Source organism: Fischerella major NIES-592 (assembly GCF_001904645.1).
Lineage (GTDB): Bacteria > Cyanobacteriota > Cyanobacteriia > Cyanobacteriales > Nostocaceae > Fischerella > Fischerella thermalis.
Map to the genome: position 1 here is coordinate 288,357 of NZ_MRCA01000002.1, position 57,671 is coordinate 346,027.

General features: G+C 39.7%; 59 protein-coding genes and 1 pseudogene (2 of these 60 cut by a window edge). 22 read left to right on the top strand and 38 right to left on the bottom strand.

All coding sequences use genetic code 11. The features are described from left to right. From NIES592_RS05135 to lepB, 9 genes are all read right to left on the bottom strand, one after another. Positions 1 to 1,051 carry the 5' portion of a bifunctional lysylphosphatidylglycerol flippase/synthetase MprF gene (locus NIES592_RS05135; protein WP_073555109.1) on the bottom strand. Its footprint begins 617 nt before the window's first position, so only the first 1,051 of its 1,668 coding nucleotides appear in the window; its start codon is at positions 1,049 to 1,051; its stop codon lies off the left edge, out of view. Between the two features lie 81 nt (positions 1,052 to 1,132). Beyond that, positions 1,133 to 2,074, bottom strand: coding sequence for a lysylphosphatidylglycerol synthase domain-containing protein (locus NIES592_RS05140; protein WP_073555110.1), 942 nt, complete (start codon positions 2,072 to 2,074; stop codon positions 1,133 to 1,135). Positions 2,075 to 2,283: 209 nt separating this feature from the next. Beyond that, on the bottom strand, positions 2,284 to 4,119 hold the full coding sequence (locus NIES592_RS05145; protein WP_073555316.1) for an APC family permease: 1,836 nt from the start codon (positions 4,117 to 4,119) through the stop codon (positions 2,284 to 2,286). Between the two features lie 52 nt (positions 4,120 to 4,171). Then, positions 4,172 to 5,089, bottom strand: a complete 918-nt coding sequence (locus NIES592_RS05150) for an alpha/beta hydrolase (RefSeq protein ID WP_073555111.1) — start codon at positions 5,087 to 5,089, stop codon at positions 4,172 to 4,174. 89 nt (positions 5,090 to 5,178) lie between these two features. Beyond that, positions 5,179 to 5,562: a DUF1634 domain-containing protein gene (locus NIES592_RS05155; RefSeq protein ID WP_073555112.1), complete on the bottom strand. Its 384-nt coding sequence runs from the start codon at positions 5,560 to 5,562 to the stop codon at positions 5,179 to 5,181. Position 5,563: 1 nt separating this feature from the next. Continuing rightward, positions 5,564 to 6,400 (bottom strand): sulfite exporter TauE/SafE family protein, encoded by an 837-nt coding sequence (locus NIES592_RS05160; RefSeq protein WP_073555317.1) that lies wholly within the window; start codon positions 6,398 to 6,400, stop codon positions 5,564 to 5,566. A gap of 121 nt (positions 6,401 to 6,521) precedes the next feature. Continuing rightward, positions 6,522 to 6,899 (bottom strand): sulfite exporter TauE/SafE family protein, encoded by a 378-nt coding sequence (locus tag NIES592_RS05165; RefSeq protein WP_016870591.1) that lies wholly within the window; start codon positions 6,897 to 6,899, stop codon positions 6,522 to 6,524. Between the two features lie 95 nt (positions 6,900 to 6,994). Continuing rightward, positions 6,995 to 7,993, bottom strand: coding sequence for an RNA polymerase sigma factor, RpoD/SigA family (locus tag NIES592_RS05170; protein WP_073555113.1), 999 nt, complete (start codon positions 7,991 to 7,993; stop codon positions 6,995 to 6,997). Positions 7,994 to 8,115: 122 nt separating this feature from the next. Next, on the bottom strand, positions 8,116 to 8,670 hold the full coding sequence (gene lepB, locus NIES592_RS05175; RefSeq protein WP_073555114.1) for a signal peptidase I: 555 nt from the start codon (positions 8,668 to 8,670) through the stop codon (positions 8,116 to 8,118). 474 nt (positions 8,671 to 9,144) lie between these two features. Here lepB and NIES592_RS05180 point away from each other — a divergent pair, with 474 nt between their 5' ends. Together NIES592_RS05180 and NIES592_RS05185 are read left to right on the top strand one after the other, a co-directional pair. Then, complete coding sequence (locus NIES592_RS05180) at positions 9,145 to 9,912, top strand: sulfite exporter TauE/SafE family protein (protein ID WP_073555115.1); 768 nt, start codon at positions 9,145 to 9,147, stop codon at positions 9,910 to 9,912. 303 nt (positions 9,913 to 10,215) lie between these two features. Further along, positions 10,216 to 10,791: a PrsW family intramembrane metalloprotease gene (locus NIES592_RS05185; protein WP_256678064.1), complete on the top strand. Its 576-nt coding sequence runs from the start codon at positions 10,216 to 10,218 to the stop codon at positions 10,789 to 10,791. Positions 10,792 to 10,903: 112 nt separating this feature from the next. On the opposite strand, the gene clcA is transcribed toward NIES592_RS05185, so the two are convergent. The 4 genes from clcA to NIES592_RS05205 all read right to left on the bottom strand — a co-directional run bounded on the left by clcA (position 10,904) and on the right by NIES592_RS05205 (position 14,296). Then, positions 10,904 to 12,271 (bottom strand): H(+)/Cl(-) exchange transporter ClcA, encoded by a 1,368-nt coding sequence (gene clcA, locus NIES592_RS05190; protein WP_073555116.1) that lies wholly within the window; start codon positions 12,269 to 12,271, stop codon positions 10,904 to 10,906. Between the two features lie 99 nt (positions 12,272 to 12,370). Then, positions 12,371 to 12,775 (bottom strand): MarC family protein, encoded by a 405-nt coding sequence (locus NIES592_RS05195; protein WP_218600589.1) that lies wholly within the window; start codon positions 12,773 to 12,775, stop codon positions 12,371 to 12,373. Positions 12,776 to 12,894: 119 nt separating this feature from the next. Next, positions 12,895 to 13,176 carry a hypothetical protein gene (locus NIES592_RS05200; RefSeq protein WP_062243141.1) on the bottom strand — a complete coding sequence of 94 codons (282 nt, stop codon included), beginning with the start codon at positions 13,174 to 13,176 and terminating at the stop codon, positions 12,895 to 12,897. A 319-nt stretch (positions 13,177 to 13,495) separates the two neighbouring features. Next, the gene (locus NIES592_RS05205) at positions 13,496 to 14,296 is read right to left on the bottom strand and encodes a hypothetical protein (RefSeq protein WP_073555117.1); all 801 of its coding nucleotides are present in this window, start codon (positions 14,294 to 14,296) and stop codon (positions 13,496 to 13,498) included. A gap of 279 nt (positions 14,297 to 14,575) precedes the next feature. On the opposite strand from NIES592_RS05205, the gene NIES592_RS05210 reads away from it, so the two are divergent. Continuing rightward, positions 14,576 to 15,124, top strand: coding sequence for a PepSY domain-containing protein (locus NIES592_RS05210; RefSeq protein WP_073555118.1), 549 nt, complete (start codon positions 14,576 to 14,578; stop codon positions 15,122 to 15,124). A 681-nt stretch (positions 15,125 to 15,805) separates the two neighbouring features. Here NIES592_RS05210 and NIES592_RS05215 read toward each other — a convergent pair. Then, positions 15,806 to 16,189, bottom strand: coding sequence for a hypothetical protein (locus tag NIES592_RS05215; RefSeq protein WP_256678065.1), 384 nt, complete (start codon positions 16,187 to 16,189; stop codon positions 15,806 to 15,808). A gap of 156 nt (positions 16,190 to 16,345) precedes the next feature. Here NIES592_RS05215 and NIES592_RS05220 point away from each other — a divergent pair. The 3 genes and pseudogenes from NIES592_RS05220 to NIES592_RS05230 all read left to right on the top strand — a co-directional run. Then, positions 16,346 to 16,639, top strand: a pseudogene (locus tag NIES592_RS05220) (response regulator); the annotation flags it as partial. 82 nt (positions 16,640 to 16,721) lie between these two features. Beyond that, positions 16,722 to 16,940 (top strand): hypothetical protein, encoded by a 219-nt coding sequence (locus NIES592_RS05225; protein WP_062243147.1) that lies wholly within the window; start codon positions 16,722 to 16,724, stop codon positions 16,938 to 16,940. A gap of 371 nt (positions 16,941 to 17,311) precedes the next feature. Next, on the top strand, positions 17,312 to 17,755 hold the full coding sequence (locus NIES592_RS05230; protein WP_073555119.1) for a DUF2127 domain-containing protein: 444 nt from the start codon (positions 17,312 to 17,314) through the stop codon (positions 17,753 to 17,755). On the opposite strand, the gene NIES592_RS05235 is transcribed toward NIES592_RS05230, so the two are convergent. From NIES592_RS05235 to NIES592_RS05250, 4 genes are all read right to left on the bottom strand, one after another. Further along, positions 17,752 to 18,996 (bottom strand): HAMP domain-containing sensor histidine kinase, encoded by a 1,245-nt coding sequence (locus NIES592_RS05235; RefSeq protein ID WP_073555120.1) that lies wholly within the window; start codon positions 18,994 to 18,996, stop codon positions 17,752 to 17,754. The genes NIES592_RS05230 and NIES592_RS05235 overlap by 4 nt on opposite strands. 15 nt (positions 18,997 to 19,011) lie before the next feature. Beyond that, positions 19,012 to 19,686, bottom strand: coding sequence for a response regulator transcription factor (locus NIES592_RS05240; protein ID WP_062243153.1), 675 nt, complete (start codon positions 19,684 to 19,686; stop codon positions 19,012 to 19,014). 59 nt (positions 19,687 to 19,745) lie between these two features. Next, on the bottom strand, positions 19,746 to 20,489 hold the full coding sequence (locus tag NIES592_RS05245; RefSeq protein ID WP_073555121.1) for a COG4705 family protein: 744 nt from the start codon (positions 20,487 to 20,489) through the stop codon (positions 19,746 to 19,748). 174 nt (positions 20,490 to 20,663) lie between these two features. Next, the gene (locus tag NIES592_RS05250) at positions 20,664 to 21,008 is read right to left on the bottom strand and encodes an ArsR/SmtB family transcription factor (protein WP_062243220.1); all 345 of its coding nucleotides are present in this window, start codon (positions 21,006 to 21,008) and stop codon (positions 20,664 to 20,666) included. 90 nt (positions 21,009 to 21,098) lie between these two features. On the opposite strand from NIES592_RS05250, the gene NIES592_RS05255 reads away from it, so the two are divergent. From NIES592_RS05255 to NIES592_RS05265, 3 genes are read left to right on the top strand one after another with little or no spacing between them, the layout of a single operon-like run. Next, entirely contained in the window at positions 21,099 to 21,548 is a 450-nt protein-coding gene (locus NIES592_RS05255) for a beta-lactamase hydrolase domain-containing protein (RefSeq protein ID WP_062243224.1), read from the top strand. Between the two features lie 30 nt (positions 21,549 to 21,578). After that, positions 21,579 to 21,758, top strand: coding sequence for a hypothetical protein (locus tag NIES592_RS05260; protein ID WP_073555122.1), 180 nt, complete (start codon positions 21,579 to 21,581; stop codon positions 21,756 to 21,758). 15 nt (positions 21,759 to 21,773) lie between these two features. Continuing rightward, complete coding sequence (locus tag NIES592_RS05265) at positions 21,774 to 22,673, top strand: sulfite exporter TauE/SafE family protein (RefSeq protein WP_073555123.1); 900 nt, start codon at positions 21,774 to 21,776, stop codon at positions 22,671 to 22,673. A 152-nt stretch (positions 22,674 to 22,825) separates the two neighbouring features. On the opposite strand, the gene NIES592_RS24915 is transcribed toward NIES592_RS05265, so the two are convergent. Next, positions 22,826 to 22,978, bottom strand: a complete 153-nt coding sequence (locus NIES592_RS24915) for a hypothetical protein (RefSeq protein WP_178379475.1) — start codon at positions 22,976 to 22,978, stop codon at positions 22,826 to 22,828. 229 nt (positions 22,979 to 23,207) lie between these two features. Between NIES592_RS24915 and hpnA the strand changes: the two genes are divergently transcribed. After that, positions 23,208 to 24,197, top strand: coding sequence for a hopanoid-associated sugar epimerase (hpnA, locus tag NIES592_RS05275; RefSeq protein ID WP_073555124.1), 990 nt, complete (start codon positions 23,208 to 23,210; stop codon positions 24,195 to 24,197). 149 nt (positions 24,198 to 24,346) lie between these two features. Here hpnA and NIES592_RS05280 read toward each other — a convergent pair whose 3' ends face one another. Then, the gene (locus NIES592_RS05280) at positions 24,347 to 24,565 is read right to left on the bottom strand and encodes a DUF1830 domain-containing protein (protein WP_062243232.1); all 219 of its coding nucleotides are present in this window, start codon (positions 24,563 to 24,565) and stop codon (positions 24,347 to 24,349) included. A gap of 194 nt (positions 24,566 to 24,759) precedes the next feature. On the opposite strand from NIES592_RS05280, the gene NIES592_RS05285 reads away from it, so the two are divergent. Next, on the top strand, positions 24,760 to 27,192 hold the full coding sequence (locus NIES592_RS05285; protein WP_073555125.1) for an AAA family ATPase: 2,433 nt from the start codon (positions 24,760 to 24,762) through the stop codon (positions 27,190 to 27,192). Positions 27,193 to 27,278: 86 nt separating this feature from the next. On the opposite strand, the gene NIES592_RS05290 is transcribed toward NIES592_RS05285, so the two are convergent. Then, positions 27,279 to 28,184: a CoB--CoM heterodisulfide reductase iron-sulfur subunit B family protein gene (locus tag NIES592_RS05290; RefSeq protein ID WP_073555126.1), complete on the bottom strand. Its 906-nt coding sequence runs from the start codon at positions 28,182 to 28,184 to the stop codon at positions 27,279 to 27,281. Between the two features lie 414 nt (positions 28,185 to 28,598). Here NIES592_RS05290 and acpP point away from each other — a divergent pair, with 414 nt between their 5' ends. From acpP to NIES592_RS05310, 4 genes are all read left to right on the top strand, one after another. Beyond that, positions 28,599 to 28,850 (top strand): acyl carrier protein, encoded by a 252-nt coding sequence (acpP, locus tag NIES592_RS05295; protein ID WP_009456503.1) that lies wholly within the window; start codon positions 28,599 to 28,601, stop codon positions 28,848 to 28,850. Positions 28,851 to 29,041: 191 nt separating this feature from the next. Next, entirely contained in the window at positions 29,042 to 30,292 is a 1,251-nt protein-coding gene (gene fabF, locus NIES592_RS05300) for a beta-ketoacyl-ACP synthase II (RefSeq protein ID WP_009456505.1), read from the top strand. 383 nt (positions 30,293 to 30,675) lie between these two features. Beyond that, positions 30,676 to 32,688, top strand: a complete 2,013-nt coding sequence (gene tkt / locus NIES592_RS05305; protein ID WP_073555127.1) for a transketolase — start codon at positions 30,676 to 30,678, stop codon at positions 32,686 to 32,688. A gap of 346 nt (positions 32,689 to 33,034) precedes the next feature. Then, the gene (locus tag NIES592_RS05310; RefSeq protein WP_009456509.1) at positions 33,035 to 33,505 is read left to right on the top strand and encodes an NADAR family protein; all 471 of its coding nucleotides are present in this window, start codon (positions 33,035 to 33,037) and stop codon (positions 33,503 to 33,505) included. A 239-nt stretch (positions 33,506 to 33,744) separates the two neighbouring features. On the opposite strand, the gene NIES592_RS05315 is transcribed toward NIES592_RS05310, so the two are convergent. The 3 genes from NIES592_RS05315 to NIES592_RS05325 form a co-directional block, all read right to left on the bottom strand. Continuing rightward, entirely contained in the window at positions 33,745 to 34,632 is an 888-nt protein-coding gene (locus NIES592_RS05315) for a hypothetical protein (protein ID WP_073555128.1), read from the bottom strand. Positions 34,633 to 34,820: 188 nt separating this feature from the next. Beyond that, the gene (locus tag NIES592_RS05320; RefSeq protein ID WP_062243250.1) at positions 34,821 to 35,732 is read right to left on the bottom strand and encodes an alpha/beta fold hydrolase; all 912 of its coding nucleotides are present in this window, start codon (positions 35,730 to 35,732) and stop codon (positions 34,821 to 34,823) included. Positions 35,733 to 35,806: 74 nt separating this feature from the next. Continuing rightward, entirely contained in the window at positions 35,807 to 36,235 is a 429-nt protein-coding gene (locus NIES592_RS05325; RefSeq protein WP_062243252.1) for a SufE family protein, read from the bottom strand. A gap of 280 nt (positions 36,236 to 36,515) precedes the next feature. Between NIES592_RS05325 and psaK the strand changes: the two genes are divergently transcribed. Then, a complete protein-coding gene (psaK, locus tag NIES592_RS05330; protein ID WP_009456517.1) occupies positions 36,516 to 36,776 on the top strand; it encodes a photosystem I reaction center subunit PsaK in 261 nt (86 codons plus the stop codon). A 139-nt stretch (positions 36,777 to 36,915) separates the two neighbouring features. On the opposite strand, the gene NIES592_RS05335 is transcribed toward psaK, so the two are convergent. Next, entirely contained in the window at positions 36,916 to 37,212 is a 297-nt protein-coding gene (locus tag NIES592_RS05335) for a hypothetical protein (protein ID WP_016872260.1), read from the bottom strand. A 599-nt stretch (positions 37,213 to 37,811) separates the two neighbouring features. Between NIES592_RS05335 and dapB the strand changes: the two genes are divergently transcribed. Both dapB and NIES592_RS05345 read left to right on the top strand, forming a co-directional pair. After that, positions 37,812 to 38,648: a 4-hydroxy-tetrahydrodipicolinate reductase gene (dapB, locus tag NIES592_RS05340; protein WP_073555129.1), complete on the top strand. Its 837-nt coding sequence runs from the start codon at positions 37,812 to 37,814 to the stop codon at positions 38,646 to 38,648. A gap of 162 nt (positions 38,649 to 38,810) precedes the next feature. After that, positions 38,811 to 39,524 carry a monovalent cation/H(+) antiporter subunit G gene (locus NIES592_RS05345; protein ID WP_062243258.1) on the top strand — a complete coding sequence of 238 codons (714 nt, stop codon included), beginning with the start codon at positions 38,811 to 38,813 and terminating at the stop codon, positions 39,522 to 39,524. Between the two features lie 89 nt (positions 39,525 to 39,613). On the opposite strand, the gene NIES592_RS05350 is transcribed toward NIES592_RS05345, so the two are convergent. From NIES592_RS05350 to NIES592_RS05370, 5 genes are all read right to left on the bottom strand, one after another. Then, a complete protein-coding gene (locus tag NIES592_RS05350; RefSeq protein ID WP_062243261.1) occupies positions 39,614 to 40,234 on the bottom strand; it encodes a precorrin-8X methylmutase in 621 nt (206 codons plus the stop codon). 115 nt (positions 40,235 to 40,349) lie between these two features. Then, positions 40,350 to 41,156 carry a TPM domain-containing protein gene (locus NIES592_RS05355; RefSeq protein ID WP_009456528.1) on the bottom strand — a complete coding sequence of 269 codons (807 nt, stop codon included), beginning with the start codon at positions 41,154 to 41,156 and terminating at the stop codon, positions 40,350 to 40,352. A 194-nt stretch (positions 41,157 to 41,350) separates the two neighbouring features. Next, positions 41,351 to 42,106 (bottom strand): 16S rRNA (guanine(527)-N(7))-methyltransferase RsmG, encoded by a 756-nt coding sequence (rsmG, locus tag NIES592_RS05360; RefSeq protein ID WP_073555130.1) that lies wholly within the window; start codon positions 42,104 to 42,106, stop codon positions 41,351 to 41,353. 365 nt (positions 42,107 to 42,471) lie between these two features. Then, positions 42,472 to 43,233, bottom strand: a complete 762-nt coding sequence (locus NIES592_RS05365; protein WP_073555131.1) for a superoxide dismutase — start codon at positions 43,231 to 43,233, stop codon at positions 42,472 to 42,474. Positions 43,234 to 43,302: 69 nt separating this feature from the next. Next, entirely contained in the window at positions 43,303 to 44,484 is a 1,182-nt protein-coding gene (locus tag NIES592_RS05370) for an aldo/keto reductase (RefSeq protein ID WP_073555318.1), read from the bottom strand. Positions 44,485 to 44,672: 188 nt separating this feature from the next. Between NIES592_RS05370 and NIES592_RS05375 the strand changes: the two genes are divergently transcribed. Then, a complete protein-coding gene (locus NIES592_RS05375) occupies positions 44,673 to 45,827 on the top strand; it encodes a Gfo/Idh/MocA family protein (RefSeq protein ID WP_073555132.1) in 1,155 nt (384 codons plus the stop codon). Between the two features lie 140 nt (positions 45,828 to 45,967). Here NIES592_RS05375 and NIES592_RS05380 read toward each other — a convergent pair whose 3' ends face one another. The 8 genes from NIES592_RS05380 to NIES592_RS05415 form a co-directional block, all read right to left on the bottom strand. Beyond that, entirely contained in the window at positions 45,968 to 46,900 is a 933-nt protein-coding gene (locus NIES592_RS05380; protein ID WP_073555133.1) for an Npun_R2821/Npun_R2822 family protein, read from the bottom strand. Between the two features lie 4 nt (positions 46,901 to 46,904). Beyond that, complete coding sequence (locus NIES592_RS05385; protein ID WP_073555134.1) at positions 46,905 to 47,915, bottom strand: Npun_R2821/Npun_R2822 family protein; 1,011 nt, start codon at positions 47,913 to 47,915, stop codon at positions 46,905 to 46,907. Between the two features lie 4 nt (positions 47,916 to 47,919). After that, on the bottom strand, positions 47,920 to 48,870 hold the full coding sequence (locus NIES592_RS05390; protein ID WP_073555135.1) for a glycosyltransferase family 10 domain-containing protein: 951 nt from the start codon (positions 48,868 to 48,870) through the stop codon (positions 47,920 to 47,922). Between the two features lie 108 nt (positions 48,871 to 48,978). Beyond that, positions 48,979 to 50,193, bottom strand: coding sequence for a glycosyltransferase (locus tag NIES592_RS05395; protein WP_009456540.1), 1,215 nt, complete (start codon positions 50,191 to 50,193; stop codon positions 48,979 to 48,981). A gap of 2 nt (positions 50,194 to 50,195) precedes the next feature. Further along, positions 50,196 to 52,412, bottom strand: a complete 2,217-nt coding sequence (locus NIES592_RS05400) for an ATP-binding cassette domain-containing protein (RefSeq protein ID WP_073555136.1) — start codon at positions 52,410 to 52,412, stop codon at positions 50,196 to 50,198. A 200-nt stretch (positions 52,413 to 52,612) separates the two neighbouring features. Further along, positions 52,613 to 53,785, bottom strand: coding sequence for a glycosyltransferase family 4 protein (locus NIES592_RS05405; RefSeq protein ID WP_178379476.1), 1,173 nt, complete (start codon positions 53,783 to 53,785; stop codon positions 52,613 to 52,615). Between the two features lie 147 nt (positions 53,786 to 53,932). Further along, positions 53,933 to 54,775 carry a hypothetical protein gene (locus NIES592_RS05410; protein WP_073555137.1) on the bottom strand — a complete coding sequence of 281 codons (843 nt, stop codon included), beginning with the start codon at positions 54,773 to 54,775 and terminating at the stop codon, positions 53,933 to 53,935. 150 nt (positions 54,776 to 54,925) lie between these two features. Next, the gene (locus NIES592_RS05415) at positions 54,926 to 55,153 is read right to left on the bottom strand and encodes a hypothetical protein (RefSeq protein ID WP_102206224.1); all 228 of its coding nucleotides are present in this window, start codon (positions 55,151 to 55,153) and stop codon (positions 54,926 to 54,928) included. Between the two features lie 401 nt (positions 55,154 to 55,554). Between NIES592_RS05415 and gloB the strand changes: the two genes are divergently transcribed. The 3 genes from gloB to dnaB form a co-directional block, all read left to right on the top strand. Further along, on the top strand, positions 55,555 to 56,328 hold the full coding sequence (gene gloB, locus NIES592_RS05420; protein WP_073555138.1) for a hydroxyacylglutathione hydrolase: 774 nt from the start codon (positions 55,555 to 55,557) through the stop codon (positions 56,326 to 56,328). A 424-nt stretch (positions 56,329 to 56,752) separates the two neighbouring features. Then, positions 56,753 to 57,211 (top strand): 50S ribosomal protein L9, encoded by a 459-nt coding sequence (gene rplI, locus NIES592_RS05425; RefSeq protein ID WP_009456550.1) that lies wholly within the window; start codon positions 56,753 to 56,755, stop codon positions 57,209 to 57,211. A 187-nt stretch (positions 57,212 to 57,398) separates the two neighbouring features. Next, a protein-coding gene (gene dnaB, locus NIES592_RS05430) for a replicative DNA helicase (protein WP_073555139.1) crosses the window boundary here: on the top strand, positions 57,399 to 57,671 show its 5' portion. It continues 1,080 nt past the right edge of the window; only the first 273 of its 1,353 coding nucleotides appear in the window; the start codon lies at positions 57,399 to 57,401; its stop codon lies off the right edge, out of view.

Sequence of the window (57,671 nt, forward strand, 5' to 3'; positions counted from 1 at the left end):
TAAGAGCATTTCTTAAGTTTTGGTTAGCTTTGCCTTGAAGGGTGAAGCTATGTAAGTCAACAATTGCCTCCTCACCAATTTGAACAGTACGGTAGCCCAAAGATTTATATATATCTAAATCATCTGGTAAAGTTTGATAAAATGCGGGATACCAGTCATTTTTCTCACAAAATAGCTGAAACCCAACAATTACTTCTTGTCTTTCTTCAAGAGGGCCAATGGGGTCGCCCAAAGCTATTGCACCTCTACCTTTTGCTACATAACCAATGAAGCTTTTTCCAGAAGGACTGAAATAATAAGTTTTATCATCAAAGAGAGTGAATCTTGCTAGAGAAGATTTTCCATATTGTTCTACAATTTCTTTTGCTCGTTTTCTTTCGACTTCTAAAGTATGATTTCTTAATAATACCGGACGCAAGAGCATGAATAAAGCATAAGCTAATGTAGAAGCACCTACGAAATATATTGAATCAGCGAAAAACTGTCCAAATCGGGTTGTAGGTTCTAACCCTGCATTATCAGCTGTGAAAAACATTGCCAAAGTTTGCAGCAACGCTTGTGGTAAGTCAAAATTAACCGTATATTGCCTATCTAGTAGAAAGAAACCTACAGTGCCGTAAGCTAATGTAAACAGCAATGCACCAATTAAAACTCGAATTCCTTGAGTAATAGAAGGACGATCTGATTGCGCTGTAAAAACATTACGCATTAAAATAAGTTGAGCTAGTAAAACTCCAGCTAACAAACTTTCTTCATAGTCTAATCCTTTGATTAAATGGCTAATAATAGTTACAATTAACAACCCAACTGTTAGTAACCAAGCTACTCGCTTACGTCGTAATAAATTAGCTGCCAGAGTTAACAATATAAATCCAGAAATGGCTGCAAAAAAATGTCCACCTGCACGGATATCAAAAGGGACAAATTGCTCTATTAATTCTGTGCGTCTAGGTGAATTAGGAGTAACCGCAGATATCAAATTAACAACCCCTACCATAGCGGTTAAAATAGAGGCTGTCCACAATCCAATCCGTTGACGTTTATTTAGCAATTGCTTTTCCTCACTTTGCTTAACTATTTGATTGTGTCGTGGAGCAAGTTTAATTTCAAGTTGGGTTAAACATAAATTAAGCTAGGAACGCGCTTTTAGCCGTTGATTAATTTCATACAAACCCAGCAACACCACTGCAACTATCAAGGGCAGGATGTAGTAAACTCCTCGGTAAGCTATTAGCGAACCCAAAGCTGCTGGGGCTGTTACTTCTGATGGCAGTAGCAAAAGTATTACGGTTTCAAACACTCCTAAGCCTCCAGGAACATTGCTAACAATGCCTGCAATCATTGCTAATAAGTAGATACCAGCAAAGCCGAAATAGGACAAAGGAATACTTGGGGGTAACAGAAGATAGAGAACAGCGATCGCCAATCCCCAATCCACTAAAGAAATTCCTATTTGCTTTAAGGAAAGTCGAAAGGAAGGGAAAGAAAATGTCTGTCCACGAATACTCAAGGTTTGATGGTAAAAATAACTTCCCAGTAAATATGCTCCGACAAGGAGTAAAAAAATAACTCCAATTGGATGAACAGAGACAAAGGGTAAATTTAGTAAGGTAGGAATGGTGAGTGGTTCAAGGAGAAATATTATCCCACTTACGGCGAATAGTCCTAACCAGAAACTCAGGTTCTCGAAGGCAATTACTTGAGCGATCGCTCCTACTGATACCCCCCAATTTGAATAAAGACGGTAGCGGATAGCACCACCTGTTAAAAGAGCAAAGCCAACAGAATTACTGACAGCATGGCTGATAAAAGCTGTAAAAATAATTGCACTAGGAGGAAGCGAACGACGGATATGGCGGAAGGCTAGAAAATCATAACTAGTGAGTACTAGATAGCCTCCGATTGAGCATCCAATGGCTATAAACAAGCTATTTGAGGGAATTTCTGTCAAACTACGAAGAACATCACTAAGGTTATGCTGCCGCAGTTCGTTGTTGATTGTCCAAAGAGATAAAGCAAACAACAACAAGCCAAAACCAGATAAACTAATTTGAGAAAGGCGTTTTCGATTCATCTTTAAAGTCAAGAACAGTAATTTACTGTCATTAACAACTTATTCTGTTTTGGCTTATACATACTTAATATATAATTTATAGTAGAAGCATCCTGCCCTTAACTCATCTACCACGAGAAGGAAGGGTGTTGTAGCAATTGATGGAAATCGTATTATAAAGTCAAACTAATTATTATAATTTTCGGATTGTTTTCAACCTCTCCTATCTGTTACAAATAATACCTAACACTTGTAACTACGCTACTGTGTTTATTGCGTAAAGCTCTGCGTAAAAACAAAGATGTTTGGTTGTGCAGCAAATCTTCCCACCAATGACGTGTAACAAAAACGGGTATGATGACGGTAGTAAATACATTTGGGTGTTGTGTTTCATATTCACTTACAAATTCAGCCAGGGGAGTGACTATTGAGCGGTAAGGAGAGTCTAAAATTACTAAAGGAATATCCGACTCTAACTGCTGCCACTGTTGCTGAAGTTGTTCTCGATCTGTAAAACCAATATCAACGTGAACTGCGACAATTTCATCAGCCATGCTGCGGGCGTAATCAAGAGCTTTTACAGTACCTTTGTGCAGTTGCCCAACAAGGACGACAGCAGGATGGGTAATAGTTTCTGCTTTTAATCTGGTTGGATAATTTCTAATTTGAATTCCTTCAATACTGAGACGATTAGCTACATATCGATAGTGACGGTGAATTAAGAGAAATAAACTGACAACTAGGGGAATAGCCAGAACTACAACCCAAGCTCCTGCTTGGAATTTTGTCACAATAATCACAATAGCAACAATAAAGGTAGCGATCGCCCCCATACCATTGATGGTTGCACTAGTACCCCAACCTGAAGTTTGTTCCTTAAACCAATGACGTACCATTCCGGCTTGCGAGAGGGTAAAAGAGGTAAACACCCCAACAGCATACAGAGGAATAATCGCGCTGACTTCGCCTTGGAAAATAATGATGAGAATAGCAGCTAAAACACTCAGTAAAATAATACCGTTAGAATACACCAGGCGATCGCCCAACAGTAACAACTGCCGAGGTAGAAAACTATCTCTGGCTAACAGTGAGGCAAGTCGCGGAAAATCCGCATAACTGGTATTTGCAGCTAGTAGCAAGATTAATAATGTCGTAAACTGCAAAAAATAATATAGTATTCCGCCACCAAAGATTTGACGACCTAGCAAAGAAACTACAGTTTGATTAGATTCTGGAACAACATGATAAGCATGGGCAAGGTAAGTAATACCTAAAAACATTGTCCCTAAAATCATACTCATGTATAACATTGTCATACGAGCATTTTTCCACTCTGGTTGTTTAAAGGCCAGCACTCCATTAGAGATAGCTTCCACCCCCGTCATTGCTGTACAACCTGCTGCAAATGCTCGTAAAATCAAAAACAAACTCAAAGGTTCTTTTACTGGAATTACTGGATAAGTTTGAGGAATTAATGTTGTAACTTGATGATAAATACCTAAAATTAGTAGGATAAATATGCAAATAATAAAAGCATAAGTGGGAGCCATAAATAAATTGCCTGATTCTCGCAAGCCTCGTAAGTTAGCTAACATTAATAAAAAAATAGAAATCACGCAAAGCTCAACAGTGAAGCCTTGCAAAAGAGGGAAAGCAGAGATGAGAGCAGCAATCCCAGCTGCAACACTTACCGTTACCGTCAGGACATAATCTATTAGTAAGGAGGCAGCAGCAACTAAACCAGGGAAAAGACCCAAGTTTTCACTTGCTACCGTGTAAGCTCCGCCACCAGTAGGATAGGCACGAATCGTTTGCCGATAGGAAAGCGTGACGATCGCTAACAGCAGACTAATGGCTAGAGCAATAGGAAGAGATAAGCCTAACGTACTACTACCTGTCAAAACTAGCACGGTTAAAATTTCCTCAGTCGCATAGGCAACAGAGGAAAGTGCATCAGACGAGAGAACTGCTAATGCAGCCGCATTGCTTAATCTTTCTGTAGAATGAGAGCTAGTTGGTAGGGATGATCCAATCAGCTGACGCTTAATTTTAGAGTAAAAAGACATAAAAACAACTTTTGAAAACGGTAGAACAACCCCAACGTAGAAAGCAGATTGATTAATTCTTCTGCGCTGAGGCTTGTTTAAATTGCTTTCCCACATAAGTAAGTTGGTCTGCTAGATGTTTGTGCCAATAATTCCAGCCAACATCTGCGCCAACAATACCATGACCGCCAGGAAAAGCATGGAATTCGTTTGCAATTCCTAACTTATCTAGAGTTTGATGAAACTGCTGAGTTGAGGTAAGAAATTCTTTATCTTGTTCTCCAGCATCCAAATATGCTCTAATGCGTTTACGTTCTGCCACTGGTATTTTTTCAATAAAATCTTGGGGACTATTTGCCGTACCACTGCTATCGGTAAAGTAGCCGCTAGAACTAAAGAAAATATTAAAGTTATTCAAGTGGCGTAAACCAATATTAAAAGCTCCCCAACCACCGCTTGACTGTCCTCCCATTGCCCAAAACTGCGGTTCATTCAACGTCCGATAACGAGATTTCACAATTTTGACTAACTCTGAACCAATCAAAGTGCCAACTTTACCATTGGGGCCATCATAGTAATCTGAATCCCAAAACGGACTTGTACCGCGCTTGTCGTTGCCATCTGGGGTAATGACTATTGAATAAGGTAATTTGTCACTTTTGTAAAGGTCATGTAGCACGGAGGTGACGGCTGCTTTATCCTGATAAGCACGAGCATCGCCATGTCCCCCGTGGATTAGGAAGATTACTGGATAGCGTTTCTTTAGGTTCTTGGCATAATCGGGAGGGAGAATTAAGCCATATTGTCGCACTTCTCCCATTGCCTTGCTGTTGAAAGTCTTTAGCTCAAAGGACAATCCTGTATTTTTTTCTACCTGCGGAGGATCAAGTTGCGGCGCACCAGCAATGAACACATACCAATAACCAGTTGCCAACAAGGTAGCAACTATGGCCATACCTGCTAGTAAAATATTTGACCATCGTAACTTCATCTATAATTTCCTTGGTTATTATCTCAAAATAATATTAAAATTAAACTTTTCTATAATTACTCACAATGCCAATAGTAGTTCATTATTTATTAACCACCTATAAAACTAACAATCAGCCCAGTCAAAACAATCAAAGTCAAAATAATATAGGTGATATCTCGCTGACGCATAAAAGCTAATAGAGAAAAAGCAACTCTAGCAACAGGAGTCGCAATTAATAACAACAGCCCAAGTTGAATGATGCCACGACGACGACCTGATAATACTGAGGTTGCAACTCCTTCAGGAGAGCGAAAAGCTGGAGGTTCACTGTGAAAGATTTGATAATTAGGAGTTTCTTTGCCGTGATAAATTAGGTATAAAGCTCCGCCGAGTAAGACTACAGATGAAGCTAAAAGTACGCCATATCTTAACAAATTTCCAACCAAAAGTTCGACTTTTCTTTCACTCAAGTTGCGTCGATTTTGGGACATTTTAAATTCTCCCAGTAAACCCGTTATAAATCATTTGAATTGCCAATAGCACAATAACTAAACTAAAAATATTTCTTAAAACGCCTACTCTTGCTTTTACCAATACCTTAGCTCCCAACAATGCGCCTAAAAGTACTCCTAACATGACAGGCATTGCTAGTCCAGGATCAATGTAACCTCGTTTTAGGTACACACCCGCGCTGGCTGCTGCTGTCACCCCAATCATAAAATTACTGGTAGTAGTAGAAACTTTAAATGGAATCCGCATGAATTGATCCATTGCTAATACTTTGAGTGCGCCAGAACCAATACCAAGTAACCCGGAAAGCACTCCGGCGACAAACATCAGACTAAATCCTACGGGAACAGCATGGACATTGTAAGGTTGTTCACCTGACTGTGTTGGGTAAGTGCTATTTAGCTTTAAACGAGTTGCTAAACGATCAGGTGGAGTATCAGCTGAGTGTTCAGGACGGGATTGACGCGAGAGATGGGCGCTGTAAAGTAAAACAAATCCAAACACCACAGCGAGTATTCTAGTGGAAACAAAAGCGACTATGGTTGCACCTGCGATCGCTCCAAATGTCGTTGCTACTTCCAAGAACATTCCCAAGCGTAAATTAGTGTAGCCTTCTTTAACGTAAGCAGAAGCAGCACCGGAAGAAGTTGCAATTACGGATACTAGCGAAGCACCGATTGCGTAACGAATGTCAACACCAAAAACCAAAGTTAATAGAGGAACAAGCACCACTCCACCACCTAAGCCTGTCAACGCTCCCAAAAAGCCTGCGGTAGCAGAACTAATCCAGACTAGTAGGGTAAATTCTAAAACATTCAAGCGAACACCTCCGGTGGGCGCGTCACGCCAACGCACCCTCACTTCTGAATTAAACGTTGCTTATTGAAAAACTCAATAGCAACGCCTGCATTATATGGTAAACAAGTTAAGAAATAATTAATTACACGGAATCGTTAGTAGTTGCAAATAAAACTCTAACAGCACTCATAATTAGTAGCAAGGCGAATATTTTAGTTAAAACCCCATTCGGTAAACTCGTTCCTATTTTGGCACCGAACCACCCACCTAAAATAAATCCTAGACAGAGAAGTGCAGCTACTTTTATATCTACATATCCTTGCTTGTAATAAGTCCATGCTGCTAATAAATCTATTGGTGGAACTAACAAAGCCAATGTTGTTCCTTGTGCTTGGTGCTGAGAGAATCCTAAGAAAAAAATCAAAGCAGGTAAGATAATTATTCCACCACCAATGCCTGTCATGCCACTAACAATTCCTGCTATCAATCCCAAAATTATGCAAAGCCAAATATTAGTCATGATTAAACTTATTCCTAATTAATGTACTTTTGCTAGTATCACAGAATTTTTTGTTAGCTGAAATTGATGTTGCTACTCGTATTATGCTCTCAGCATCAACTAGCGAGATGACTACGCACCTGTTCTTTATACCTGCGTAGGGTACTCAAAGCTTGTAGCTCTACCTGTCTTACTCGTTCTCGACTAACACCCATGCGTTGACCAATTTCCGCTAAGGAAAGTTCATTTCCATCTACTAAACCGAAACGTAAAGTTAATATTTCCCGTTGTTGGGGAGTTAGTTTTGACAATAAATTTTGAATATTTTGTTGGAGAAACTTTTGATCGGTGTAAAATTCAGGAGAAACTCCTTCATCTTCCAACATATCTTGTAATTCCGTCTCTCGTTCTGCGCCAACTCGTAATTCCAGAGAGACAGGTTGACGTGCTATGAGTAAATATTCTCGAACTTGTTTGGGGTCTAAAGATAGTTCTTCAGCAATATCAGCTGCTGTAGGAGTACGACCTAATTTTTGAGCTAGTTCTCGTTGGGTTCGTTTGATTTTATTCAGTTTTTCTGTAATATGAATAGGTAAACGGATGGCGCGTCCTTGTTGAGCGATCGCTCGTGTAATTGCCTGACGAACCCACCAATAAGCATAAGTTGAAAACTTGTACCCTCTGCTAGGATCAAATTTTTCAACTCCTCGCTCTAAACCTAAACTTCCTTCCTGAATTAAGTCGAGAAATTCTAGATTACGTCTTTGGTATTTCTTAGCAATAGACACTACAAGTCGTAGATTAGCCTTAATCATTTTTTGCTTGGCTTGATATCCTTGGCGTAGTTGCTGCACTAGTAATTCTTCACTAATATCAACTTTTTCAGCCCATTCTTGTTGTGTAGGTTGACGCTTTAATTGAATAGCTAATTTTTCTTTGGCGACGAGTAAGTTCATCATTTGTTTAACTTGCTTACCCAAATCAATTTCTTGTTCATGAGTTAACAAAGGAATACGTCCGATTTCGTGCAGATAAGTATGCACACTATCAGCATTGGATAAGGATTTTTCATTTTTATCGCTTACTTCTATAGATGGATGAGATATATTTTTCATAGTTTTTTGAACCTTCGTAAATACTGATTGACTTGGAGTAAATAATTTGTGACTCTGTGTAGTTAGTATGGCATCAAGAAATGAAATTAGAATGAAATAATGAATTTTATTCAATAAACAGTTTAATTGACAAATCCAATTCGGTTGAAGGGATAAAAGCGCACAATGGCTCGACCTATGATTTTATTGCGGGGAACAAAACCCCAATAGTGACTGTCATAACTGTTATTGCGATTGTCTCCAAGAACTAGATAAGAATTATTTGGTACAATTACAGGCCCCCATTGATAGTCTGGTTTAGCTTCAAGATAATTCTCTTTTAAAGGCGAACCATTAATATAAACTAGTCCATTCTTAACTTCAATTGTTTCCTCTGGCAAGCCAATTACACGTTTAATAAAAGCTTCATGATAGTTTTCAGAACGTAGTTTTTTTGTTGGATTAAAAACAACAATATCACCTCTTTGAGGTGAGATAAAGTCATAGCTAACTTTATCAATAATTAAGCGGTCATTAATCTGGAGCGTTGGTTCCATTGAGCCAGAGGGTATATAACGGGCTTCAGCAACAAAGGTGCGAACACCAAAAGCAAGAACCAAGCTTAAACCAATTGTTTTAATTGTTTCAATAAAGATATTTTCTGTTTTTGCTTTTTTTTGTTGATGAAGATTAGACATAGTATTAATTCAAGAAAAATAGGTTTTCGACAGCATCATTCACACAAACACAAAAGAGTTGCATTATTTTTTTGTCCTGTCTGTACAAGCGACAGTATTTGTAACGTTCCGAAATCAGAGTTATTTTGAGAATCGTGGTTGATGGTATTCGTAATGTCTCATACCTGTTATATTGTTTTGTAGCTTCAGTATAGATAGTAAAAGTAAAGAACTTAGAAAGATTTTTGGGTAGTTTTCGTGATACAAGTAAATTAAAACAGATGTTTTTAATTTAGAGTCCCAATGTGTAGAGGTTGTGTCAAAGAAATGAAGAATTTTACACCCACTCGAATTAAGCTGTAATTTTTGAACTAATACAGTAAAAGTCTAAGTATCCATTTGGAGGAATGAAAGTCAACATAATTTTTGATCTGGCACTTAATATTTTTACTTAGTTGTTCCCCAAGCTTATACAAATGCCGTATTTTATTTAACATGACTTCACTTCCTTGGTTTTTAGAAATATTGGTTGGAGTCGGCATGGGTTTTTGTTCTGGGTTGTTTGGTTTAGGCGGGAGTTCAATTGGTACGCCCATTCTACGGCTGTTAGGGCTACCAGCCTTAATCGCTCTGGCTAGTCCGCTTCCACTTACATTACCGAGTGCAATCGGAGGCGCGATCGCCTATCGAAAGGAACACCTCATTTACTGGCGTATTGCCTTATTAACTAGTCTTTGGGGCTTCCCTGGTGTCTTACTCGGAGCCTGGATTACTGAATTTCTTCCAGGGACAATCCTGATGCTTTTAACAGCAGGGTTTATCCTGTCCGTAGGAGTTTACGGTTTAAGTGGACTCCGAAATCGCAGCTTACCTGAAACGAAAGCACAGTTGCATGAAAGAATCATTCCCTATTGGTCGCCTTTGTTGGGATTAATCAATGGCTTGCTTGCCAATGGTGGCGGACTTTTGTTAGTCCCTCTTTATCAATTGGGTATTGGGTTGGGGTTACGAGCAGCCTTAGCAACCTCCCTTGCAACTGTTACACTCATGGCAATCCCTTCAACAATCATTCATGCTTTCTTGGGACATATTGACTGGGAGTTGACTGGTTGGCTAGCTGTGGGAGTTTTTCCATCTACCTATTTGGGAAGTAAACTTGCCCTGCATTTGCTAGGTCTGATGTTGAGTCGCTTGTACAGCACTTTTTTAATTGTCTTAGCACTTTACTTTGGTTATACGGAGATTGCTAGTGTAATTAAGTAAATAAAATTATGTCGATATACTTATCTATCACTATATCTGATTTAATTAGTATTGTTTAAGTTGTCAAAATATTGATCGTTTTAATATGGGTTTTATTAGACGCAAATGGTTTCAAATATTCATTGGCGGGCTTGTTCTGCTATACGCAATGGAAAAAACGCTCATAGCAACCAACAACCTCAACTTTGTCCCTAGCGTCATTTTACTTGGGTCTTTTTTAATACCTATTACTTTTGTAACTTACCTCTACGAAACTCTACCAAATTGGGAAGTGTCTTTTCCTGCAATGGCTATCTGTTTTCTGTGGGGGGAGCAGTAGGAACACTTGTAGCAGGAACCCTTGAGTACAATGTTCTAGAAACACTGGGGTTTCTACCAATGCTTGGCGTAGGATTAATTGAGGAAAGTGCTAAGTTAATTTTCCCTTTAGGATTTTATCTTAAAGGTCGCCTGCGTTCTGAGGCAACGGGAATACTTTTAGGAACTGCTTCTGCAATGGGTTTTGCTGCACTGGAAACGATGGGTTATGCCTTCGTTACACTTTTGCGATCGCAGGGGAATCTACTTGTCCTTGATGGGGTCTTATTTGCTCGCGGACTGTTATCTCCTGCTGGACACGCAGCTTGGACTGGGCTGGTCTGCGCTGTACTATGGAGAGAACGAGAGAAAGCAGGACGTGCGGTATTAAATTGGCAAGTATTAGGAGCTTTTTTAACAGCTGTTTTACTCCATGCTTTGTGGGATATATTTAACAGTTTTAGAGGCGCTACATTTATTGCATCTATTAATTTAGAGTTGCTGAGTTTGCTTGTTGCTTACACTAGCATAAATCTTTTGAATAGAAGGATTAGTGAGGCAAAGTCTGCACAGATTAGATAAGTAGGTTTGGTGTATTTTTTGTTTGGGTAATAGACATCTCCAGAAATCAGGTATCGACTCTGACTGCACAAGGCTTTTATATTCTTTTTCGCAGATGTCTAATGGTTGCAGGTTAAACAAAGTCTGTTTGAGGTTTTCCTTGCAATTTATCACAAGCTCGTTTGAGCAACACACTATAAACTGGCTCTCCGCCTAACAAGTGAGCCGTCATTGAGGCAAATAGGCAAGTCATCAACAGTGGTAGGACCACAAAGTAGTTATCTGTAAACTCCATCGTCAGCATCATCGCCGTTAGAGGTGCTCTTACAGTCGCAGCGACTAATCCGCCCATCCCTGCGACTGCAAACACAGCAGGTTGAGGAATTTGTCCTGGAAACCAACTGTTAAATTCTCTAGCAACTAACAAACTGAACAATGTAGAGATCGACAACATTGGTGCAAAGATACCGCCGATGGCCCCCGATCCGTAGCAAAACATAACCAGGACAAATCGCATCACTAACGCGAATATCAGTAAAGATTGAGACGGTTCCTGGTTAAAGCTCCAGAAAATTGCTCCTTCACCGCTACCAGTCAGCACCTGATAATCACTTCCAGCAATCAAAGGACTGAGCCATGCCAACAAACCGATCGCCGCGCCAACCCACCAACCCATCAAGCGATGGGGAATTCCCTGTAGTTGACCAAACCAATCGAGGGCACGAAATAAACAAAAGTTGAAGCCATAGCCCAACAAACCTAACCCAACCCCCAGCATTGCAAACATCCACAGATCGATTAACGGGACGCGATCAAACTGGGTAATTTTGAGGAATGCGTTTTGGCCATTAAAGTATCGGGTTGTGAGGGTTGCGGTGACACAAGCCACCATTACTGAACGGTAAGCCAATGTCCAAGATTCAAATCGAGGGCGAACTTCTTCTGTAATGAATAAAATACCCGCGATCGGAGCATTGAATGCCGCTGTTAATCCAGCACCTGCACCTGCCGCAATCAAAATCCTGAGATTTTCCTGAGACGTTTTTGCCAAACTGCCGACTATCTTGGCGATCGCACTGCCCATCTGAATCGTTGGGCCTTCAAATCCTGCCACCATGCCAGCACCCATTGACAAGATGCCACCAAATAATTTGACCGGGAGTACCCTAAAAGCGCGAAAGGTAGAAACGCCATCTAACGCTCCCTCCACTTGTGGAATACCGCTTCCAGAGGTTTCTGGGGCAAATCGACGCATGAACCAAAAGCTTAGAGAAACCATCCCGCCTGAAATCAGACTAGGAATGAACCAAGCAAGCACAGGATAGCCTGTAACCGCCTGTGCGATTAAACTGCGTTGAAGAATCAGAAAATTGACGCTATGCCGCAAAAAGGTGGCAATCAATCCAATACAAAGCCCTGAAATTGCTGCCCATATCAGTACTACATCAAGTTTCAGTCTAGCTTCTGCAAATCGTTCAGCAAGTCGGTTAAAAAAACGAATGAGCGTCTTGAACTAGGGTTATCGTCTAACATTGCTCAGCTGCTGCTTATGCTCTCCTTTAAGACTTTAGCATTCTGGAATTTGGTGTCTCAAAATTACTTACCGCAGTAGATTGGGTACTGTAGATTTAAATATATCCACTGTACCCTCAGCAATTAACTGAACTGCGATCGCTAAAATTAAAAACCCTAGTATCCGATTCAACGCTCCCATACCAGTTGACCCTAATTTTTCTATTAATGGCTCCCCTAAAGCAAGACATAGGTAAAGTAGAATTCCCAGTAGAGCTATTCCAATTAAACAACCCAAATAATCAACCCATTGACTAGCTCTAGTCGAAAGTCCAATCACAACTCCAATCGCTCCCGGGCCACTAACCATTGGTACAGCCATTGGCGTAAAAGATATATCTTCTTTATCTATTGCTTCTTTATGTTCTTGGCTAGTTAGTCGCTGACGTGCAGTTACCATCTCCCAAGCAGTATGAGAGGTGCTTAAAATCACAACAAATCACTTTTAAAACAACCTCTTAGGTTGCTCATTGTTGCCTCCATATATCTTACGAAAACTTACGAAAACATAATATACTACTGCGATCGCTCTTGAGTAAACCTACACCTTCTCTAATCCTGCTTAGGTTTTGACTTTTTCCTACCAAACAAACTAGTCATACTTAACCCAGTCACTAACAACCCTAAAAGCCCCAATCCATTCAAAATTGGGTAAATTCCTTGTAAACCAAAGATTTCACCGCGATGAATCGAAAGCAAAAGACTACGCGGAACTCCAATATTAGCTGACCACTCACCCACCAGTGTAGCTGCGATACCAGTTAATAATGTTACAAAAAGGGGTAAAGCTAGAATAATCGCCAGAGTGCGGTGGTACTTGCGAAATGAACGCATGATCAAAAATCTCCAGTGGAAATTATCTTAGTGATTTCTCACCCCTTAGAAACAGTGGCGATATTTGAGTAAAGGTTTTTTTGCACGTTGGTTAGAGTTTTTGGTCGTTGGTTTACCAAAATATATTAGTACTTTGCTGTAACTAAACGTTCAGTAATTACAGCAGTCCGAATCCAAAAAGTTCCAAAAGTAGCCCAATGCTATCTATAATTAGTTGCCAATGTAATAGTCAACTAATTTGTGTATCTGGAGCTTGTTTTTGTGAGTACCAATACCTCAAGCATTGAGCATACTCAAGTACCAGAAAGTCTAAATATTACTACTTAAAGACCTTCTCTAGATTATCCACTTCATCTAGTACAGGGGTAGTAAGACGAGCGTAATCTTTAGATGATTTCGCCGCCTCAACACTAGCAACAAGTCCATCAAATTTCTGTACTTGTGCAGTTCCTCCACGTGCTAAGATAGTTAGTCTGACTGCATTCCAGGTGCGGCGCATCTCCGATGCAGTTTTTTTCAGCTGGCTTGTATTTCCTGTTGCTGACCAAATTTCCAACTCGCGTCCATAGTAGTCAAGTAGCGTTATCTCAATTGGTACTTTTGGTTCAAATTCCTTGGTAATATTGGCAGCGATTAACGTCACTTGGTTAGCATCACGCATTGCAGATATGCGATTTTTAGCGGTGACAGTACCTTTGAGTGCTGCTATTTTAGAATCCAACTGTGCTAATTGTGTTTTATTCTCACCCTTGATTTCGGTATGTAGACTTTTTGCTGCATTTTCAAGCAAGGTAAGATTAGCTGTGGCTTTTGTCCAATCATTGGCTTTAGCCATATCGTAGATGCTTTCACCATATTCACCCACTTGACCCAGAGAACTTGGTACTTTATCATCATTTACCTCAGTATCATCATCGTTAGTTGCGTCTGACTGTTCTCTGTTTTCATCGATTTTCACATCTTTATCCTTACTAATAGTCATTTGAGTGCTACTGTGATGCTGCGGTATGATTACAACAGGTAACTGGGATTGATTTGTAGAGATAGCTTTTGCTAAACCACCGATACCTAAAGTACTAAGCAAAGAGCCGACAAGAATGATTTTTGTTGAGTTATTCATAAATCCTATATGTTTCAATCTGTATTTGTAGTTTGACTATAGATTGCATTTGTCAAGAACTTGGAAAGTTTTGACTGAGTGTAGAAAACTTTTTCAATCCTTCTGTTACAACTCAGATACTGTTATCAAATTATTTTTTATAGTTTCAGCCTATCTTTTCAAGTTCTTGACTTTTTATATTTAAAGTAAAACTGTAGCAACTCAAAAACAGGTATAAATAAAACAAATAATAACTGTTTTAGATTGCTAAAGAAACAAAATTTTCCAGGATTAACACACATGAAAACTTCAAAAAAAATCGCTTTAGCAGCTGCTTTAATGAGTATTTTAGGTGTTGGTGCAGTGATCAAAACTGTAAGTGCCTCTCCTTCTCAAAACAGTGTACAAGTAGCTCAGGCTAGTGATGGAGATGGCGAAGCTAATGACGCTACAGAAGCTCCTGAAATCATGAAGAATGGTGTTCATCACACTAAAATAGCTCAAGCAAGTGATGGTGATGGTGAAACTAATGATGACCAAGAAGAACAGCAAGAGGACAAAAAACTACAAGCTTTAGCTAAAATTACGGCAGAACAAGCTAAACAAGCTGCTGAAACTTCTGTCGGTGCTAAAGCTAGTAGTGTAAAACTCGAAAATGAAGATGGTAACTTAGTTTATGCTGTAAAAATTGGTCAAAAAGAGGTGAAAGTTGACGCTGGTAATGGTAAGGTTCTCTACACTGAGAATGCTAACCAGGAAAGCGATGAAAATGAAGCTTCTCGTCCTAAGAGTAGCATTCAAGTTCCGCAGAATAATAACGAACGGGAAACAAATGAAGGCAGTAAGTAGGGTTATTTATTACTAGTCATAAGTGATGTGTAGCTGTAAATAGCTAAATATGAGGTTGTTGAAAATAGCTGATTCAACAACCTCCTTTATTTGTCCGCGAATTATTACAGTCATGTTTGATTGAGCAGGTGTATCAGTTGAATCATATTTTCTCTTGCGATTACTCATAAATTTTAAAAATGACAATTTTGTATAAAACTGTTGAAGATAAGATCCTATATTCAACAGTTAAAATAAAGCTCTACGTATTTAGTTTAGTAATACCAATTTGCAATCAAAAAGGTAAATTGTATTCACTCCTTTAATTAGAGTTCAACAACCTGTAAAAGTTAGGTTGTCGGATTGAATTATGCAGAACAAAAGTCAAGAACTCGGAAAGATTTGGTTTAATTTAAAAAATTATGCCGCGATCGCCTCAACAACAATGTAATAAAAAAATTAAGTCATTCATCTGAATCTTTCCAAGTTCTTGACCTTTACTGCTTATAATCACAAACCTATATTTCAGATAAATTTGCACCATGAATATTTCAATTAATTTAGCTATAGCTATAGCTTTCATCAGCATTTTGGGCTTTGGTGGTCAGTTGCTTGCATAAGAGCATAATTACTTTACGATGGGCTACGCCCCGCCGGAAGCGATCGCTAAGTGACTCTTATGGAGTACTGCGTAAAAAAAATCTACTGTTGAAATACTTTTCGGAGATTATTGACTTCACCTTGTACAGGTGCGGCAAGCAGACTATATTCAGTAGGAGAACTAGCTGTCTCAACTAAAGCAATTAGAGTATCGTCGAACTTCTGTAATTGAGGTGAACCGCCGTGAGATTGGATTGAAGGACGTAAAGCTTCCCAAGTCTCTCGAATTTTACCAGCAACATTTTTTAATCTAGCCGTATTCCCATCGGCTGCCCAAATTTCTAGTTCACGACCATAGTAGTCTAGCATGGCAACCTCCAAAGGCATTTTAGGTTCTAACTGCATTGCTAGTTGATCGGCGATCACAATAACTTGGTTAGCATCGCACATCGCTTGATGGTTCTTTGCTGCAACCGTACTTTGCAAAACAGTGATACTTGAGTCAAGCTTGGCTAAGTTGACATCAGTTTTTCCCTTTTCTGTTTTAAGGTGATCTGAGCCAGAAATTTACAATTTACAACTAAATTCACATAATACAAAAATTAGCCCATATCAGAATAAAATGTTTTGATATCTTGTAATATGGAAATCTTAATTGTTGAGGATAAATTTGAAATTTCTCGGTTAATCCAGTTTTCTTTGGAAGACGCAGGATTTTCTTGCCATAGTTGTGGTGACGGGCTTCAAGCATTCCAAATAATTCAAGAGCATCAACCGAACTTAATCATCCTCGACTTGATGATTCCTAGTCTCAATGGCTTAGAGTTGTGTGCCAGAATTCGACAAAAACCTGGTGCAAAAGACCCCTACATCTTAATGTTGACGGCTAAGAGTGAGGAAACAGATCATATGATTGGCTTGTCTACTGATGCTGACAAGGAATTGAAACAAAGATAACACAGTATTATCACAACTATTCATTACTGTGAAAATACACAATAAACTTTGCTTGATAGTTATGGAAAAGTATCTCTCAATAAGCCGTTCAATTCCCATCTTGATTGTTGCTAGTTTTGGATTAATAGCAAGTCCAGATGTGGCAGTTCTAGCAGCGACTGGTAAATTTAATCCTGAGCCTAACTCAATAGCTTTAGATGTTCTGTCTGAAACCGAGCTTGACAACCTCAATGATACTGACGCTGCTTATGTCAGAGCCATCAGAGAACATTTTGATTAAAATGTGAGGTCGATTGCTTAAAATTAGTTACATAAGGGATGGGAATACAACCCATCCTTTAATTTTTACTATACTAGTGGTACTAAACAAGATATTGTTGACAATTAATCTTTTCTAATTCTTGATTTTTATTAAATATATTGATATTTGATATTACAAAAATTAAAAACATAGATTTCAGCAACCTACATTATGAATTCTTCAACACAAAAACTGACAAACAGTATACTTAATTTTTATCATATTATCAATTAATTATCCAAACTGGGAATATAATTATCATAAATCAATCACAGAATTGGTATCAACCTTTTTATTGACAAATTATTTAGATTTCAGCAAGCAATAAAGTAACAAGTAAGGAAAATTAAATGATCGAGAAACGTCCTCCAGGATTAATAGCAATTGTTGTTTATAAAGGCTTTGTTGCTTTACTGCTTACAGCTACATCTATTGTTCTACTGTTAGCTTTGAAAAAACATGATACTCTTGTGGGCTTTTCCGAATCTTACATACTGGAAGGGAAACGCGAAGTTATTGAGTGGTTACTAGAAAAAATTGTTAATATCAAACCACAAACTTTAAAATTTAGTGGAATTGCCACTGCAATATATGCAGTTGTAACAGCCATTGAGGCTATCGGTTTATGGTATGAAAAAACTTGGGCAAAGATATTAGTTATTGGATTAGTTGGTATTAGTGTACCTCCCGAAATCTATGAGTTAATTAAAGGGATAACGATTTTCAAATTTTTAGTCTTTATGGTTAATATAGCTGTGTTATGGTACTTAATCAAACATTTTTATAAACATTAATTAAGAGAACTTGCTGGTAAACGCACTGTAAAACAACTTCCAATTCCCAATTGACTTGTGACGGTAATTAATCCACCGTGATTTTGAGCAATAGCTTGAGCAATAGCCAACCCTAAACCAGAACCACCAGAATTATAAGAACGTGATTTATCTGCTCGCCAAAAACGTTCAAAAATATTTCCTAAATCTTTTGGTGCAATTCCTACACCTGTATCTTGAACATTAACTACTATGTCTGAAGCAGAACGATTAGCTGTGATTTCTACTATCCCTTCTGACGGTGTGTAATGTATAGCATTTTGAATTAAATTAGTAAATAATCGTGTTATTTGATTTGTATCACCTAACAGATAAAGCTTTTCAGTTAATTGGCTTTTCAGATTAATTTGTTTAGCGATCGCTTGCGGTTGATATAGTTGTACTAAGTTATTTAAAATTGAACTGAGTTCAACAGTTTCTTTGCTGCGGTTAGGAATATTATCATGACGAGCTAAAAATAGTAAATCTTCAGTGAGGCGAGTCATTTGGTTCGTAGCACTAGAAATAGCCTGAAATTTTTCTGCATCAGTTTCTCGCATTCCTTCTGGATACTTTAGTGCTACCCCTGCATTACTTTTAATCGCCATTAAAGGACTGCGGAGTTCATGGGAAGCATCCGCAGTAAACTGTTTTAACCGTTCAAAGCTTTCTTCAATTGGTTGCATCGCTTGACTAGTCAGCCAAACTCCACCAACACTACTAATAATCAAAGCTACAACTATTCCACCACCTAATCCCAAATCTAATTTATTTAAAGTTTCATCAAATTCTTCTAAAGATTGACTGGCTCTTACATACCCAATGAATTGTTTATCGTCACTACTAATAATTGGTAAAGTGACAGACTGGACACGATTTTTACCAACTGTATTAATTTGTTCTCCTTCTGTTACATGAACAGGTAAACTTAAAATATCTTGTCCCTGTTTTTCGATTAGATTACCTTTAGTATCAAACCAGTTTAATGCTTGATGATTTTCAAATAATTTATCTTGAGGTAAGTCATTTTCAATTTTAATTCTCCCATTATCAAACTCTGCATTAGCAGCAGCAACTTGTGCTAATGCAGCAAGTTTCTCTGTTTGTTGTTTATGGAGGCTATGGGTAAAGACAATCCGAACAGCAATTGCAAATCCACCTAAGATTAGTGACAATACGATTAAATAAGACAACAGTAAACGACGGCGAATTTTTTCAAACATAAGTTAAATTTGCCTTCACTTAGGACACAGACGATAACCAACACCGTAGACAGTTTCGATAAAATCTTCTGAACTTCCTGCTGCTCTGAGTTTCTTCCTTAAATTGGTGATATGAGTTTTGACAGTTTCCTCTCCAGATAATTTATCAAACTCCCACAATTTATCTAAAATTGCCGAGCGAGTTAAAACTTGATTAGGATTTTTCAAAAAACATTCCAATATCATGTATTCTTTGGGTGTTAATGATAGAGGCTTACCTGCGTAAGTTACATGACAATTACTAGGGTCTAGTTGTAGCTCACCATGAATTAAAATTAATTGGCGAGTTTCTGGACTCCTTCGAGATAAAGCTCGAATTCGTGCTGCTAATTCTTCTAGTTCAAATGGTTTAACTAAATAATCATCTGCACCAGCATCAAGTCCGATTATTTTATCTGGGGTTGTATCTCGTGCTGTCAACATCAGAATAAAAGCATTACAATTAGAAGCACGTAGCCGTTTACAGAGAGTGATTCCATCTAAGCGCGGCAACATTAAATCTAATAAAATTAAATCATAATTACCTGCTTGGGCGTATTCCCAACCTTCAATTCCATCACCAGCAATATCAACAGCATGATGTTGATGTTTTAAATCTTCAGCTAAGGGTTTAGCGATGCGATCATCATCTTCAACTATTAAAATTCTCATATTTCTATACTATTTATTTTGTATTTAACAAAAAATAGTCATCTATCTGCTTAAACGTATCACTCAATTGGGTAACGCACTTTTTTCTCCTTTCGTACGGAAAAGAATAGGACAACCGCCAGCAGGATAAAGGCGATCGCTGAAGCATAGCCCCTTGGCAGTGATAAACCGCCATCTTTTATCGGTTTGGTAAGAAAATCGCCGAAGGTAGCTCCAAAGGGTCGTGTGAAGATGAATGCAAGCCAGAATAGGAGAACATCGCTCAACTTTGTTATGTAGTGAAGGGCAATGACAACACCAATGACGCTGGCTGTTACCAATGCGCCCTGGATATAGCTCAGTCCTAAGTTGCTTGTCAGAAAATCACCAAAGGCTGTTCCCAAACTGTTGGAGAACACAATCGCCAGCCAATACGTTGTCTCTGCGTCTTTCCTCACGATTGGATAAACACTCAAATCTCGATCCCGGTAATACCAGATGGTAAGAACGCTCAAGAGACAGGTTACCAGGATCAGCGATCCCATTGCGTAGCCTAGCCCCAAAGATCGATCCATCAGGTCTGAAACTTCAGTTCCGGCTGTGGTTGTCGCAATGATGGCCAACCAGTAAAGGGCTGGACGATATCTGTCGGATTGAATTTGAAAAAACAGGAGAATAGCCAGAATGGCAAAAGTTACGGTAAAGGCTATGTAATAACCCAGCCCAAGAGACATTGAGATGAAGTCACCTGCTGTTTCGCCTAGCGTCGTGGCGATGATCTTCATAATCCAAAAGAAAATTGTGACCTTTGCAACTTTGTTCATTATTGCTCCTACTTACTGCTGGATACGATACTTTATCTAAACTTGCAGGTTTATCGTAGAGAGAAAAAGTCAAGAACTTGGAAAGAGATGGCTAGCAATGAAGATTTTTACTCTTTACCTACTGATTTCCATCTTCCACTTTCAAATCCAAGAAATCTCAATCTGGAGCAATTTTTACGGTTGGCGTAGTGCTTGTAGTTGTTCTAACTGTTGGGTTTGTTCTTGCAGACGAATAACAAGGCGATCGCACACTAACTCACATAGCTCAAAAATTATCGGGTCAGTAATTTGGTAAAAAACACTGATTCCTTGTGGTTGACGAGTGACTATACCCGCTTGCATCAATACTTTCAAATGTTTGGAAACATTTGCTTGTCCCAGTCCAGTTTCTTGGATGATTTCTGTCACGTTTTTCGCTCCTGACTTGAGACAACACAAAACTTGCAGCCGACTTACTTCTGACAAGACTTTAAAGTATTCAGCAACGGGAGCAAGGGTTTGAGGCGAAGACTCTAACATACAGACTTAAATATTACATCTTCTTATATGTAGTTACTACCATATTACTATCTGACAATATGGTAGTAAGAGTTAAGAACTAAAACAGCAATGGAAAACGTCAAAAAGATTAACAACGAATTAACAGTAGCAGGACAGGTGACACCAGAGCAGTTACAGCAGGCGGTAAATGAAGGTTATAAATCTGTACTTAATCTACGAGCGCCTGATGAGCAAGGTTTTCTCAGCGATGAACAGCAACAAGCACAAGCCTTGGGACTGCACTACGTCAACATTCCTGTCAAGCCAAACGAAATTAGCGATGAACTGACCACAGAGGTACTTGAGCAAATTGATCGGCTACCAAAACCCGCTTTAATCCATTGTGCAAGTAGTATGCGTGCGGGTTTAATGGCATTCATGAACGTGGCAACACGACAAGGAATGACACCAGAGCAAGTATTTGAGAAAGCTGCTGCGGCTGGCTTTGATTGTAGTGCTAATCCGCAGATGAAACAGTTTCTTGAGCATTATGTTTCAAATCACGCCAAAGCTAATTGAAGTTTTGCTACTGTCGCAGGACAAAACACTATGTTATTCAGACAGTTATTTGACAGAGAAACCAGCACTTATACTTACCTACTTGGAGATCAACAAACTCAAGCAGTTATTTTAGTCGATCCGGTACTGGAGCAAGTTGAACGTGATTCAAAACTACTTACAGAGTTAAGGTTATCTCTGCGTTACTGTTTACCAGTTAAAGTCCTCTAATCAATTCCAGAATTTATGATAGCCTGGATATTCGGTCATTTTCTCGCAATTTGTATAGGCATCAGCTTAGGCTTAATTGGCGGCGGTGGTTCGGTTTTAGCAGTACCGATTTTAGTGTATGTCATGGGTGTGACACCAAAACCAGCGATCGCCATGACTCTATTTATTGTAGGCAGTGTCAGTCTCATTGGTGTCATCCCCCATTGGCAGCAAGGCAATGTAAATTTAAAAACCGCTTTCATGTTTGGCTCTGCCACAATGTTAGGAGCTTATGTAGGAGCTAAATTAGCAACATTACCTTTTATTACTGGCACAATCCAGATGATTCTGTTTGCCTTGATGATGCTATTGGCAGCAGGATTTATGATTAACAAAAATGCTAAACCAATTCCAAAAGTTGCTGCGACTGATTTGGATTTAAGCTTATATCCCAAACCAATATGTAAATACTGTTGGCTCTGGATGCTGAGTGAAGGTTTAGGTGTAGGTTTATTAACTGGATTAGTTGGGGTTGGCGGTGGATTTGCGATTGTTCCTGCCTTAGTTTTGTTGGGAAATACACCGATGAAACAAGCAATTGGCACTTCTTTACTAATTATTGCAATGAATTCTGTTGCTGGACTGTTAGGCTATCTAGGACAGGTATCGCTGAATTGGAATCTTATGGCTTCATTTACAATCGCTGCCAGCATCGGCACAATTGCTGGAGCTTATTTTTCTCAGTTTGTACAGCCTAGACAGTTGCAACGAGGATTTGGCTATTTGCTCATAGCAGTAGCAAGTTTTATTTTATTTCAAAACCGCAGCAAATTTTACTCCTCGCCTTCACCAACAGCACACAATATACAGCAAGAGCAACATTATCAGAATTCACATTCTCATTTCGGTTACAAAAAAATCAGGAATTCTATTTGAATCATTGTTAACAAATTGCTAAACAGACAATATGCCAATGCGTTAAGCTATTATGCCTTTTGAGCTTCAGGGTTTCTTTCGCAAGCATTAAGACAAATATCGCCCCAATGGTCACAGGCACAGGTAATTAATGCTGCTCTTAAACGAGCAACTCAACGCCGCCTCTCACCTTGGCGGCGATTTGTAGCAGAAGTACAAGCATCGGTAGAGACTGCTTTCGGACGACTGATAGAATCTGCCATCACAATTATTCCGCGGGCGATCGCTGCTATTTTAGTAATTGGTCTTTTCTGGGCAATAGCCACCGCCTAATGTGAATTAAAACTATGGCAAAAATCTTGTTTTTGAAATCGAACACCGATGCACACCGATGCACACCGATAATTTATCTGTGTTCCATGAGTGTACCCTGCGGGAAGCCGCCCTTACGGGCGTCTACATCGGTGTTCGTTAACCAAAATCAAACTCTGGACAATTGCCAAAAACTTTATATTACTTCCTCAATTCACAGTCTTACGTAACTGATAACTGATAATGCGTGTATTTGTTACAGGTGGTACTGGGTTTATTGGTGCAAACTTGGTGCGGTTACTTCTAGCAGAAGGATACGCCGTCAGAGCATTGGTACGCCCTGGTAGCCAATTAGATAATCTCCAAAATCTGGATGTAGAAATAGTCAAGAGTGATTTAAATCACCCAGAATTATGGCAGCAGATGCGTGGTTGCCAGTACCTTTTTCACATCGCTGCTCACTATTCTCTTTGGCAAAAAGACCGGGAAGCCCTTTACCAGCATAATGTTCTAGGTACGCGCAATGTCCTAGCTGCTGCTAGAAAAGCTGATATTACTAGAACAGTTTATACCAGTTCTGTAGCGGCTATTGGAGTGGGGCCTGGTGGTACGATTGTAGATGAAAATTATCAAAGTCCTGTAGAGAAACTAATTGGTCACTACAAAAAGTCTAAGTTTTGGGCTGAACAAGAAGCCATGCAGGCAGCTGGAAATGGTCAGGATGTGGTTATAGTCAACCCTAGTAGTCCAATTGGGGCTTGGGATATTAAGCCAACGCCTACAGGAGATATTATTGTGCGGTTTTTGCGACGGCAAATGCCTTTTTATATGCACACAGGACTTAATTTTATTGATGTGCGGGATGTGGCGAAGGGGCATTTACTAGCTTTACAAAAAGGTAAATCAGGCGATCGCTACATTTTAGGACATCAAAATCTGACGCTCAAACAACTACTCGATCAACTTGCCGAGATTACAGGTTTGCAACCCCCGAAAAGGTCTATACCTGCTTGCTTACCTCTTAGTGTTGCCTGGTTTGATGAAAAAATTCTAACTCACTTTGGCAAAACACCATCTGTTCCTTTAGATGGTGTACGTATGGCAACACAAACGATGTATTATGACGCTTCCAAGGCTGTGCGAGAATTGGGTTTACCTCAGTCTCCCTTAAGTGTGGCTCTGCAAAATGCTGTAGATTGGTTTTTATCGCGTCCAGGATTTACGCAGATTTAATTCAGATTTACAGTGCTGATGATAACAGCAAATGTATAGCCCTTCCGGAGCCGCGATCGCTCCACTCATATAGCAGTTCTATCTGATTTGCAGATAATTTCACAAATAATTTCGGATTGCTATATAACCCATGACAAGAATGTATAAAATCAGCCATAAACTTGTAGATTAGAACACAGAATTTTATTGATTAAAGTTGTACCTGTTGTACTATCCATATGGATTTCTAGCTCTGCTTGGGGAAAAGCCTCAAATAGCATTTGTTCTCCAGGAAAAACTATTTCCTCGAAGTCACAGTTAGTGCTGTGGGAGATGCGAAGGATTTGAATCTGACTAGTTGTGTTTTTGTAGAAACACAGATCGCTCAATTAAAATTTAAAAATGTATAACTATTAGCAGGGTAGATATAAGTTTTGTTTTTAACTTACCTAAGTACTACTTAAGTTAAAATACTGACAAATTTGCTAAAAGTAAGATAGGCAATGTAGGATATGCTCCTATTTGAGTAGCAAAATCGCGGTAAATAGAGTAAAACTCGAGTTAATGATTGAAATAAAAATCTATGCCGCATAGCAATTTGACAGCAAATATACGCACAGACACCAATAGTACATTGGCTGTAGGTAAGCATGTACTCAAAATCGGTTCTAGCCAAGGTGCGATCGCAGAATTAGCAACCATACCAGTACAACCGACTTTGCTAGAACGCTCTACGCCAGTGTTGATTCGTCAACCTCCTAACGAGAAACTTCTAGAGCGTGAAAAACCAATCAATGAAGCGATCGCAGCTTTAAAATCTGGACAATCGGTAGAATTTTATAGTCCCGTAGGTTTTGGCAAAAGCTTTTTATTGCGTTACTGCGCGCAAGAACTCCAGGCTGATTCTGTGTTTAGTGATGGTGTTATCAGTCTATCTTGCCATCACCCCTATGTGAGTGATTTACTGCAAATAATTTGGGAAGCTTTCTATGGATATGAAAGTGATACCCCTTATAAACCTACAGATGAGCAAATACGCCAGCAAATTCAAGATAAACACGCACTAGTTATACTCGATGACGGCGATCAACTTATTCAAGATGAAGTGCAAAAGCTGAGAAATGCTGCTAGCAACTGTACTTTTCTGGTTGCTTCTACAAAACAGCGTCTGCCAAAACCAGCATACTCCACTGCACTTTCTGGATTGTCTATTCAGGACGCCTTAGTTTTTGTAGAAACAAAAATGCAACGTTCCCTCAAAATAGAGGAACTACCTGCTGCTAGATCACTGTGTATCATCCTCAAGGGAAACCCCCTGCATCTGCAATTAGCGATCGCCTACATCTTAGCAGAAGGGCGATCACTTGCGGAAGTTGTCAGTCAACTACCAAATTCTCAAGCTAGTATTTATCTCATTCAACAAATCATTGAGTCGCTACCACACACCCACAGAAATATTTTGGAAATTTTCGCAGTGATGGGTGAAGTAGGATTATTACAGGAAGAAGTTGCAGCGATTACACAACAACCAGACACCTCTGAAATTTTAAAGAATTTGCAACAGCGTGATCTCGTACAACAGGAAGATTCTCGTTATCGCATCAACAAGACTATCACAGAAGTTTTACCACCAGCATGGAAGTTAGGAACACCATTAGAAAACGCGATCGCTTACTTTATTAACTGGACACAGTTGTATCTCCAGCAGCCACAAAATTTATTAGCAAAAATTGATGCGATCATACAGATTTTAGAAGTAGCAGTCAGAGCTAGCCGTTGGCAAGTAGTCTTACACTTAGCAAAAGCAGTGGAAAGTTTACTAGCTTTGAGTAAGCGCTGGGGTTTGTGGGAACATGTGCTACAACGTGGACTACAAGCATCTCAAGCCGAACGAGACAAAGCCTCGGAAGCTTGGGCTTTACACCAACTTGGTACTCGCGCCTTGTGTTTAGAAGAAAATACTGTTGCCTTTAGATACTTTACCAGAGCCTTAGAAATACAAGAATCGTTGAGTGATTTCACAGGACTAGCCCTCACTCGCCAAAATTTCAATTTACTTCCCTCATCTTTATTAAATCCCCAGCTTCAAAATATACACAATGGTAGTAGTGAATCCCACACTCTCCCGAAAATTGAGAAAAACCCCAACTTTAGTAATCATGTTCAAAAATCAAAAGTTAACTCGCCAAAAAATAGTCATCAACCTGTAGTTAATCACCGAGTTGTCAACAGTATTCAGGCAAAAGAAGCCAAACCTTTGCCCCCTTCCTCAGTGTCACCCCTAACTCGGATGAATATAGTAGAAGGACAAACTTTACCTCCAGTTCAGCCTTTGCGGCAAAACTTTTTACTTTCACCACAAGGGATTATTACTACCGGAATTTTGGCTTCTGGTGGATTATTAGCTTGGTTTTACTGGGATCGTACCGCACCCCAACCCATTCAACCAGATACGAGCAAACCTCAAGCAACAACCATACCATTAGCCCAGCCAGAAACCGAAGCAACATTCACACCATTGCCCATTGCTAAACCCACAAACTCAGAAATACCCACACTGTCACCCTTAAAACCCTTAAAAGAAACTAAACCCAGAATAGATCCAGCATTAACACCACCAACATTTCCCGAACCAACATTCATCAAACCACAACAGTCAAAAAGCAAACCCACATCTGCACCAGTACCAACGTACTCACCCACTACCACTCCAGAACCAACACCGACAGTAGAAACCGAGCCAGGCTTTAATTTTACACCAGTACCCAGTCCAGCATTCGGTCTACCATCTCCGACAACTTCGCCAATACCAACTTTTGAGTCAGCATCACCGGAAACTACATCTGAACCTATTTTTACCCCGTCACCGACTCAAGAACCAACATCAAGTTCTATAACCATACCTTCTACTTTTACTCCGTTGCCTGCTCAAGAACCAACATCAAAATCAATCACCATACCTTCTACCCCAGAAGTGACAGTGACGCCAATTGAAGAACCATTTAATCAAAATTGATTGTTGGTGGTTGGTTGTTAGTGGTTAGTGGTTATTCCTCCACCCCCCATCTCCCCACCTCCCCAGTTAGAATCCAAAATCGCTAGTCAAAGTCCTAACTTCTCCAACACTGGGTGAGTAGAAACAATGTGCCTTTCTAAACCTAGTTCTTTCGGACTAATGCCGATCGCTAAGGCAACCAACTGCGGTAGATGCAAGACTGGTAAACTTAGCTTACGTCCAATTACCTTTTCTACCTCTGGTTGACGAGAATCGAGGTTAAGGTGACACAAAGGACAAGGCGTCACCATACAATCAGCACCCGCTTCTATGGCTTCTTGAATATGCTTACCAGCCATTTTGAAGGACTCGGTGGTAGCATAACTAGCAAGAGGCCAACCGCAACATTGCGTACGACCTCTGTAATAAATGGGTGTAGCTCCCACTGCCCTAAATAGATTTTCCATCGTCTCTGGCTGGAAGGGGTCATCATAAAGCATGAATTTTTGGGCACGCAGGAGATAGCAGCCGTAAAAAGCAGCACACTTGAGTCCAGCTAATTTACGGCTAACTCGTTTTTGAATCTCTTCTAAGCCATAATCTTTTGCGAGAGCATAAAGCAGATGTTTAACTTCTGTGTTTCCTCGGTAAGGTGAACACCCTTGTTTTTGGAGCAAGCTGTTAACTTGTCCAACATAAGCGGGATTTGTTTTCTGACATTCTTTGAGGTGTTCATCAACATGACCAATTACACCTTGACAAGTACTACAATGAGTCAGCAGGGGCAAACTTAATTCTTCTGCTAAAGAAATATTGCGAGCATTGACAGTATCTTCCAAAAGTTGGGAATCTTCCTTAAAAGTACCGGAACCGCAGCAAGCAGCTTTTTTGAGTTCAATGAGTTCAATGCCCAATGCTTTGCTGAGGGCTACTGTGGATTGATGAAGTTCCCGGCAAGCCCCTTGAGCAACACAACCTGGGTAGTAAGCGTATTTCAACGTATGGGATAGCATAGAAATATTGTTGTTAGATAATCGGCACGAATTGCGTACACTAGAGCAGATGAAAAAGGTAATTGGTAATTGGTGAGGGGGAAAGGAGGTAGTTGGAATTATATTCTATGAATTTCCTTCTGCCTTTTAATGCCTCCTAACACGCCATGTGCCACAACGGAGGGAACCTCCAAGGGCGCAGTGGCTCCTCTGCCTCCTGCATAGCTACCTGTAATTGTTTTATCATCGCAAGACTAGTGTTGGTTGTCAGACAATAGGTACTGGGGTGTATATTCTGAAAAAAATTTAGTAAGAATTGCAAAACAGAATCCTTTAAAGAGTGTATGCGATCGCGCTTTCAGATAAGATGTATATGCTCAAAACCATGTAACCCATAAAGAGCGGATTATAGCAACTGGTTGAGGAATTTAATCTATGAGCCAAGCGGACATTTTTGATAGAGTGAAAAAAATCGTTGTGGAGCAACTAGGTGTTGAACCCGAAAAGGTTACACCACAAGCCAATTTTGCCAATGACCTAAACGCTGATTCCCTAGATACAGTCGAGTTGGTAATGGCTTTAGAAGAAGAATTTGATATCGAAATTCCTGATGAAGCAGCTGAAAAAATTACCACAGTTCAAGAAGCATTGGATTACATTAACAACAAAGTTGCCGCATCCGCATAAGAGAGGTTAGGGCATAGGGTATAGGACATAGGGCGTAGGGCATAGGGCATAGGGCATGGTGCGTAGTAAAAATTATATGAAGCCCAATTCCCAATTCCCAAATCTCAATCCCTAATGCCTAATTTTCTATTCCCAATGCCCTGTGCCCAATTCCTGTTTTGTCCTGCCGGAGAGCCACCTGTAACTTAGTCATGACAGATTTGATACGTAAACGCGTTGTTGTAACTGGTGTTGGCGCGATTACACCGATTGGTAATACACCAGCCGAGTATTGGGAAGGATTGGTAAGCGGACGCAATGGCATTAGCGAAATCACCTTGTTTGATGCTTCGCGCCATGCTTGCCGTATTGCTGGCGAGGTAAAAAACTACGATCCGCACGATTACATGGATCGTAAAGAAGCCAAGCGCATGGATAGGTTTTCTCAATTTGCCGTTTCAGCGGCAAAACAGGCTCTAGCGGATGCGCAATTAACGATTAATGACCTAAATGCTGAACAAGTAGGTGTGATCATCGGTTCTGGCGTTGGTGGTCTGAAGGTAATGGAAGAGCAGCAAACGGTTTATCTCAACCGTGGACCAGACCGCTGTAGCCCATTCATGATTCCCATGATGATTGCCAACATGGCTGCGGGGTTAACAGCAATTCACACTGGCGCAAAAGGGCCTAATTCCTGCTCCGTAACAGCTTGTGCTGCTGGTTCTAACTCCATCGGAGACGCTTTTCGCCTGATTCAAGGCGGATATGCCCAAGCAATGATTTGTGGCGGAGCAGAAGCAGCTATTACACCCCTATCTCTTGCTGGTTTTGCTGCATGTAAAGCACTTTCGTTTCGTAATGATGACCCTGCTCATGCCAGCCGTCCCTTTGATAAAGACCGTGATGGATTTGTCATGGGCGAAGGAGCAGGTATTTTGATTTTGGAAGAAATGCAACACGCCATCAGTCGTGGTGCGAGGATTTATGCCGAAATCGTCGGCTATGGTATGACCTGTGACGCTTACCATATCACATCCCCCGTACCCGGTGGTGAAGGAGCCGCCAGGGCTATACAGCTGGCACTTAAAGATGCAGGAATCACCCCCGAAATGGTGAGCTACATCAATGCCCACGGTACTAGCACCCCAGCTAACGATTCGACTGAAACCGCAGCAATGAAAAGAGCCTTAGGTGATCATGCTTACAAAGTAGCAATTAGTTCTACTAAATCCATGACAGGTCACTTATTAGGCGGTTCTGGTGGTATTGAAGCAGTGGCAACAGTACTCGCAATTGCTAACGACCGACTCCCACCCACAATTAACCTGGAAAACCCTGATCCAGAATGTGATCTAGACTACGTAGCAAATGTTAGCCGTGTTGCACGTGTTGAGGTAGCACTGTCCAATTCTTTTGGTTTTGGTGGTCATAATGTCACCCTTGCCTTTAAAAAACATGTCTAGGAATTAAAAGAGGATAGGGGATCGGGAAACAGGGACAAGAGAGACACGGGGGACAACGGAGAAATGTATCCCAATTCCCCATGCCCCCCGTTGCCCCTTATTCTAGAGAGGACCCCACCTTCCCCGATCCCTTTCTTCGATCCCTAGAAAGAACGTATTGTCTTTGACGCCCTGTTGAGATCATTCCGTCCCTTTAACAACTGAATATCCAGGCCAATCCTTTCTAGAATAATCCTAAAATCCCTGATCAAAAATCCTCAACTTTACGGCTTGTTTGTCAACAAGCACCAATGGGATGATGATACTATCGTGGGGAAATTTGATCCCCAGCAGGCGAAAGAAGCTTAAAAGAGTGCTAACCCGTCGTTAACAACAATCTTATTATGGCTGTTGCAACCCAAACCCTTGAAGAACTTTGTATTAACTCGATCCGCTTTTTGGCAATTGATGCTGTAGAAAAAGCCAAGTCTGGTCATCCAGGACTGCCAATGGGTGCTGCACCAATGGCATTTGTGCTGTGGGATAAGTTTATGCGGTTTAACCCTAAAAATCCCAAGTGGTTCAACCGCGATCGCTTTGTCCTGTCTGCCGGTCACGGCTGTATGTTGCAGTATGCCCTACTCTACTTGACTGGTTACGACAGCGTCACGCTAGACGATATTAAACAATTCCGTCAGTGGGGTTCTAAAACTCCTGGACATCCAGAAAACTTTGAAACACCAGGTGTAGAAGTAACGACTGGACCCTTAGGACAGGGAATTGCCAATGCAGTCGGTTTAGCGATGGCAGAAGCCCATCTCGCCGCAAAGTTCAACAAACCCGACGCCAAAATAGTTGACCACTACACCTATGTGATTTTGGGTGATGGTTGCAACATGGAAGGTGTATCCGGGGAAGCCTGTTCTTTGGCAGGACACCTGGGCTTGGGTAAACTCATTGCCCTGTATGATGACAACCACATCTCTATTGATGGTTCTACCGATATTTCCTTCACCGAAGACGTGGGCAAGCGTTTTGAAGCATACGGTTGGCACGTGCAAGCTGTTGGCGATGGCGACACCAACTTAGAAGCAATTCATAAAGCGATCGCAGCTGCCAAAGCAGTCACCGACAAGCCATCTTTAATTAAAGTCCGTACCACCATTGGTTACGGTTCCCCCAACAAAGCCAATACCGCAGGTGTTCACGGTGCAGCCCTTGGTGGTGATGAAGTCGCTGCTACTCGTAATAACTTGGCTTGGGAACACGAACCATTTGTTATCCCAGAAGATGCCCTCAAGCACTTCCGTAAAGCCATAGACCGTGGTGCTGAGTACGAAAGTCAATGGAATAAAACCTTTGCTGATTACAAAGCGAAGTATCCCCAAGAAGCGGCTGAATTTGAGCGGCAAATTAGTGGTAAATTGCCAGAAGGCTGGGAAAAAGCACTACCCACCTACGAAGCAGGAAGTAAAGCGATCGCCACTCGCAAAACTTCCGAAATCACCCTCAATGCTTTAGCACCCGTCCTACCAGAAATGATCGGTGGTTCTGCCGACCTCACCCACTCCAACTTGACAGAACTCAAGGGAGCAGGCGACTTTCAAAAAGGACAGTACCAAAACCGTAACCTCCGTTTCGGTGTGCGTGAGCATGGTATGGGTTCGATTTGTAACGGTATTGCTTTGCATGGTTCCGGGTTAATTCCCTACTGTGCTACCTTCTTGGTCTTTGCCGACTACATGCGGGCTGCAATTCGCCTTTCGGCATTGTCTCAAGCCGGAGTCATCTACGTTATGACTCACGATTCCATCGGTCTAGGTGAAGATGGCCCCACCCACCAACCAGTAGAAACCTTGGCATCTTTGCGGGCTATTCCCAACCTGACAGTTATTCGTCCCGCCGACGGTAACGAAACATCTGGTGCTTACAAAGTCGCCATTGAAAATGCTAATCAACATCGCCCCACTTTGCTAGCATTGTCGCGGCAAAACCTGCCCCAATTAGAGGGAAGCAGCATTGAAGGTGTTACCAAAGGCGCTTACATTCTTTCTGATAGCGAAGGAACTCCCGATATCATCCTCATTGGTACAGGTAGTGAAGTATTTCTGTGCGTTGACGCTGCTGCCAAACTCCGCGCTGAAGGTAAGAAAGTTCGTGTAGTTTCCATGCCTTCTTGGGAACTCTTCGATGCTCAAAGCGAATCCTACCGTGAGTCAGTGTTACCCAAAGCAGTTAAAAAGCGTTTAGCTGTTGAAGCTGCTTCTAGCTTCGGTTGGTGTCGTTACCTGGGCGACGAAGGCGCAATGATTAGCGTAGATCGCTTTGGCGTTTCTGCACCTGGTGGTGTGATCATGGAAAAATTCGGCTACACCGTTGATAATGTAGTCACAAAGGCGAAAGAATTGTTGGGTTAATCAGCAACAGAATAATCTTTGATAAATTTTAGCGAGGGTGGGTGAAATCCACCCTTTGTTATTTTATGAACCGCGTGGAGAGTGCTTGCAGTAAGCTTTTCTGTACCGTTGAGTAGAAATATTTAATTTATCGCGCTTCTCTTTATCGGTGTATATCGGTGTTTATCTGTGGTCGAGTTTTTCAACAAGATTGTGGCGAAGTCGCAATTTCTGGAAATTAAGCTTTGCCTGCGTAAATTGAACTTGTGTATACACTGTAGAATGTACTTTTTTGAGGACCTATCTTCTACCTACCAACAACTACAGGCATCATAGAAGTTGAAGGTATTAAAAGAGCAACTTTAAAATGACTATTTACTTTTACAAAGCTTATGAGCCTTATGGCTGTTTTTCTAACTTTTCTCCCCACAGCATTAAAATCGATGGTATTCACTGGCGGACAGTAGAGCATTATTATCAAGCTCAAAAATTTGTGGGAACAACAGATGCGGTGATCATACCTGTAATCCACGCCGTTGAGACACCAGAAGAAGCAGCGGCTTTAGGACGCTGTTGCACTCGCAAGGTGCGTTTAGATTGGGAAATAGTTAAAACTAATATCATGCGACAAGCTGTACTCAAAAAGTTTCTCACCCATGCTGATATTAGGGAGGTTCTACTCACGACTGGTGATCAATTACTGGTGGAAAACTCACCAAGAGATTATTTTTGGGGTTGTGGTGCAGATCACACAGGACAAAATCATCTTGGTAAAATTCTCATGAGTGTACGGGAGGAAATTCGTAAGTTACCATTGCTTACAGTAATTTCTGAATAAGGTCGTCATTTTTTGGCAAAATTTTGAGCTAAAAACAATTTAAGGCGATCGCTAACTAAAAACTTGAGAATTCGAGTTAAGTAATTTCCAGGTAGCGGCGATTTCGTCTCATCGCCGCAATTCTTGCTTTTGTGGCTTTAACACCAGGCTTTCGATCATCTTTTTTTCCAACAAGCCACCCAGTATTGTAAGAAGTTTTAATTCTGTTAATCAAAAACTAACAACTAAACAAACAACTTTTATTGCACATTCACCCAAAAATCAGCTGTATTAACTTTACCATTACGATTAAATTGCATCCATAGTTTGTATGTTCCCGCTTCAGGAAAACTAGTTACAAAATTCACCTCTCCATCAGGAGAATCTTTACGAGCATGAGCATGAATATAATCTGATACTGTCAAAGGAGAAGAACTTTTAATAATAACTAAATGTCCTTTTTCTCCTAAGTATGGTTGCAAATCTTTAATTGTTTGATTATTATCAATATCTTGGAGAGCAAACTTCAAATTGACTTCCTCACCAGCCTTGAGAGTTGGTTGAGAAAAATTTAGGTTGACTTTAGTATCAGCTAATATTTTGGTATTGCTGTATTTTGCTAACTCTTGAGGTACAGGAGTTGAACCGGGCACTGTGATTTTCATAACAGTAACTTCTTCTTGTTTACCAGATGGCTTGTAATCGCTGAAAATTGTGTAGTTATTAGGTTCAGGAAAATTAGTATTAATTTCAAAACGCCCATTACCTTTGTAATTGGGATGCAAGTGATTGAAAAATTTTAAGTCATCACTCACTACAATTAAATGCATTAATTGTTCTTGGAATTTGTCAAATTTGCTGATAGATTTTCCTTGAGAATCTTGGATGTTAATTACCAAAGGTAGAGGCTGATTTGGAACAATATTTTTAGGAGCGGTTAATTTTGCTTGAGTAGAAACGTAATTACTATTACTATGATTGTTTGAATGATGTTCATAATGTGTTTGCTCAGTAGCATGTCCATTATGATTTGCTGATACTGTTGTATTTTCTTGGGAAGCAGTTTCTCCCGACTTAACTTGTGATGAGCAACCTTGATTAAGTGTTAAAACTGCGATGGCAACAATTCCAGCAATAGAATATTTCATAGAAATCTTTACTCTGTATGATGAATAGGTGGCAGTATAGCTAACTAAAGTTTGTCATACAGAAATGAAATTATCATGAAATTGTTCTCTTCCTCATTCTGGAATGCACCCTGACGACTAAGGTCGACGAATCCCGATCGCATTCTTTCCGTCAACTGCTGACACTCCTCCCATCTCTCCATCTCCCTTCAAGAACCAGTCCTCAAAAAGGGCAAAATAGCCTCTGCTACCGCTTCTGGATATTCTTCATGCATTCCCAGAGAACCAGGAAGAACGGCTGTTTGGACTCCGCTAAGTGCTGCCAAAGCGTCCATGTCAGCACGGGATTTGCTGGGAGAGGATTCTCCAATTACCACCATCAAAGGCACAGATAAATTTTGAGCCAACGTCAGAAAGTCAGCTTGGTGATGTACAGCGTCGAGATTTCCAGTTACAAAGGCAGCAGGAGCAAATCTAGCTCCTGGTTGTTGGGTATTTTGCCATTTATGCTCCATGAAACTGGGGGTGAGTTTGGCAGCATCCACGTAGACGTGGCGACGGTACATAAAACTTAAAAAAGATGGCACGGTGTTGAGCTTGTAGAGTGCTTGACCAACAATAGGCGATCGCACTATTTCTCTAAATACTCCTGCGATCTGTCGATCTACACCCATCGTCGGTAAAGGCCCACGCCAAGTTGGCGCTACTAAAACCAACCGTGAAAATACGGAGGAGTTTTTCTGGGCCAATTTTAGGACATAAGCCGCACTGTGACCAGCAGCTACTAATGTTATGGGAACATCAAAAACAGAAGTTACAAAATATTCTAGAAATTGTTCATATATAACAGGTTCGTAATTTACAGGTAAACGAGAAGATTCTCCAAATCCAGGCCAATCTACAGCGATAACTTGAAAATGGGGCGCAAGTAACTTAGCTATCCCGCTCATTTCTTCTCGTGTAGACACAGTGCTAAAAGCAGGAAGTAGCAATAGCGGGGAACCACTACCGATAGTTTCATATACAATCTGGAATTGTTGGTTTTTCCAATTCCAAGAGATTGCTTTGACTACTCCACCGATACCAAAATTAGTAGGAGATGATAATAAATTAGTTGACATGAGACAAAGTTTTATAGTTTTTGATAATTAATAATTTCAATTATTAGTTATTTAAAAAATTTTTCCCTATATTCCTAAATTTGGCATTCCAAAGCCTTCTTTTGCATAGTCTTGAAAATGTTGTAAAAACCATTGGCACGGGAAGGTGTGAGGCTAACGTTTAAACCAGTTTCTTGAATAAAATCTGGAGTCAGTTGGACAATTTCAGCAGGAGTAAGTCCATTCAAACCTTCAATTAAAAGACCCACTAATCCCTTAGTTAATTGAGAATCAGAATCACCTTGAAATGTAACTTTGCCATCTACTAAATCAGCCTTGACATAAACTTGGGAAACACACCCAGGTACTTTGTTTTCTGGAAGTTTATCAGCTTCTGGAAACTCCTTGAGCTTCTGACCATACCAAATTAACTGTTCATAGCGTCGTTTTGGGTCTGTAGCGCGTTGAAAACGCTGGACAATCTTAGCAAGGTTTGGTGGTAAGGAGTCTATGACAGAGGACATAACACAATTAGCCGAGCGATCGTATCATCTTGAGTTTAGATGATTTTGCAGGTGATTGTGTCTTAATCTCTAATCCACTACACCTAATCCCCTACCCCTTATCTCTTCCAGGAAACTTCTAGCTACCCGTTCCCAAATTCGGTGATCGCCTATAGCTTTTACTAAGTAATCCAAAAAAATGTTAACTATTAATGCAAAATTCAACTTTGAATTGTTTTTTTTTGGTAAGAAATTCACATTGGTATTTTTAACGCAATCACAATTGTAAGGAGAAATTCAGTTGCTGACATCTACTTTACTAGCGGCTGCAACCACACCTCTGCAATGGAGTCCCGCTGTTGGGGTGACTATGATTCTCTGCAATATCCTTGCCATTTTCTTTGGCAAATTCACCATTAAATACCCCAATGCAGAACCTGCCTTGCCTTCAAACCAGTTTTTTGGCGGATTTGGAGCGCCGGCATTACTCGCTACTACGGCTTTTGGTCATATATTGGGAGCAGGCGTTATTTTAGGTCTGCACAACCTGGGAAGATTTTAAATTTTTCTACCAGAAGCAATACAAGCTGTTTACCGTATTAATATTTACGGTTAACTACTGGGTTGATGATTTTTTGTCTCCGATTATGAGTCAGAGAATTTACTCTCTGACTCTTTTTTTAGAAGTTAGTGTGAATTGACTAGACTGACATAGGAGGCTGACCGCGCATTTGACGTAAGGCGTTGAGGCAAGATGGACAGTCACACCCAAACAAAGCTATGGCGGTATCGCTTTCCTCCTCAGTAAAGTTCATTTCAATTATGTCACTGGGATTGTTTTTTTGAGCCAGTTTCATTTCTGGTTTGGGTAGTGGGGTAGGAGTGTTACTTACCCGTGTACATACCAGACGATGAGTTGCAGAGTGAGGAGACTCTACACAAGAAACATGGCTTCCTGTTGAGTTCACTGTTTGATTTGCGCGGGCTGGTTGGGTCATCATCACCATAGACAGCATAGACGCAAACAGTGCAGGGCTAGAAAGCAAGGAAAGAGCTAATTTTCTGTTCATTTACTCAACAACGTTGGTGATTAACGAAAGCAGAATAGATAGTATTTTCACATTTGTATGGCTAATGTTCAGTAAATTCTATATAAAGTTGTCTGATGTGATAACCCAAAGATTACTGAAAAAGCGAACATTGTGTTACTTGTTGTTATCCCTGGTTGCAAGTCCAGTCTTTCGTAAAGCCTTATGAGAGTTCAGCTCAACTTTTAACGATTACACACCACCAAACATAAGTGAAAGACTCAGCTATATGAAGCTAAGTTTAAGGCATCGACTAACATAATAGTTGCCAAGTTCCCAGAATGGGAAGATGGGGAGGTGGGGGGATGGGGAGTGTGTAGACGCGTAGCGGCTTCCCGTAAGGGTGGAGTGTGAGGAGTGTGGGGAGTAGAATAATAACCACTAACTACTAACCACTAACTACTAACCACCAACAACCAAAAACCAACAACCAACAACCAACAACCAACAAACAACAACAACCCCAAATTCTCCTACAATTTGTTGGGTATAAAAGCATAATTTAAGCTATGGCGAATCAAAATTTGATCCCTGTAATTGTGAGCGGTGCTGCTGGTAAAATGGGGCGCGAGGTAGTCAAAGCAGTGGCGCAAGCGCCTGATATGAGCCTGATGGGTGCTATTGATACTAGTCCAGAACACCAAGGCAAAGATGCAGGTGAACTTGCTGGTTTAAGTGAACCTTTGGAAGTACCAATTACCAATCAATTGGAACCGATGCTAGGTTATGTAGCTGGTGAAAGGCACATGCAACCAGGAGTGATGGTGGATTTTACTCATCCTGATGCTGTGTATGATAACGTTCGTAGTGCGATCGCCTATGGTATTCGTCCGGTTGTTGGTACTACAGGGTTAAGTCCTGAACAAATTGAAGATTTGGCAAGTTTTGCAGATAAAGCCAGTACAGGATGTCTACTCATTCCTAATTTTTCTATCGGCATGGTACTACTGCAACAAGCCGCTGTGACAGCATCTCAATATTTTGACCACGTAGAAATCATTGAACTGCATCATAACCAAAAAGCCGATGCCCCCAGTGGTACTGCCATTCAAACTGCCCAAATGTTAGCAGAAATGGGTAAAACTTTTAACCCAGCAATCGTCAAAGAAACCGAAAAATTACCAGGGGCGAGAGGTAGTGTTGCAGACGAAGGAATCAGAATTCATAGCATTCGTCTACCAGGGCTGATTGCTCATCAGGAAGTCATTTTTGGCGCGCCTGGTCAAATTTATACCTTACGACATGACACAAGCGATCGCTCTGCCTATATGCCAGGAGTACTACTAGCAATTCGTAAAGTCTTACAGTTAAAGTCGTTAGTATATGGATTAGAGAAGATACTCTAATATCTGGTTGGCTTAAATGTTTATGTTATCTGTCAAGCTGGTAATTGGTAATTGGTAATTGGCCTTTTCCCCATTCCACATTACCTAATGATCAATAAAACCAACTTGGTATACATTTTCCATCTCCAATCCAAAATCTAAAATCCAAAATCCAAAATCCGAATGCTTGTCCCACTGACTCGCCAAAAATTTAATCAACTCATTCCCTTAATCGCCACTGGTCCGCAGTATAAGTATTACTGGGGAAAATTTCCAGATTTTTTACAGAGGCTGTTAATTTCTGTTGTCATTGCAGCTGTTTATGTGTTGGTAAGGCTTTTTGCCATGCCTGGTTTTGGTCCCATTCTATTTGTACTGGGAGTAATTGGTGCTTTTTACTGGCTGTGGGGACCTGTATTTTGGGCGAGTATGCGCAATGCCAAATGTCGCCGTTACAAATACAGTGGCTTTTTCCGTGGTCGGGTTTTGGATTGGTGGATTACAGACGAATTGATTGGTAAACAGGAAACCGTTGACAACAAAGGTGATTTGGTAATAGTAGAAAACCGGGAAAAGCGAATCAACCTGGAAGTAGGTGACGAAACCGGATTTACAGCCCAACTCAGAGCGCCACTACGGGTAGAGCATAAAGTAATTGCTCGTGGTCAAAAAGTAGAAATGCTGGTAATGTCAAATCGTCCAGATTTGAGCAAAATTGAAGAAATTACCGATATCTATATTCCTAGCCGGGATTTGTGGGTTAGTGATTATCCTTATTTGCGGCGAGATTATTTTCCTGAAGTGAGTCGTCGTTTACGCGATCGCCCATCAGAAAGACCCCGCAGACGTCGTCCCCCAAAGGAACAAAAGGGGAGAAGAGTGGAAGAATGGGAGTAAAGGAGTGTGAGGAGTATGAGGGGTGTGAGGAGTGTCATGGAGAATAATTAATAACTAATTTCCAATCCTTGCCCATTGATCCCCATCCCCTATCCCCTCGCTTTTCCATAGGCTTGCCAAGCCAAATCTATTAGACCATCAACGATCGCAGTTGCAACTAATGCTCCACCTTTGCGGCTGTCGATTGTAATGTTTGGCGTCAGAGAATCTTGCAAGCGTTCTTTATCTTTATCTATGCTGATCAAACCTGGTGGCGTAGCAATCACCAAAGCTGGTCTGATTTCTTCTGCTTCTATTAAATCAACTAATGTAGACAAAGCTGTTTGTGCTTGACCAATTACAAATAAGCCTTCTGGATAACGTTTAGCTAAAGTTTCGATTCCCCAAGCTGCTTTAGTTTTTTCTTTTTGAGGACGGGTGGGTGTATCCATGCTGCAATATACAGCGTTAGCAAAAGTACTTTGAATATCGTAGTTAATACCTACTTGTACCATCGGCACATCTACAATAATAGTTGTGCGTGAAGCTAAAGCTGCTGCTCCAGCTTGCAAAGCACGCTCAGAAAAACGAATCAAAGATTTGTACTCAAAATCAGCCGTGCTATAAATCACCCGCCGAACAATTTCATACTCGGCAGGTGAAAAGACATGTTCACCAATCTCGCTATCAATAATTGCTAAACTTTCAGCATCAGTTATGTGCCATTCCATTGGATTTCAGCAGTCAGCTAACAGCTTTCAGCTTAAATGAGTCTTTTGCCATTAGTCCTTTGTCCTTTGTCATTTGTAACAATAGATAACTAATGACTAATGACAATTGACGAAATCACATTTCCGATGCTGAAGAACGATTGAAAAAGTTAGATAAGTAGGCAACTAATACACCGATGAGAAAACCAGCTATATTGCGAACTAAAGGTAGCCAGTCAGAGGTGCGGGATACTACAGGCCCAATACCGAAAGCGATAAACAAGATTCCCCACAGAGGAGAAAAAATCAAAGCCCATTGCCAAGCAATAACTTGTCCGTCACGCCGGGGTTGAGCCGCAAATCCACACACAATTCCACCAATGATTGAGCTAATCAAAGTCAGAATCCACTGCTCTTTAGGTAATCCAGGAACAACACGGCAACCGCCTTGACGCAAACAAGTTTCAATTGATTCTAAAGCTTGTATAATTGCTCCGTCTTCGCCTTCTTCTCGTACAAAGTATAAGTTGCCAAAGCGTGTTTGTAGTTCTACCCAAAATGTGCGGGGTAGCAACTTATAAACTGCATCGCCGACGTTGAAATTGAGAATATTACCACCACTGGCATCAGCAACTAATAAAACACTTTTATCATCAAGTTTCCAAAAGTTTTTAACTGCTAAACCAGGCGTACGGTCATACTGAGTTAAAACTCTCAACTTCCAACCGGTTTCGGCTTCAAATTGTTCTAGTTTTCTAACAAGGTTTTCTTCCTGAGCAGAGGTAAGCGATTTGGCTAAGTCTACGACTGGGGTTGGGGTGTCTGGTAGTAACTCTGGATTGTCGTAGGCATGAGCGTAGGGAGGATGGGTTGCCCAAATTGACCCTGCCAAGAAAAACACTGCACAAAATACCAGAATTCGTCGCCAAAAACAATGCTGCATGGACTTTTTTATACGATTCTCTACAGTAGACGTGAACAAGTTGTTTTAAAAGATTAGAGGAAAACTGATAATTCTTTACACTTTTTAACTTTAATCTAATTTAAGTCATTAGTCATTAGTCATCGGTCATTGGTCATCGGGGAAGAGATCAAGTGTCATTAGTCAATTAACAAATGACTAATGACACTTGCAAATTAAAGAGGTTTGTGTGTCGGTATACCGACGGCACGGGGAAACTTAGCTGGTGTAGTTGCAATCTTCCGCAAGTACAAACAATGACGAAGGCTTTTACTCAAAGGAGTGGTAAATTGTTCAATTGCTTCTATTTCACCACCAAGCAGTTTCACAGCATCTGTTAAAGCTGTAGTTTCCTCTTCTGTCCAATTACCCCGGTAAATTATGGCTAAACCACCTTGTTTGAGTAATGGCAAAGTATATTCCGCACAAACTGGTGCATTACTAACAGCCCGAATCATGGCGACATCGTAGTTTTGGCGGTACTGTGACTGCTGACCGATTTCCTCAGCTCTGCCGATTAATGTTTTAACATTATCTAGTTTCAACTCAGGTAGGATGTTTTCAATAAAAGCTATTTTTTTGCGAGTAGAATCCACAAGTGTGACAGTACAATCAGGCAGTGCGATCGCTACAGGAATACCAGGAAAACCCGCACCTGTACCAATATCAATGAAGTGGTGGAGTGGTGAAGTGAAATCTTTCTGCCCAACTCTTAATAAGAGTGCAACTCCCCGCAGAGAATCCCACAGATGTTTTTCCCAAAATTCCTGGGGGTCAGTGATCCTGGTTAAATTAAGCTTTTGATTACCTTCTAAAATTAATTCATACAACCTCTGCAATTGTACTTGCTGTTTAGTGGTCGGTTGCCAATTGAGAGTTTGCTGCCATATCTCTGACAATTCTGGTAAAGAAGGCGTGGTTGAGTCGTTCACAGTTTCACTCTTACCTTAAGTTTTTTACGATTCGGCTTGGTGTCTTTGTGTCTTGGTGGTTAAATTTAAGATTTATTTTTTCACCACTAAGACACTAAGACACTAAGAAAACTATGCTTTGCAAGTTTTATTTTTAAGAAAATTTACGATAATGCGTAGTAACATAACGATTTCATATAGAACATTAAGACATTTATGACTAACGTCTTGACGTTATTTATGAACGAGAACCCATTCATAAGGAACATTAAGACATTTATGACTAACGTCTTGACGTTATTTATGAACGAGAACCCATTCACTACAAACGTGAAAGCGCTCGCAAACAACGATTAAATTTATAGCGCCTACAAACCAATAATTGCTTAAGTTGCTGCTGCGAATCGTTTGTTTATTTCATCCCAGTTCAGCACATTCCACCAAGCGTCTAAATAATCGGCGCGGCGGTTTTGGTATTTGAGGTAATAAGCATGTTCCCATACATCATTACCGATTATTGGATATTTGCCTTCACTCAGGGGAGTGTCCTGATTGGTTGTAGTGACAACCTCAAGCTTGCCATCTGGGTTACGCACAAGCCAAACCCAACCACTACCAAAAAGTTTACTCCCAGCATCGTTAAACTGCTTTTTGAAATTTGCAAAACTGCCAAAATTGTCTTGGATAGCGTTAGCGATCGCTCCAGTTGGTTCACCACCACCATCTGGTTTCATAATCAGCCAAAACATCGAGTGGTTAATATGACCACCACCATTATTGCGTACCGTTGTGCGAATATCTTCAGGGACGCTGTTGAGATTACGCAGTAAATCTTCTACATTTTTGTTTTTGAGAGCTGGATATTTATCCAATGCAGCATTCAGATTTTTGACATAAGTTGCATGGTGTTTGTCATGATGGAAGCGCATTGTAGCTTCATCAATGTGTGGTTCTAGGGCATTGTAATCATAAGGTAAAGGTGGTAGTTGAATTGCTCCTGAACTACTTGGGGGAGTAGGAGTAGGAATAGGAATAGGAGTAGTAGGAGGGCTGGGAGTGGGTGTATTGGCGGAAGCACAAGCATCTAAAGCAAAAGCACCTACACCTGCACCAAGTAGAACCAAAAAGTGTCGACGTTGAAAAATCATAAGGGTGACTGAAGCAAATAAATTTAGTGAAATTAGTTTGCAGTTATTATTTTCGTAGATTTTGTCACATTAACTCCGTGATAATCGCTGTACTGCTTCTCCTTGTAGGAGTTGCTGTGCTTGTCTAAGGATGCGAGGAATTTTATCTGCATGGGGACTGCGTTTGAGACACTGGTGCAAATCTAGTTTGTCTATTTGGTCTACTTTGTTACCAGGGAACCAGTGACTACCATTGCCAAGCAGGTTGTAGCGCATTTTGGCGTAGTCTACCATATCGTAGGCGATCGCTAAATTCCACAGCCACAAAATTATTGGAATATTCACCTGTCCAGGAGTTTGTTCGTAGGTGGGCAAATTGACATGCCAGGTTTTGACCCAATCTTCTCCTAAAATTGTCATTGCTTCTTCCTCTAATCGTGCCAAAATAGGCGGCAAAATTTCTGAGGCGTTACCCAGCAAATCTAAAGTTTTTAGGTGTTCATCAAAGTCTGTTGGTTTTGCTGCGCCTAAACTGAGAGTATGTACTTGGGGATGACTCAAACAAAACAAATCGTTAAATACCATTGGACTCAAAGGGGCGCAAAGTTTGACTAACTTTTGCGGTGGATCGTATAACTTCCCTCCCTTATCAGATGGGCTAATAATAAATACACCCATGTCATGGTGAGTAGCAGCCTCAATCGCAGACCAATTAACTTGATTAATGTAATACCAGTGCAAATTAACATAATCAAATTGATTAGTGTTAATTGTCTGAATAATAATATCTGTAGGAGCATGGGTAGAAAAGCCAATAAACCTTACTTTACCTTGGTCTTTTAGCTTTTTTGCAACTTCTAAACAACCATCTGCTCGGATAGTGTAGTTTAATAATTCAGCATTGTTGATACCATGAATTCCTAGTAAATCAATATAGTCTAAACGCAGATATTTTAATGATTTTTCAAATTCCTTTAAAAATAATTTTGCATCTGCCTGAGGACTGACTTTAGTCTGAACAATCAATTTTTCACGCTTAAGTTTAGGTAAAATCCTCCCCAATTGCATTTCAGAAGTACCATAACCACGGGCAGTTTCGATATGATTAATGCCTAATTCTATTGCCCGTTGAATTGTCGCTTCCAAATTTGCCTGATTATCACCTGGAATCTGCCACTGTGGTACATCTTGCCATTTATATTGGTATCGCATACCTCCACAAGAAAACACAGGCATTTGTAATTCTGTACGGCCAAATCTTCTGTATAGCATGAAAGGTATGGGTGTGAATAAACTCAATTTGGTTGTTTGTTGTTTGAGACAAATACCAGTATATATTTGAGACAAAGTAAGCTAATGCTTATGGGATATAAATTTCAGTCTGTTTTAATGGACTTGAACTATGAAGCTTGGACTTAATTTCCAAGCAAGCTATCGAATGAAGTTACTTAAATAAACATATGTCATCCACACCCCAAGTTACACCTTTTGACCCCAGTCCAGCAAATCAGCAACCCATTGGTGTTGCAGTTGTCGGTACAGGGTTTGGTCAAAAAGTCCATATTCCTGGATTTCAAGCACATCCTCGTACCCAAGTGCTTGCTGTTTATCACCGCAACATAGAAAAAGCCCAAGCGATCGCCCAATCACAGAATATCCCTTACGCTTGTGATGCGATCGCAGATATTGTTTCTTTAAAGGAAGTCCAAGCAGTCAGCATCGCGACACCGCCGTTTCTCCACTACGAAATGGCTAAGGAAGTTTTGCAAGCCGGAAAACATTTATTGCTTGAAAAACCTGTAACTTTAAACGTAGACGAAGCTAAAGAACTTTATTTTTTGGCAAAATCAAAAGGCGTGATTGCCACTGTAGATTTTGAATTCCGATTTGTACCCGGTTGGCAATTATTCTCGGAACTTTTATCACAAGGCTATGTTGGTAACAAACGCTTAATTAGAATTGATTGGTTGGGTTCCTCCCGTGCAGATGCTTCTCGTCCTTGGAACTGGTATTCACAAAAAGATAAAGGTGGTGGTGCGTTAGGTTCTTTGGGTTCCCATACGTTTGATTATATTAACTGGCTATTTGGTCCTGTACGCAGATTAAGCGCCCATTTGACTACTGCTATACCCCAACGTCCAGACACCAACACAGGCGAATTCAAGCCAGTCAATAGCGATGACACCTGCATGTTGATGCTGGAATTGGCAGATGGGACACCTTGCCAAGTTTCTATCAGTGCAGTTGTACATGCACCGCGTACTCATTGGTTGGAAGTGTATGGCGATCGCGGTACTCTAGTTTTAGGTAGCGAGAATCAAAAAGACTACATTCACGGTTTTCGTGTTTGGGCTTCTCAGCCTGGTAAACAATTAACGGAAATCGAAATTCCTAATAGATTAATATTTCCCAAAAATTATGCTGATGGTCGAATTTCTGCATTTCTGAGAGTTGTCGATCAATGGGTACGAGGAATTGATCAAGGAGAAGAAATAGCTCCATCTTTGGGAGAAGGTGTTTATTCTCAGTTACTGATGGATTTATCCCATGAATCAAATATGAAATCAAACTGGGTTGATGTGCCTAGTTTGGAAGAGTTTTTAGGAGTTTGGTAGTTTACAAAATGTATTTTTATTGTATCGAACACCGATACACACAGATAAACACAGATGGATTATCGGTGTGCATCGGTGTTCATCGGTGTTCGATTTCAACAAAAATCAATTTTTCTGCCACCTATAATACCTATTTTGAGTCACAAACTAGCCCTGAGTTGGCGCAATCGACTTTTCAAATTATCCAATTTACTTTGCCACTGATTTTTCTTGACAAGTGCAGGTATCTCTGCTGCTGGTAAAGCTGGATTTAAGTTGCGGTAATATTGCCAAATTTCCCAATAAGGACAACCAGGTTGGATGCGAATACCTGCCCAATGTAGATATTGTAGTGGTTGATTGACTGTCGGATCAAATAGTACATGTTCCTTAATGTTAAAATTGGGAGTTCCTGCCCAATTGCCTGGTGCTTTTTCCTCGCGGCGGACAATGTTAAAACGGCGAGAAATCCGCTTGAGGAGCATGTAGTTAATGATTGGTTGATCAGAAGTTTTTTGAGAGAAATCAAAATACTCTGGATGAGCAGCACATTCGGTAAAAGTGTCGTATAAATCCTGTTGGGAAATGAGGTTTTTTTTAGCGCCCCAGAAACCACCATTAAAAATGTCTTTTAGTTCATTTTCAGTAAATACTTTTTCTGTTAAAACTTTAGGTGTAAAGACATTCTGAATACCGCCTAAGTGTTGATAATCGCAACAAATAAAGTCTACTTGATTAAGATAGTTCAGATTATCAATAATTTTTTCAAAGACAACAATATCTGTATCAATGTACAAAAATTCATCAAAGGGGCCAAACCAACAAGCCTGCTTACGAAATTGATTAGGGCGAGCGAAAAATTTTCCCCCAAAGGTTTCATGCAATTTCTGAGAAAGTCGGTCAATAAAATCTAAATCTTCGTAGATTCCAACTTGGTAATGTTTGCTGAGAGTGTTAGCGATATTGTGATAATTGTCATCATAAGGAATCATGATAATTGGTGTTTCTTGGTCATATAATCTAATACTGTTGAGGAGTGCGATCGCATGATCAGTGACTTTATCATTGGCAATAATATAAATTCCCCGAGTCATGAAATTATACCTCAACTTTTAAACCTAACTTTCTCAAAACTCTTGTTCTTAAACTTGGTGGTGCGTTGTAAGCTCTGGCTTTAGTAGCAAACTGTGGTCGCTGTTCTGGCTCATGCAAATAGCGATAGTGTAAGAAAATATCACGATAGGGAAAATCAATATTTTCACCATCACAAACTCTATTAAAAAGTTTGTAAGATAAACCAATATAATGCAGATAAGTTAATCTATTGCCCTGATCATAGAGAACATTATTGCGATTCTCAAATTGTGGAGAAGTTACACAACAGCCAGTAGCTTTACTTGCAGGTAAATTGAGCGAAAAGTTATAAAATGAGATATTTGCTCTCATTCTCATATAGTTGAGAACAGATTGATTGGGAGCAGGCATATATAAAACATCTGATTCCCCTTCATTTAATTTAGTCAGCAACCAATCTCTTTGTTCTGGGGGAAATATCCCTCGCCTAGAAGCGTAAAAACCAGAACAGAAAATTTCTGAGTTAATCTGCTGTTGACTAAATATCTCTAAAAGTTTGGGAGATTTTAAGTTGTAGATATGAGCAGGGTCTTTATACTGAAAGTCATAGACAACAAAATCATGATGATCCAACTGCTCAAAAATAAAATCTAGAGGCTGCATTACCAACGTGTCAGCATCTAAATAGATAAACTTTTCAAATATGCTATCTGAATCAAATGCACAGTAACGCCGATTTTCTCCCACTCTGTAAAACTTTTTAATCCCTCGTTCTTGCCAAGTTTGGATAGCAGTTGGATGAGATTGCCATACTTGCAAAGAAAATTCTTCCCAACGAGCAAAAATATCAGGATCTTCTAGCAGAGTAACATTCTTTCGCGATGCAACTTCGCGACGCACTTTATCTACTTGATCATTATAAGCAATCACACATACAGGCACACCTGCACCAGCATTAACTTCTATGCTGTTAAGTAATGCCACCAATTGGTTATAAACTAAATCATTAGCTAAAGTATAAATTCCATTTTTCATTTTTTTAGCCTTGTTGTTTCACAAAATTCGATAGCCAATTGAGCAAATTTAATTCATGTAAAATAATTTGACGAGCCTCAGCAATAGCATCTTTGGCTTCATACCAAGCATCAGGAGTTGCAGTGATTTCTTGAATATAAGCAATACCTTTTTCATCTAAGCTAGGTAAGCGTAAAAAACTACCGGATGGTAATAATTTATCGGCAGCTGATCCACCGTAATAAATTGGTAAACACCATGCTAAAAGTGCGTCCCATAATTTTTCACTGACATACCAATTATTGCTGCTATAATTCTCAATCGCCAGATTGTAATAGTACGGAGCCATACCATACCATTTATTACCTAACTCACCTGATGATTTGGTCCAGCTAGGTAAATCTCGTCCGTAGAAATCTACTTTAATTCCACTTGATTGTAAAGATTTTAAAAATTCTAAACGTTGGCGATGGTTAGCAGTACGGTTAATTCCAGAAGTAATCCAACTGCAAGTAGATGTCTTTTCTGGTGGTGGCATTTCATGCAAATCTCGAAAAGAATTGGCATGATACCAAATAGCAGGCATATAATCAGGAGTTGGAGCAAAATCATCAGGACCTGATACATAACCGCAATACTTTTGAGCTTCTTTGTAAGCTAATTTGTGTTTTTCTACAACTTCATCTAAAGGTGGTTCACGTAGTAAATAAATTATTCTTTCTTTAGGAATTCCGCGCAGAAAAGTTTCGATTTTGACTTCTGATTTTTTCTGTCTAATAAATCTGTCCAACCAGGATTTTTTTTGGGGAGTTTTGGGAAAATTAAACTGATACATTAATAAAAAATCTGGTTGAGTTGCTAGCGCTTGCATTTGTATATTTCCCCAAACGCCAAATGGATGGGGTGTTTGTTGCCATAGCCAATCGCCTTGTTTTTCTAGTGCGCGATAGCTGCTAATCATGCCAATTGTTTTCATAATTAGTTAGTAGATTAATAAATATTTTCTCTCTGTTTCCTCTGTTTCTCTGCGGTTGAAAATTTATTTATTGAACCGCACCAGTCCCAGAGAAGGCAAAGGTAAGAGTTAGTGATTAACTAATTCAGGATGTAGAGATTCATCAATGTAACTAAGGATTTTGGTAGCACGATTTTCCCAGGAAAATTGTTTGACAAACTCGATAATTTCTGGGTATCCTTGTTCTTTGCGAGGATATGTTTCTAGTACCTGCTTTAATGCTGCGGCAAATTTATGCGGATTATCTGGTTCACACCAAGCAGCGATCGCGTTAGTATTCTTAAACTCCATTAGTGAAGGAATTTCTGTCGCCACAATTGGATTACCAGAGGCTAAATAATCAAACAGCTTCATGGGAGAGGTGAAAGTTGCAGCAGGACCAGAACAATGGGGATGAGCTAAAACATCAGCTGCTTGCAGTAAGGATGCTAAATCTTCGTGCAGAATATAGCCTAAAAAGCTAATGTTATCCACCTGTTTTTGTTGTGCTATTTGCTGATAATAAGCAACTTCTTTTTCATCACCTCCGGCACAGACAAATTCAATATTTGTTAATTTTTTGGCAACATCGATTAAAATATCAATGCCTTTAAATTTTCTTAATGCTCCCGAATAAACTACTAGTTGTTTTCGCCCATTTTTGAGTAGCTTTTGTCGCCATAGAGCAGCTTTTTCTGGTTGTCTTTCCATAAAAAAACGGTTATAGCCATTATGTAATTTAATCACTTTTTTTGGTGGCATTCCTTTGGCAATCATGTCATCTCGAATGGTATCGGCTACTGTGACAGCTAATTGAAATAAGGGATGATTCACGATTTCTGGCTCAAATTTTTTATCTTCGTGATGATGGTGTTCGTAAATAACTGGGATGCCATGTTTGATGGCAGCTTTGATAAAATTCCAGTTCCAAGCGTGAACAAGTTTAGTTTGGGAAAGAATATGAAATGGGAAATAATATTTTGTGGCGATGGTATTAGAATTAGTTAATTTTCCTTTGATATGGTCTACAGGCCAAGGCATTGGCAAAGGTGCTATTTTGAGTTTTTCTTGTAGATTATAGTATTTAATCAATTCTGCTGATACTTTTCTGGGTCGAAAAGGACGGATTAAATTTAAAGGATTTAGTGCAGATAATCCTTTAGAGGGATAAGCTAAAACAGTTGGATAACCTAAATTAGCTGCTCCATTAGCTGCGTTGGTAGATTGAACTAAACTTGCTCCTGGTTTGGGAATTTCATCTACTAAAAAAAAGATGTAATACTTTTGAATAAGAGAACTTTGCATAATTATTTAACTTTAATTATATTTTCAAAATTTTCTAAATTATTCAGAAAACATATGGCAGATTGCAGCGCTTTCTCAATAAATTCATTTTCTCGCTGAGAATTATTGTCTAGCAAACGCAAATAATTAACTATTTGATCGGTATCTGTATGAAACTCTTTGGCAATATTAACTAAGTTTGGATATTGGGTATTTGCATCTTGGGTTTGCCATTTTATTTCTAGGCTAACCATATCGTCAATCACATCAATAATGTTGAGAATTTTCAAAGCAGATTTATAAGCATCTGCAATTAATTCCTGTCTTTCTTGCGGGTTGTCCGCTAAGTTGTCAACTAATAACAGCAGAAACCCAATCATTGAATTGAGGCGTGTGCGAATTTCGTGGGAGATGCGAATTAAACCTTCTTGGTGTTTGCTGGTAGATTCTTGTTGTTCGCCAAACTGCATTGAGTACAGGCGGTAGTAATGACCGTTTTTTTGTAAAAGTTCTTCATGAGTTCCCACCTCTACTACTCGTCCTTGATCTAAGACGGCGATTTGATCAGCTTTCTGCACGGTAGACAAGCGGTGTGCAATTATCAAGGTAGTACGATCGCGACTTAAATCATCTATCGCTTCTTGTACTAAGCGTTCGGAAACTGTATCTAAGGCGCTGGTAGCTTCATCTAAAATGAGTATTTCGGGATTTTGTAATAAGGCTCGTGCGATCGCCAGACGCTGTTTTTGTCCTCCTGATAACATCACACCGCGATCGCCAATTAATGTATCAAATCCCTGGGGTAATTTACTGATAAACTCGTAAGCATTAGCTTGCTTAGCGGCAGTAATAATTTCATCATCGGTGGCGTCAGTACGTCCATAAGCAATGTTGTTTCGCACCGAATCATTAAACAAAAAGGTGTCTTGACTAACAATTGCCATCCCTTTGCGTAGAGATGTAATTTCAAATTCCCGTATATCAATGCCATCAATGGTAATAAAACCGGAAATCGGGTCATAAAATCTTGGTAAAAGGTCTGCTATAGTTGATTTCCCGGCTCCAGAACTACCGACCAAAGCTAAAGTTGTACCACGCGGTAGATATAAATCTACGTCCTTGATTACCATTTTTTCATGACCAGGATAGGCAAAAGAGACATGGTTAAATTTAATACTTTTACTTATTTTTTTATAAGTAATACTACCATTTTTCATGAAAGGCTTATCATCCCGACGGAGAAAATCAGCAGTTATTTCTACGCTGCTGGTTGCATTGGCAAAGCTATTGCGGAGAGTATTTAATTGAGAAATGAGTGGTAGTAATCGCAGTAAGATTAATAAATAAGTGAGTAAAACAGTTGAGAGTGAAGCAATTTCTTTTTGAAAAAATGTCCGGCTTAAAATCACTATTAACAAGAGAGCAACAACTCCCATCACCTCACTAATCGGTGCAATCGCTTCGGAATTCATTTGAGAGCGAAAGTCAGCTTTTTCGCGCTCTCGAATAAATTCTTTAATGCGTTGATATTCTCTTTGCTCATTACCTGTTGCTTTAACTAATCTAATACCACTGAGAATTTCTAGAATCGCAATTGAATACGCTTTTGACATTTCACTCAGTAGTTTACCAAAAGTTCGAGAACGAGCAATTACATACTGATTAATCAACGTCACAAAAGACAACAAAACCGTAGCAGCAATAGTTAATTGCCAAGAAATCGAGATTAGTAAAGCTACAAAAACTAAGACAGTAATTCCTAGAATTATTAATTTCACTATATTGCTAATTGTAGTAGCAGCACGACCAATCTCTCCACCAAGCCGATTGATTAAATCACCAACTTTCATCTTGGCGTAATAATCTATGTCTATTTCTAGTAATAACTGTACACCTGCTTCTCGCATATCAGAAGTCAAGCGACGTGATAAATAGCTAGATGTCAATGAACTAGCGTAACTAGCTAAATTTTTTAAAAAAATTATTAGTATGATTACTCCAGCCATTAGCCACAAGCGATTATTTTCTGACATGTTATCAAACGGATAAGTAATCACTTTGAGAATGGGAGGAGCGCTGCTAAAGTCTACTTCTTGTCCCACAATTTTTAAAATTACAGGCACAATTAAAGCCGTACCTACCCCGTTAAACAAAGCTCCAGAAAATCCTAATATTATTGTTAGGAAAATCAGACCTGGATAGGGTTTAGCAAATCTGAGTAGTAGTTTACGAGTAGACATTGGGGACTTAAATTAAAATATACTCATTCTTAACATGATTCGTGATTGATTTTTTGAAACAGCTAAAAAGTAAAATTAATCAAAATAAATAATTATGATGTTGCTGTTCCGTATTTATACGGTTGCACCCTAATAAATTGTAGATTTTGAATGGAATAATTCCACATCTCATCAAATTTTAAAATGTCTGCTATAAGTAACTACAACCGAGCAATTACCGATTTTAAGCTAGATGCCATTGCCTCTAAACTATATTTTTCTATACACCTTTGTCTAGCTCTTTTTCCACGTTCATTTGCTGCATCTAAATCTTGAAATATCAATTGAATTTGCTCGGCAATTTCTTCGGGAGAACTAGGCGCAGCTAAATAACCTGTTCCCCCTAAAATATCGGGAATATCCCCTACTTTTGTTGATAATACTGGTTTAGCCATTGCCATTCCATCTGTTAATTTCAGAGGGAATTGAGCGCGAGTTTCTGGAGTATCTCGTTGGGGAACAACCACAATATGAGCAGCAGCTATCACATCTGGCATTACATCTGCGGAAAACTTTGTTAATTTAACTATCCAACGTCCCCATTGCTGTTGAAGTTGGCGATCGTAATCATCGTAAGGACTACCACCGACAATGACAAGTTTTAAGTCAGGCTGATTGATTTTTTCTAGTGCCATGAGAATATCTTCTAGACCTTTATAAGGTCTTGGCGCACCAGGAAACATCAAAATTTTATATCCTGATAAACCATAACGATTTCTACTAGCATTGCTGTCATATCGGGATGGATCAAATAAAGAGGTATCTTTTCCATTAGGAACAAACGTACCTCCAAATCGTTGCTGCAAAAATTGATTATGTACAGTTACAGCATCAGCCTGATTAATCAAAGCTTCCATCCATTTCAAATACAAAGGATGATAAGGTGATCTTAAAGCACCATTTGGTTTCAAGAAATCCCTTGCAAATTGTCTGAGCGTCGGACGATATTGCCAATTATCGCCACCGTGCCAACTCATTTCCCAATCATCAATATCTAGAATTACTGGTCGTCGAGTATAGAGTTTTTTTAAAAGTGCAACACCATAACTAGCTGGTTGGGGCTTAATTGCGTAAATAATATCTCCATCAATACGTTTTATTAATTCACCAATTGATTTAAAAAACTTTGGATAATTAGCACCATTTATAGCATGTAATTGAGTATTAGGAGGAATAGCTGCATATAATTCCTTTCCAAATAAAAAACCTAAAATTTCTACCTCATACCCCAACTGCATTAATGATTTTTGTAATAATGATGCTCGAATATAACCATCATTAGTTGACAAATTCCAAACTAGTATTGATATTTTTAATTTATCTTTCTGCTTCATAATAAACAGCACAGCTTATAGCAACCGATTAATTGTTTTTGAATAAGCATCACATGAATAATCCATCTGCGTTCATCATGTTCATCTGTGTTCGAGAAATATACACAATTTTCACACAAATTAAATTCATATCCAACGTAAATATATTCATTTTACCCGCCACGGATTAGTAACTTGATTAGGCATAAAAACTTGAGCAAACTTATCAAATATCCTTGTATATAATGACCTGGTAATATTTTTTGCATATTGAGGTCTATAAGCATAAGTACAATGAAGAACCTTAATTTCTTCTTCAGTTTCGTAGCGATCTTTCCATTTACTTAAATAGTTATAGGCGGGTGGCAAAACTTTCAAATTGGGACGTACAGTTTCAATCGCAGCTGCAAAAGCTCCTTGATCTCTTAATAACAACTTATCTTGATTGCTTTGAATAATTTCAAAATACTTTTGAAATTCATTAAAAAAGATTTTGATTTTATCATTTTTACGAAAAGCTATCAAGCCACTATTGTATTGAATACTATTTTCTTGTAGTGGCAGACCTACGGATTGTAAGATTTGCAAAACTTTTGGTAAATTTTCTTGCTGATTACCTCGCAGTAAATTTGTAGCTTTGCTAATAACAGGTTGTACATCTTCTGTTAATAACAAATCAAATTCATCTAGATAATCAAATACGTCATTGATATCAGTTAGTAAGCAAATATCCGAATCTAGAAAAATAGTTTTATCAAATTCCGAAAATGAATATAAAGCAACTTTTGCTAAACGCGATGCTAAAACAGTATTTTCATTAGCAGGTGCTGGTTTTAAAATGACATTTTTAAAAGCTGTGAGTAATGGATATAAAGCTTTCGGAACACGGTCTATAAGAATAATTATTGGTTCTTGATGAAACTTTCTGATAGCAGCTAAAAAATGAATGCAATCTTGAAATGAGTATAATCCTGTTAAAATAGTAATAAATCCTCTTGTTTCTTTTGACATTATTTTTCCCAATAATATTTATTAAGGGCTAATAATTTGCACTTAAATTTTATGCACAAAAGCAATATATTCGTACAAATATTGCCCTGTAGAGTAGTTAAATTTTGGCTCTTAATTATTCTATAATGCCAAAATAAATATCAGTGCAATTTACCAGTTAACTAGTTTTAATCGTCCTGATTGTATACGGTCAAAAATACGATTAATTTGACGACGTTTTCCTTCATCTATTTCACCATTATTCAGTACAGTAGATGTGAGTAATGCATGATCTTGACGACTCATTTCTCCTGATGCAATAATCCGATTTACAATTGCCTCCACAGCCAATTCAGATTTATTGTTAATAGTTTTGTAGGTAGAGTTGTAATTAATCATTTTTCCCTGATAGATGCAACATTTCATGTCAATGCTCGCTCTATTTTTAACTAATTAAATAGAGAGATTACCAACATAGAAAACTATGGTGCTAGATAGATAAAACAAATATTTATTTTGCTTTATCTAAAACTTTTTGTGTTTTGAACGTGCAAAACAACCAAAATAAATCTAACTTCGTATTTGCTTTTCTACCCAGAGAAATTTTACTGATAAATTTATACCTGGTTTCTAGTTAAAAAATTAATGACCGTAAAAATACGGTTGTCAGCTTTTATTTTTAAGAAGTCTTCAAGCTATAATCAGGAAAATGTAAATCTTGTGCCGATCGCCTCAAGCTTTTGCTAAGCATAGGATTGCTGGTCAATGTTGAGTATCTATTTGTGAAGGAGGCACAGTGAATGCAAGTAATTCGTTTAGAGGCACTTTCAGACAATTACATTTTTCTTTTACACGATCGCCAACAAAATATCGCTGCCGTTGTCGATCCTGCCGAGGCAAAACCAGCTTTAACAAAACTTTACGAATTACAGGCAGAACTCGTAGCAATTTTTAATACACACCATCATTCTGATCACGTCGGTGGTAACAAAGAATTGATACAAAGATTTCCACAACTGAAAGTATATGGCGGAGCCGAAGACCGGGGTAGAATTCCAGGACAACAGATATTTTTACAACCAGGCGATCGCCTTCAGTTTGGAGATAGAGTTGGCGAAGTAATCTTTGTACCAGGACATACCCGCGCACATATCGCCTACTACTTTCCTCCTCAGCACCCAGACGATACAGGGGAATTGTTCTGCGGCGATACCCTGTTTGCGGGTGGATGCGGTCGCTTATTTGAAGGTACGCCTACACAGATGGTAGACTCCTTGAGTAAACTACGTTCTCTACCAGATTCTACGCGAGTGTGGTGCGCCCACGAATACACTTTAAAAAATCTGCAATTTGCTCTCACCGTAGATCCTGAAAACCCCGATCTACAAACTCGTTACGAACAAGTAAAAACCTCTCGCAGCAAAGGACAAGCAACAGTTCCTTCCCTGCTAGGAATTGAAAAACGCACAAATCCCTTTTTACGTTGGGAACAGCCAGCATTACAATCAGCAGTTAACAGTCGCGACCCGATACAAACCTTTGCACGTCTGCGAGTCATGAAAGATAGATTTTAGTTATTTGTTATTTGCCATTTGTCATTCTATCTGTATCCATCCGTGTGCATCCGTGTGCATCTGTGTTCGTCATTACTTATTCTTCCAGCTTCCCCACAATCTGGAAAAACTCGACCACCGATAAACACCGATTCACACCGATAACCCATGGGTGTGCATCCGTGTGCATCTGTGTTCGTCATTCTTATTTTTCTTACTACAGTATTGAAATTGGTCACTCAAGCAAAATTATTAAATCTGTAGCGATCTGGACTTTTTCGCAGTTATGGGTTGCGATCGCACCCTGCATTTCGCTAGGATCTGTAGGCTTATTGGCTATAAGCAAAAGCTTGTTGGGGAAAAAGCTACACTATAATTGTGAACTATCTTGCTGAAACCCCAAGAGATTGAGATTTGAAAGGCAACAACAGAAAAAAGAAAAACAATGGCAAAACGTATACAGTTAGTTTTAACTCAGGATGTCAGCAAATTGGGTAAATCCGGCGACTTAGTAGAAGTAGCTCCTGGCTATGCTCGCAATTACTTACTCCCCAAAAGTTTGGCAACCTTTGCCACTCCTGGTATTCTCAAGCAAGTAGAACGCCGTCGAGAAGTAGAACGCCAACGGCAATTAGAACTCAAGCAACAAGCACAAGAGCAAAAAGCAACGCTGGAAAAAGCAGGTAGCTTCAGCATTGCTAAACAAGTTGGTGAAAAAGAAGCTATTTTTGGTACTGTCACCAGTCAAGATGTAGCCGATATCATCCAACAAACCACTGGACTGGAAATAGATCGGCGTGGTATTACCATACCTGATATTAGCAGGTTGGGTACTTATGAAGCAGAAATTAAGCTCCACAGTGAAGTAACTGCAAAAGTCAACATTGAAGTTGTAGCCAGCTAGAATTAGTGATCAGTTATCAGCGAGTAGTGATAACTGATAATTGCACAACACATCTGTTCTCATATATTTGTGGTGTGAAGACGTTGCAATGCAACGTCTTTGTACATTTAACATGTAAAAGAAATTTTGGACTATAAGGGAATGTAGTCACAATTAATCTAATATCTATCTAAAATATTATATGTCTATGTCTGAAGAACTAAATTTTCAAGGAATAGGCAATGATCGTCTACCTCCGCAAAATATTGAGGTGGAAGAAGCGATATTAGGGGGGATTTTGCTCGATCCAGAAGCGATTGGTAGGGTAAGCGATCGCCTAGTTCCAGAAGCATTTTATATTAGCGCTCATAAAGATATCTACCAAGCGGCAATTGTACTCCACAATCAAGGTAAACCTACAGATTTGCTCTCACTCACAAGTTGGTTGGCTGACAACAACTTACTAAACCGTGTTGGGGGT

Bases quoted from the DNA above. Each gene is read 5' to 3' on its own strand.
- NIES592_RS05140 (WP_073555110.1), bottom strand. From the start codon at position 2,074: ATGAATCGAAAACGCCTTTCTCAAATTAGTTTATCTGGTTTTGGCTTG.
- NIES592_RS05145 (WP_073555316.1), bottom strand. From the start codon at position 4,119: ATGTCTTTTTACTCTAAAATTAAGCGTCAGCTGATTGGATCATCCCTA.
- NIES592_RS05150 (WP_073555111.1), bottom strand. From the start codon at position 5,089: ATGAAGTTACGATGGTCAAATATTTTACTAGCAGGTATGGCCATAGTT.
- NIES592_RS05155 (WP_073555112.1), bottom strand. From the start codon at position 5,562: ATGTCCCAAAATCGACGCAACTTGAGTGAAAGAAAAGTCGAACTTTTG.
- NIES592_RS05165 (WP_016870591.1), bottom strand. From the start codon at position 6,899: ATGACTAATATTTGGCTTTGCATAATTTTGGGATTGATAGCAGGAATT.
- NIES592_RS05170 (WP_073555113.1), bottom strand. From the start codon at position 7,993: ATGAAAAATATATCTCATCCATCTATAGAAGTAAGCGATAAAAATGAA.
- lepB (WP_073555114.1), bottom strand. From the start codon at position 8,670: ATGTCTAATCTTCATCAACAAAAAAAAGCAAAAACAGAAAATATCTTT.
- NIES592_RS05180 (WP_073555115.1), top strand. From the start codon at position 9,145: ATGACTTCACTTCCTTGGTTTTTAGAAATATTGGTTGGAGTCGGCATG.
- NIES592_RS05200 (WP_062243141.1), bottom strand. From the start codon at position 13,176: ATGCGTTCATTTCGCAAGTACCACCGCACTCTGGCGATTATTCTAGCT.
- NIES592_RS05205 (WP_073555117.1), bottom strand. From the start codon at position 14,296: ATGAATAACTCAACAAAAATCATTCTTGTCGGCTCTTTGCTTAGTACT.
- NIES592_RS05210 (WP_073555118.1), top strand. From the start codon at position 14,576: ATGAAAACTTCAAAAAAAATCGCTTTAGCAGCTGCTTTAATGAGTATT.
- NIES592_RS05225 (WP_062243147.1), top strand. From the start codon at position 16,722: ATGGAAAAGTATCTCTCAATAAGCCGTTCAATTCCCATCTTGATTGTT.
- NIES592_RS05230 (WP_073555119.1), top strand. From the start codon at position 17,312: ATGATCGAGAAACGTCCTCCAGGATTAATAGCAATTGTTGTTTATAAA.
- NIES592_RS05235 (WP_073555120.1), bottom strand. From the start codon at position 18,996: ATGTTTGAAAAAATTCGCCGTCGTTTACTGTTGTCTTATTTAATCGTA.
- NIES592_RS05240 (WP_062243153.1), bottom strand. From the start codon at position 19,686: ATGAGAATTTTAATAGTTGAAGATGATGATCGCATCGCTAAACCCTTA.
- NIES592_RS05245 (WP_073555121.1), bottom strand. From the start codon at position 20,489: ATGAACAAAGTTGCAAAGGTCACAATTTTCTTTTGGATTATGAAGATC.
- NIES592_RS05250 (WP_062243220.1), bottom strand. From the start codon at position 21,008: ATGTTAGAGTCTTCGCCTCAAACCCTTGCTCCCGTTGCTGAATACTTT.
- NIES592_RS05255 (WP_062243224.1), top strand. From the start codon at position 21,099: ATGGAAAACGTCAAAAAGATTAACAACGAATTAACAGTAGCAGGACAG.
- NIES592_RS05260 (WP_073555122.1), top strand. From the start codon at position 21,579: ATGTTATTCAGACAGTTATTTGACAGAGAAACCAGCACTTATACTTAC.
- NIES592_RS05265 (WP_073555123.1), top strand. From the start codon at position 21,774: ATGATAGCCTGGATATTCGGTCATTTTCTCGCAATTTGTATAGGCATC.
- hpnA (WP_073555124.1), top strand. From the start codon at position 23,208: ATGCGTGTATTTGTTACAGGTGGTACTGGGTTTATTGGTGCAAACTTG.
- NIES592_RS05285 (WP_073555125.1), top strand. From the start codon at position 24,760: ATGCCGCATAGCAATTTGACAGCAAATATACGCACAGACACCAATAGT.
- NIES592_RS05290 (WP_073555126.1), bottom strand. From the start codon at position 28,184: ATGCTATCCCATACGTTGAAATACGCTTACTACCCAGGTTGTGTTGCT.
- acpP (WP_009456503.1), top strand. From the start codon at position 28,599: ATGAGCCAAGCGGACATTTTTGATAGAGTGAAAAAAATCGTTGTGGAG.
- fabF (WP_009456505.1), top strand. From the start codon at position 29,042: ATGACAGATTTGATACGTAAACGCGTTGTTGTAACTGGTGTTGGCGCG.
- tkt (WP_073555127.1), top strand. From the start codon at position 30,676: ATGGCTGTTGCAACCCAAACCCTTGAAGAACTTTGTATTAACTCGATC.
- NIES592_RS05310 (WP_009456509.1), top strand. From the start codon at position 33,035: ATGACTATTTACTTTTACAAAGCTTATGAGCCTTATGGCTGTTTTTCT.
- NIES592_RS05315 (WP_073555128.1), bottom strand. From the start codon at position 34,632: ATGAAATATTCTATTGCTGGAATTGTTGCCATCGCAGTTTTAACACTT.
- NIES592_RS05320 (WP_062243250.1), bottom strand. From the start codon at position 35,732: ATGTCAACTAATTTATTATCATCTCCTACTAATTTTGGTATCGGTGGA.
- NIES592_RS05325 (WP_062243252.1), bottom strand. From the start codon at position 36,235: ATGTCCTCTGTCATAGACTCCTTACCACCAAACCTTGCTAAGATTGTC.
- NIES592_RS05335 (WP_016872260.1), bottom strand. From the start codon at position 37,212: ATGACCCAACCAGCCCGCGCAAATCAAACAGTGAACTCAACAGGAAGC.
- dapB (WP_073555129.1), top strand. From the start codon at position 37,812: ATGGCGAATCAAAATTTGATCCCTGTAATTGTGAGCGGTGCTGCTGGT.
- NIES592_RS05345 (WP_062243258.1), top strand. From the start codon at position 38,811: ATGCTTGTCCCACTGACTCGCCAAAAATTTAATCAACTCATTCCCTTA.
- NIES592_RS05350 (WP_062243261.1), bottom strand. From the start codon at position 40,234: ATGGAATGGCACATAACTGATGCTGAAAGTTTAGCAATTATTGATAGC.
- NIES592_RS05355 (WP_009456528.1), bottom strand. From the start codon at position 41,156: ATGCAGCATTGTTTTTGGCGACGAATTCTGGTATTTTGTGCAGTGTTT.
- NIES592_RS05365 (WP_073555131.1), bottom strand. From the start codon at position 43,233: ATGATTTTTCAACGTCGACACTTTTTGGTTCTACTTGGTGCAGGTGTA.
- NIES592_RS05370 (WP_073555318.1), bottom strand. From the start codon at position 44,484: ATGCTATACAGAAGATTTGGCCGTACAGAATTACAAATGCCTGTGTTT.
- NIES592_RS05375 (WP_073555132.1), top strand. From the start codon at position 44,673: ATGTCATCCACACCCCAAGTTACACCTTTTGACCCCAGTCCAGCAAAT.
- NIES592_RS05380 (WP_073555133.1), bottom strand. From the start codon at position 46,900: ATGACTCGGGGAATTTATATTATTGCCAATGATAAAGTCACTGATCAT.
- NIES592_RS05385 (WP_073555134.1), bottom strand. From the start codon at position 47,915: ATGAAAAATGGAATTTATACTTTAGCTAATGATTTAGTTTATAACCAA.
- NIES592_RS05390 (WP_073555135.1), bottom strand. From the start codon at position 48,870: ATGAAAACAATTGGCATGATTAGCAGCTATCGCGCACTAGAAAAACAA.
- NIES592_RS05395 (WP_009456540.1), bottom strand. From the start codon at position 50,193: ATGCAAAGTTCTCTTATTCAAAAGTATTACATCTTTTTTTTAGTAGAT.
- NIES592_RS05400 (WP_073555136.1), bottom strand. From the start codon at position 52,412: ATGTCTACTCGTAAACTACTACTCAGATTTGCTAAACCCTATCCAGGT.
- NIES592_RS05405 (WP_178379476.1), bottom strand. From the start codon at position 53,785: ATGAAGCAGAAAGATAAATTAAAAATATCAATACTAGTTTGGAATTTG.
- NIES592_RS05410 (WP_073555137.1), bottom strand. From the start codon at position 54,775: ATGTCAAAAGAAACAAGAGGATTTATTACTATTTTAACAGGATTATAC.
- NIES592_RS05415 (WP_102206224.1), bottom strand. From the start codon at position 55,153: ATGATTAATTACAACTCTACCTACAAAACTATTAACAATAAATCTGAA.
- gloB (WP_073555138.1), top strand. From the start codon at position 55,555: ATGCAAGTAATTCGTTTAGAGGCACTTTCAGACAATTACATTTTTCTT.
- rplI (WP_009456550.1), top strand. From the start codon at position 56,753: ATGGCAAAACGTATACAGTTAGTTTTAACTCAGGATGTCAGCAAATTG.